At 73.6% G+C, this 57671-nt stretch carries 51 protein-coding genes (1 of these 51 running past the window's edge); 21 read left to right on the plus strand and 30 right to left on the minus strand.

Annotated elements, in window-relative coordinates:
- Positions 1-272 precede the first annotated feature (272 nt).
- Positions 273-674 (plus strand): RDD family protein, encoded by a 402-nt coding sequence (locus tag ACIA6B_RS05365; RefSeq protein ID WP_396771242.1) that lies wholly within the window; start codon positions 273-275, stop codon positions 672-674.
- Positions 675-738: 64 nt separating this feature from the next.
- Here ACIA6B_RS05365 and ACIA6B_RS05370 read toward each other — a convergent pair whose 3' ends face one another.
- From ACIA6B_RS05370 to lipA, 3 genes are all read right to left on the minus strand, one after another.
- Complete coding sequence (locus ACIA6B_RS05370; RefSeq protein ID WP_107161604.1) at positions 739-1428, minus strand: DUF4191 domain-containing protein; 690 nt, start codon at positions 1426-1428, stop codon at positions 739-741.
- Positions 1429-1517: 89 nt separating this feature from the next.
- Positions 1518-3305: a DUF423 domain-containing protein gene (locus ACIA6B_RS05375; protein WP_396771244.1), complete on the minus strand. Its 1788-nt coding sequence runs from the start codon at positions 3303-3305 to the stop codon at positions 1518-1520.
- A gap of 59 nt (positions 3306-3364) precedes the next feature.
- Complete coding sequence (gene lipA / locus ACIA6B_RS05380; protein ID WP_396771246.1) at positions 3365-4354, minus strand: lipoyl synthase; 990 nt, start codon at positions 4352-4354, stop codon at positions 3365-3367.
- Between the two features lie 468 nt (positions 4355-4822).
- Between lipA and aspS the strand changes: the two genes are divergently transcribed.
- Entirely contained in the window at positions 4823-6109 is a 1287-nt protein-coding gene (gene aspS / locus ACIA6B_RS05385; protein WP_396771248.1) for an aspartate--tRNA(Asn) ligase, read from the plus strand.
- A 59-nt stretch (positions 6110-6168) separates the two neighbouring features.
- On the opposite strand, the gene ACIA6B_RS05390 is transcribed toward aspS, so the two are convergent.
- From ACIA6B_RS05390 to ACIA6B_RS05400, 3 genes are all read right to left on the minus strand, one after another.
- Positions 6169-6774 carry a lytic polysaccharide monooxygenase gene (locus ACIA6B_RS05390; RefSeq protein WP_396771250.1) on the minus strand — a complete coding sequence of 202 codons (606 nt, stop codon included), beginning with the start codon at positions 6772-6774 and terminating at the stop codon, positions 6169-6171.
- Between the two features lie 187 nt (positions 6775-6961).
- Complete coding sequence (gene lipB, locus ACIA6B_RS05395; protein WP_396771252.1) at positions 6962-7603, minus strand: lipoyl(octanoyl) transferase LipB; 642 nt, start codon at positions 7601-7603, stop codon at positions 6962-6964.
- Positions 7604-7655: 52 nt separating this feature from the next.
- On the minus strand, positions 7656-9467 hold the full coding sequence (locus ACIA6B_RS05400) for a DUF2079 domain-containing protein (protein WP_396771254.1): 1812 nt from the start codon (positions 9465-9467) through the stop codon (positions 7656-7658).
- A gap of 146 nt (positions 9468-9613) precedes the next feature.
- Between ACIA6B_RS05400 and ACIA6B_RS05405 the strand changes: the two genes are divergently transcribed.
- Entirely contained in the window at positions 9614-10864 is a 1251-nt protein-coding gene (locus ACIA6B_RS05405) for an alpha/beta hydrolase family esterase (RefSeq protein WP_396771256.1), read from the plus strand.
- Between the two features lie 29 nt (positions 10865-10893).
- Here ACIA6B_RS05405 and ACIA6B_RS05410 read toward each other — a convergent pair whose 3' ends face one another.
- From ACIA6B_RS05410 to lpdA, 7 genes are all read right to left on the minus strand, one after another.
- Positions 10894-11793 (minus strand): TIGR01777 family oxidoreductase, encoded by a 900-nt coding sequence (locus tag ACIA6B_RS05410; protein ID WP_396771258.1) that lies wholly within the window; start codon positions 11791-11793, stop codon positions 10894-10896.
- A gap of 140 nt (positions 11794-11933) precedes the next feature.
- Positions 11934-12944: an aldo/keto reductase gene (locus tag ACIA6B_RS05415; RefSeq protein ID WP_396771260.1), complete on the minus strand. Its 1011-nt coding sequence runs from the start codon at positions 12942-12944 to the stop codon at positions 11934-11936.
- A gap of 4 nt (positions 12945-12948) precedes the next feature.
- Positions 12949-13902, minus strand: coding sequence for an LLM class flavin-dependent oxidoreductase (locus tag ACIA6B_RS05420; RefSeq protein WP_396771262.1), 954 nt, complete (start codon positions 13900-13902; stop codon positions 12949-12951).
- Positions 13903-14023: 121 nt separating this feature from the next.
- Positions 14024-14902: an oxidoreductase gene (locus ACIA6B_RS05425; protein WP_396771264.1), complete on the minus strand. Its 879-nt coding sequence runs from the start codon at positions 14900-14902 to the stop codon at positions 14024-14026.
- Between the two features lie 72 nt (positions 14903-14974).
- Complete coding sequence (locus ACIA6B_RS05430) at positions 14975-16312, minus strand: low temperature requirement protein A (protein ID WP_396771266.1); 1338 nt, start codon at positions 16310-16312, stop codon at positions 14975-14977.
- A gap of 92 nt (positions 16313-16404) precedes the next feature.
- A complete protein-coding gene (sucB, locus tag ACIA6B_RS05435) occupies positions 16405-18273 on the minus strand; it encodes a 2-oxoglutarate dehydrogenase, E2 component, dihydrolipoamide succinyltransferase (RefSeq protein WP_396771268.1) in 1869 nt (622 codons plus the stop codon).
- Positions 18274-18339: 66 nt separating this feature from the next.
- Positions 18340-19731, minus strand: coding sequence for a dihydrolipoyl dehydrogenase (gene lpdA, locus ACIA6B_RS05440; RefSeq protein ID WP_396771270.1), 1392 nt, complete (start codon positions 19729-19731; stop codon positions 18340-18342).
- Positions 19732-19908: 177 nt separating this feature from the next.
- On the opposite strand from lpdA, the gene ACIA6B_RS05445 reads away from it, so the two are divergent.
- Positions 19909-20238, plus strand: coding sequence for a hypothetical protein (locus tag ACIA6B_RS05445; protein ID WP_107161658.1), 330 nt, complete (start codon positions 19909-19911; stop codon positions 20236-20238).
- A 74-nt stretch (positions 20239-20312) separates the two neighbouring features.
- On the opposite strand, the gene ACIA6B_RS05450 is transcribed toward ACIA6B_RS05445, so the two are convergent.
- Positions 20313-21881, minus strand: coding sequence for a leucyl aminopeptidase (locus ACIA6B_RS05450; RefSeq protein ID WP_396771272.1), 1569 nt, complete (start codon positions 21879-21881; stop codon positions 20313-20315).
- 164 nt (positions 21882-22045) lie between these two features.
- Between ACIA6B_RS05450 and gcvT the strand changes: the two genes are divergently transcribed.
- On the plus strand, positions 22046-23170 hold the full coding sequence (gene gcvT, locus ACIA6B_RS05455; protein ID WP_396771274.1) for a glycine cleavage system aminomethyltransferase GcvT: 1125 nt from the start codon (positions 22046-22048) through the stop codon (positions 23168-23170).
- Between the two features lie 48 nt (positions 23171-23218).
- Here the strand turns inward: gcvT and ACIA6B_RS05460 are convergent, their stop codons facing one another.
- The 3 genes from ACIA6B_RS05460 to ACIA6B_RS05470 all read right to left on the minus strand — a co-directional run bounded on the left by ACIA6B_RS05460 (position 23219) and on the right by ACIA6B_RS05470 (position 27337).
- On the minus strand, positions 23219-24508 hold the full coding sequence (locus tag ACIA6B_RS05460) for a DUF2314 domain-containing protein (RefSeq protein WP_396771276.1): 1290 nt from the start codon (positions 24506-24508) through the stop codon (positions 23219-23221).
- 62 nt (positions 24509-24570) lie between these two features.
- A complete protein-coding gene (locus tag ACIA6B_RS05465) occupies positions 24571-25344 on the minus strand; it encodes an adenosylcobinamide-GDP ribazoletransferase (protein WP_396771278.1) in 774 nt (257 codons plus the stop codon).
- Positions 25334-27337 (minus strand): bifunctional adenosylcobinamide kinase/adenosylcobinamide-phosphate guanylyltransferase, encoded by a 2004-nt coding sequence (locus ACIA6B_RS05470; protein WP_396771280.1) that lies wholly within the window; start codon positions 27335-27337, stop codon positions 25334-25336. Before ACIA6B_RS05470 ends, ACIA6B_RS05465 begins: the two co-directional genes overlap by 11 nt.
- Before the next feature lie 213 nt (positions 27338-27550).
- Between ACIA6B_RS05470 and ACIA6B_RS05475 the strand changes: the two genes are divergently transcribed.
- Complete coding sequence (locus tag ACIA6B_RS05475) at positions 27551-27751, plus strand: hypothetical protein (protein WP_107159991.1); 201 nt, start codon at positions 27551-27553, stop codon at positions 27749-27751.
- Positions 27748-28545: a site-2 protease family protein gene (locus tag ACIA6B_RS05480; RefSeq protein ID WP_396771283.1), complete on the plus strand. Its 798-nt coding sequence runs from the start codon at positions 27748-27750 to the stop codon at positions 28543-28545. The genes ACIA6B_RS05475 and ACIA6B_RS05480 overlap by 4 nt, the downstream gene beginning before the upstream one ends.
- An 82-nt stretch (positions 28546-28627) precedes the next feature.
- Here the strand turns inward: ACIA6B_RS05480 and ACIA6B_RS05485 are convergent, their stop codons facing one another.
- Both ACIA6B_RS05485 and ACIA6B_RS05490 read right to left on the minus strand, forming a co-directional pair.
- Positions 28628-29626, minus strand: coding sequence for an aldo/keto reductase family protein (locus ACIA6B_RS05485; RefSeq protein WP_281936773.1), 999 nt, complete (start codon positions 29624-29626; stop codon positions 28628-28630).
- 51 nt (positions 29627-29677) lie between these two features.
- On the minus strand, positions 29678-32632 hold the full coding sequence (locus ACIA6B_RS05490) for a WG repeat-containing protein (RefSeq protein ID WP_396771285.1): 2955 nt from the start codon (positions 32630-32632) through the stop codon (positions 29678-29680).
- Between the two features lie 2864 nt (positions 32633-35496).
- Here ACIA6B_RS05490 and ACIA6B_RS05495 point away from each other — a divergent pair.
- From ACIA6B_RS05495 to ACIA6B_RS05505, 3 genes are read left to right on the plus strand one after another with little or no spacing between them, the layout of a single operon-like run.
- Positions 35497-36348 carry an ABC transporter permease gene (locus ACIA6B_RS05495; protein WP_396771287.1) on the plus strand — a complete coding sequence of 284 codons (852 nt, stop codon included), beginning with the start codon at positions 35497-35499 and terminating at the stop codon, positions 36346-36348.
- Between the two features lie 46 nt (positions 36349-36394).
- The gene (locus ACIA6B_RS05500) at positions 36395-37210 is read left to right on the plus strand and encodes an ABC transporter permease (RefSeq protein WP_396771289.1); all 816 of its coding nucleotides are present in this window, start codon (positions 36395-36397) and stop codon (positions 37208-37210) included.
- Positions 37207-38193 (plus strand): ATP-binding cassette domain-containing protein, encoded by a 987-nt coding sequence (locus ACIA6B_RS05505; RefSeq protein ID WP_396771291.1) that lies wholly within the window; start codon positions 37207-37209, stop codon positions 38191-38193. The genes ACIA6B_RS05500 and ACIA6B_RS05505 overlap by 4 nt, the downstream gene beginning before the upstream one ends.
- 24 nt (positions 38194-38217) lie before the next feature.
- Here ACIA6B_RS05505 and ACIA6B_RS05510 read toward each other — a convergent pair whose 3' ends face one another.
- The 3 genes from ACIA6B_RS05510 to nadA all read right to left on the minus strand — a co-directional run bounded on the left by ACIA6B_RS05510 (position 38218) and on the right by nadA (position 41641).
- Positions 38218-38826 carry a DUF3043 domain-containing protein gene (locus ACIA6B_RS05510; protein ID WP_396771292.1) on the minus strand — a complete coding sequence of 203 codons (609 nt, stop codon included), beginning with the start codon at positions 38824-38826 and terminating at the stop codon, positions 38218-38220.
- 69 nt (positions 38827-38895) lie between these two features.
- Entirely contained in the window at positions 38896-40251 is a 1356-nt protein-coding gene (murA, locus tag ACIA6B_RS05515) for a UDP-N-acetylglucosamine 1-carboxyvinyltransferase (protein ID WP_089157291.1), read from the minus strand.
- 214 nt (positions 40252-40465) lie between these two features.
- Positions 40466-41641, minus strand: a complete 1176-nt coding sequence (gene nadA / locus ACIA6B_RS05520) for a quinolinate synthase NadA (RefSeq protein WP_396771295.1) — start codon at positions 41639-41641, stop codon at positions 40466-40468.
- A gap of 43 nt (positions 41642-41684) precedes the next feature.
- On the opposite strand from nadA, the gene ACIA6B_RS05525 reads away from it, so the two are divergent.
- The 4 genes from ACIA6B_RS05525 to ACIA6B_RS05540 all read left to right on the plus strand — a co-directional run bounded on the left by ACIA6B_RS05525 (position 41685) and on the right by ACIA6B_RS05540 (position 45062).
- On the plus strand, positions 41685-42845 hold the full coding sequence (locus ACIA6B_RS05525; protein WP_396771297.1) for a glycerate kinase: 1161 nt from the start codon (positions 41685-41687) through the stop codon (positions 42843-42845).
- A gap of 136 nt (positions 42846-42981) precedes the next feature.
- Positions 42982-43353 (plus strand): iron-sulfur cluster insertion protein ErpA, encoded by a 372-nt coding sequence (gene erpA, locus ACIA6B_RS05530; RefSeq protein ID WP_396771299.1) that lies wholly within the window; start codon positions 42982-42984, stop codon positions 43351-43353.
- A gap of 174 nt (positions 43354-43527) precedes the next feature.
- Positions 43528-44502 carry a carbohydrate kinase family protein gene (locus ACIA6B_RS05535; RefSeq protein WP_396771301.1) on the plus strand — a complete coding sequence of 325 codons (975 nt, stop codon included), beginning with the start codon at positions 43528-43530 and terminating at the stop codon, positions 44500-44502.
- On the plus strand, positions 44499-45062 hold the full coding sequence (locus ACIA6B_RS05540) for an AAA family ATPase (protein WP_396771303.1): 564 nt from the start codon (positions 44499-44501) through the stop codon (positions 45060-45062). Before ACIA6B_RS05535 ends, ACIA6B_RS05540 begins: the two co-directional genes overlap by 4 nt.
- 142 nt (positions 45063-45204) lie before the next feature.
- On the opposite strand, the gene ACIA6B_RS05545 is transcribed toward ACIA6B_RS05540, so the two are convergent.
- Together ACIA6B_RS05545 and ACIA6B_RS05550 are read right to left on the minus strand one after the other, a co-directional pair.
- Complete coding sequence (locus ACIA6B_RS05545; RefSeq protein WP_396772076.1) at positions 45205-45444, minus strand: sulfurtransferase TusA family protein; 240 nt, start codon at positions 45442-45444, stop codon at positions 45205-45207.
- A gap of 56 nt (positions 45445-45500) precedes the next feature.
- Positions 45501-46652, minus strand: a complete 1152-nt coding sequence (locus tag ACIA6B_RS05550) for a cysteine desulfurase family protein (RefSeq protein ID WP_396771305.1) — start codon at positions 46650-46652, stop codon at positions 45501-45503.
- A gap of 169 nt (positions 46653-46821) precedes the next feature.
- Here ACIA6B_RS05550 and coxB point away from each other — a divergent pair, with 169 nt between their 5' ends.
- A complete protein-coding gene (gene coxB / locus ACIA6B_RS05555; protein WP_107159962.1) occupies positions 46822-47793 on the plus strand; it encodes a cytochrome c oxidase subunit II in 972 nt (323 codons plus the stop codon).
- 10 nt (positions 47794-47803) lie between these two features.
- Positions 47804-48232 (plus strand): cytochrome c oxidase subunit 4, encoded by a 429-nt coding sequence (locus ACIA6B_RS05560; protein WP_396771307.1) that lies wholly within the window; start codon positions 47804-47806, stop codon positions 48230-48232.
- Positions 48233-48329: 97 nt separating this feature from the next.
- On the opposite strand, the gene ACIA6B_RS05565 is transcribed toward ACIA6B_RS05560, so the two are convergent.
- From ACIA6B_RS05565 to ACIA6B_RS05580, 4 genes are all read right to left on the minus strand, one after another.
- Entirely contained in the window at positions 48330-48536 is a 207-nt protein-coding gene (locus tag ACIA6B_RS05565) for a hypothetical protein (RefSeq protein ID WP_396771309.1), read from the minus strand.
- A 132-nt stretch (positions 48537-48668) separates the two neighbouring features.
- Positions 48669-49715 (minus strand): anthranilate phosphoribosyltransferase, encoded by a 1047-nt coding sequence (gene trpD / locus ACIA6B_RS05570; protein ID WP_396771311.1) that lies wholly within the window; start codon positions 49713-49715, stop codon positions 48669-48671.
- Between the two features lie 78 nt (positions 49716-49793).
- A complete protein-coding gene (locus tag ACIA6B_RS05575) occupies positions 49794-50192 on the minus strand; it encodes a hypothetical protein (protein ID WP_107159954.1) in 399 nt (132 codons plus the stop codon).
- Positions 50193-50239: 47 nt separating this feature from the next.
- A complete protein-coding gene (locus tag ACIA6B_RS05580; RefSeq protein WP_396771313.1) occupies positions 50240-51226 on the minus strand; it encodes a cytochrome c oxidase assembly protein in 987 nt (328 codons plus the stop codon).
- 108 nt (positions 51227-51334) lie between these two features.
- Here ACIA6B_RS05580 and ACIA6B_RS05585 point away from each other — a divergent pair, with 108 nt between their 5' ends.
- The 5 genes from ACIA6B_RS05585 to ACIA6B_RS05605 all read left to right on the plus strand — a co-directional run bounded on the left by ACIA6B_RS05585 (position 51335) and on the right by ACIA6B_RS05605 (position 56469).
- Entirely contained in the window at positions 51335-51934 is a 600-nt protein-coding gene (locus ACIA6B_RS05585) for a heme-copper oxidase subunit III (RefSeq protein ID WP_091059316.1), read from the plus strand.
- A gap of 72 nt (positions 51935-52006) precedes the next feature.
- On the plus strand, positions 52007-52840 hold the full coding sequence (locus ACIA6B_RS05590; protein ID WP_396771315.1) for a cytochrome c: 834 nt from the start codon (positions 52007-52009) through the stop codon (positions 52838-52840).
- Between the two features lie 67 nt (positions 52841-52907).
- The gene (locus ACIA6B_RS05595) at positions 52908-53996 is read left to right on the plus strand and encodes a ubiquinol-cytochrome c reductase iron-sulfur subunit (protein ID WP_396771317.1); all 1089 of its coding nucleotides are present in this window, start codon (positions 52908-52910) and stop codon (positions 53994-53996) included.
- Positions 53993-55624 (plus strand): cytochrome b N-terminal domain-containing protein, encoded by a 1632-nt coding sequence (locus ACIA6B_RS05600; protein WP_396771319.1) that lies wholly within the window; start codon positions 53993-53995, stop codon positions 55622-55624. Before ACIA6B_RS05595 ends, ACIA6B_RS05600 begins: the two co-directional genes overlap by 4 nt.
- Before the next feature lie 170 nt (positions 55625-55794).
- Entirely contained in the window at positions 55795-56469 is a 675-nt protein-coding gene (locus ACIA6B_RS05605; RefSeq protein ID WP_396771321.1) for a DUF4142 domain-containing protein, read from the plus strand.
- 63 nt (positions 56470-56532) lie between these two features.
- Here the strand turns inward: ACIA6B_RS05605 and ACIA6B_RS05610 are convergent, their stop codons facing one another.
- Entirely contained in the window at positions 56533-56820 is a 288-nt protein-coding gene (locus ACIA6B_RS05610; RefSeq protein WP_107159942.1) for an Lrp/AsnC family transcriptional regulator, read from the minus strand.
- A gap of 52 nt (positions 56821-56872) precedes the next feature.
- A protein-coding gene (locus ACIA6B_RS05615) for an NTP transferase domain-containing protein (protein ID WP_396771323.1) crosses the window boundary here: on the minus strand, positions 56873-57671 show its 3' portion. 65 nt of this gene lie beyond the right edge of the window; 799 of the gene's 864 nt are visible here — the last part of the coding sequence; its start codon lies off the right edge, out of view; the stop codon is at positions 56873-56875.

Genomic DNA, 57671 nt, shown 5'->3' on the forward strand with positions numbered 1-57671 from the left:
AGGTCACAGAAACGTACGTCGACGAACTTCACGTCCTCGTTGCTGAGGTATCGCAGGAGTTCCTCGGAATTGGCGAACACACGTCCTCCTGGCAGGTCCACTCCGGTGGCTGACTGTTGGCGACGCTATGGCCGGGCGGTTGCCCGGCCGTGTCTCCTCTGTTTCCGCCGTGTTACGTCGCTAGCGGAGCGTCATCGCCCGTGCGGTCTGTCCGCCCTTGAGCGCCTTGTCGGATTTTTCGGTGGGCGTCGAGACGGCGCTACCCTGGCCGCGTGACCGATACCGCCGCCGCACCGGTGCCACCCGCCACCGATCCCGCCTTCACGCCCCCGAGCCTCGGCCGCCGGTTCGGCGCGCTGATCATCGACTGGGTGCTCTGTCTGATGGTCGCCCGGTCCTTCGCCGACCCGGTCCGCGACGGGTGGCCGCCGGTCCTGGTGCTGATCCTGGAGTACGGCTTCTTCCTCGGCCTCTTCGCCCAGACCCCCGGCATGTATCTGACCCGGCTGCGCTGCGTCGCCTGGGCCGACGGGGGCCGGATCGGGCTGGTCCGCGCGCTGCTGCGGGGCCTGCTGCTGGCCCTCGTCGTGCCGGCCCTGATCATGGACCAGCACCGTCGTGGCCTGCACGACCGGCTCACCGGCGCGGTCGTCACCGACGCGCCGCGCCGCTGACCCGCAGACGAGAAAGGAGCCGACCCCGCGCGGGGTCGGCTCCTTTCGCCGCGTACGCCGGGAGTCAGCGCCCCCGGGTCTGCCGGAACGCGCCGCGCGCCGGCCGCATGTTCTTCGGGATCGCGCCCTTGGGCATCTGCGGCCGGGCGGTCAGCGCCTTGAGCCGCTTGTCGAGCGCGTTGACGTCCTTCGGCGAGAGGGACCGGGGCAGCCGCATCAGCGTCATCCGGAGCTTGCGGACCGGCAGCTCGCCCTCGCCCTGACCGATCACGTAGTCGTGCAGCGGGGCCGAGCCGATCACCTTGGCCAGCCGGCGCTTCTCCTGCCCGAGCAGGCCCCGGACGCGTTGCGCGTTCCCCTCGGCCAGCAGGATCACGCCGGGGCGGCCCACCACCAGGTGGACCATGTCCATCTGCGTGGTGGAGCTGACCGCCGGGGTGACCCGCCAGTCGCCGCGCATGCTCTCCATGATCTGCGCTGCCGCGCCGGGCTGCCCCTCGGCGGCGTTCATCATCGCCTTGTTGGAGCGCAGGTTCAGCACGATCAGCACGGCGAGCAGGGTGAGCAGGATGCCGATGGGCAGGAAGAGCCAGCCCCAGGCGAGCACCGCGACCACGGTGAGCGCGAGCGGGATCAGCACCGCCGCCGCGGTCAGCGGCGCGAACCACTTGTCCTGCTTGGCGGTGAACTTGAACACCATCCCGATCTGCTTCAGCCGCTGGCCGAACGAGACCTTCTCCTGGGGCTTTGCCATGTCGCAGAGTCTAGTGGTCGGCGCTCGGCCGGTTGATCCGTGGCCACCCGTTCCGTGTGGACCGGTCATCTCGCGACCGTGCGGCCCGGTCAGCGCCGGGGCAGGTAGATCCGCCAGCCGTCGACGGTGACCACGTCGAGCGTGCCCGGTGCGGTGCCGAGCCGCCGGTCGAGCAGCGCGGCAAGCGGCGAGGCGTCCGGGGCCACCCAGCCCGCGTCCGGGTCCGCGGCGACGGCCCGCCGGTACGCCGGCAACCGGTCGAAGCCGGGACGCAGCCGGTCGTCGACCACGGCGCAGACCACGTCCTCGCCGGTGGCGAACGCGATCCGGTTGCAGGTCCAGTAGCCGCCCCACACGTGCCGGACCCCGAGCGCGCCGAGCATGTCGACGAGCGCCCGGTGCCGGTCGGCCTCGGCGTGCACGGCGGGCGCCGCCCGGATCACGTCCACCGTGGCGCTCGCCCCGGTACCGAGCACCCCGGCCAGCACCGCGACCGCCGCGGCCCCGCCGACAGTGGCCGTCGCCGCCGCGGTCTTGATCGACTCCAGGTCGGGGAGGTGGCGGTATCCCGGCCGCCCCGACACCGCCACCTCGCCGGACTGGCGTCGCCTGCCGAGCGGCCCGGCCAGCAGCCCGCCGAGCTGCCGGGCGAGTGGGCGGGCGGTCTGCCACAGCGGCCAGAGTAGGGCGGGAACGGCGACCGCCAGACAGGACAGGTAGCGGCTGCTCTCGATCGGCGTCCGCCCGGCCGCGTTGCTCGCCGTGTACGCCGCCAGCACCGTCGCCGCGCCGGCGAGCAGCGCCAACCGCACGCCAGCCGACACCCGCCGATCCGCCGGTTCGACGGGATCGTTACCGGATCTTGGACAGGTGGCGTTCGCCGTGCACGGAACCTGGCCAAGACCTGTGCGCGCAACCGCGCCGCGCAGGGTGCGCCACGCGGCCAGCGCGGCGAGCGGCAGCAGGAGGAGGAAGACCACCGCCCACCAGAGCTGCCACGGCGCGCAGTGACCGGGGGAGCAGAAGCCCATCGCCAGCGACGGGCCGAGGACCAGCCCGCCGTGCAGTCGCTCGGCCCAGCCCGCCGCCTCGTCCGAGCCGCTGGCCCGCAGCACCGCGCCGAGCGGGTTGCGACCGTGGCGCAGGCTGTCCAGCACCATCGGCGCGGCGCCCAGCAGCAGCGCGCCGACGAGCGCCGCCCCGGCACGGCCGGCCAGTTCCCGCCGTCGCCAGGCCAGCAGCAGCGCGCCGAGCGTCGCCACGTACGGCAGGATCAGCGGGTCGACCCAGAGCAGCACCCCGGCGACCAGCCCCCAGGCCGCCCAGCGGGGCAGTCGCGCGCCCGGCCCGCCGACGCACAGCCCGACCGTGAGCAGCGCCAGCGCCGCCCCGGCCGGATTCAGCTCCGGGTAGCCACCGCCGGCGATGAGCTGGTTCTTCACCACCCGGTCCGCGCCGAGCGCGAGCACGGCGACGACCAGCAGGGCGTACCAGCGGTCGCCGCCGAGCCGGCGGGTCAGCCGCCAGGACAGCAGCAGGAACAGCGCGTACAGCGCCAGCGTGGGCAGCCGCAGCACCAGCACGGACGGCCCGGCGACCGCGACCAGCGGCGCGGCCAGGTACGCCTCCAGCGTGCCCATGTACGCCTGGCCGTAGAACCAGACCGGGAACGCGTCGCCCCGCGCGATGTGCAGGGCGGCCAGCCCCATGGTCGCCTCGTCGCTGTTGGTGGGCGGCGCGTCGGCGAGCAGCAGCGCCAACCGGTAGCCGACGCCGACGCCGCCGACCAGCAGGGCGAGCAGCGTCGGCGGTCGGAGCCGCCGGGGCGTACGCGCCGGGTCGGCCTCGCGTGGCTCCTGGCGTACCCCGGCGGTCATCCTGCGATCATGGCATCCGGCGGGTGGCCGGCGGTGGGTGACGCGGTCGACGGCCGGCCTCAGCCGGCGACGGCGATCCCCTCGCGGGCGGCGAGCGCCTGCTGGTAGAGGCGGCCGGCCCGGTACGACGAGCGGACCAGCGGGCCGCTCATCACGCCGGCGAAGCCGATCTCCTCGGCCTCCTCGCGCAGCTCGACGAACTCCTCCGGCTTGACCCAGCGGGTGACCGGGTGGTGCCGGGGCGTGGGGCGCAGGTACTGCGTGATCGTGATCAGCTCGCAGCCGGCCTCGTGCAGGTCGCGCAGCGCCTGGGACACCTCGGCGCGCTCCTCGCCCATGCCGAGGATCAGGTTGCTCTTGGTGACCAGACCGTCGGCCCGGGCCTGCCGGATCACGTCGAGCGAGCGCTCGTAGCGGAACGCCGGACGGATCCGCTTGAAGATGCGCGGCACGGTCTCCACGTTGTGCGCGAGCACCTCGGGGCGCGCGCCGAAGACCTCGGCGAGCTGCTCGGGCACCGCGTTGAAGTCGGGGATCAGCAGTTCGACGCCGCAGCCGGACCGCAGGGCGTGGATCTGCCGGACCGTCTCGGCGTAGAGCCAGGCGCCGCCGTCGGGCAGGTCGTCGCGGGCCACGCCGGTGATGGTCGCGTAGCGCAGACCCATCGCGGCGACCGACTCGGCGACCCGGCGCGGCTCGTCGGCATCGAACTCGGCCGGCTTGCCGGTGTCGATCTGGCAGAAGTCGCAGCGCCGGGTGCACTGGTCGCCACCGATGAGGAAGGTGGCTTCCCGGTCCTCCCAGCACTCGTAGATGTTGGGGCAGCCGGCCTCCTGGCACACCGTGTGCAGCCCCTCGCGCGAGACGAGCCCGCGCAGCTCGGTGTACTCCGGGCCCATCTTGGCCTTGACCTTGATCCACGGCGGTTTGCGCTCGATCGGCGTCTCGGCGTTGCGCGCCTCGATCCGCAGCATGCGGCGCCCCTCGGGCGCGACCGTCGCGGTGGACGCGGGCTGCCGGGTCGTCGGCGCAGAATGCTCGATCGTCACAAAACCGAGCCTACGCTGGTCGGCGACGGTCGATGAACGTCAGGCGACGGCCGTCACGCCGGAAACATTGTGACGCCGGACACGGCTACCGAAAAAATCCTCGTCACACCGGACGGTCGCGGTGCTAGCGTGCCGGCAGAGCTGCGACGGAGCCGAGTAGCGGGCCGACTCGCCAGCCCAGAGAGCCGCCACCTTGCTGCGAGGCGGTCTGGCGCCGGCCCCGCGAAGACCCTCCCGAGCTGCGGGAAGAACGGCTGGGTAAGGAAGGCCCCCGCTTAACGCCTCCGGTAGAGGCGGGGCCCCTTGTCAACACCCGCGCCCAGTAGACCCCGCCCGGCTGGCCCCGGTGAAAAGGCGACGAACGAGGCTCCCGCTTCGGCGGGGGCGAAGGTGTGGTGGCACCGCGAGGCTCCCGCTCGCCCACACCTCCCGGGGATCGCGTTGCGATTGATCGAGGAGGTAACCGCCGTGCAACGCATCCTGTCCACCGAACTCCCCGCCCAGGTCGGCGCGACCGTCCGGCTCGCCGGCTGGGTCCACCGCCGCCGGCTGCTCAGGTCGGTGGCCTTTCTGATCGTCCGCGACGCGACCGGGCTCGCCCAGGTGGTGGTCGCCGCGCCCGCCGTCCGCGCGCAGGTCGAGGCGCTCGGCGAGGAGACCGTCGTCGAGGTGGTCGGCACGGTGGTCGCGAACCCCGCCGCGCCCGCCGGGGTCGAGGTCGTCGAGCCGACGGTACGTCCGCTCGGCCCGCCCGCCGCGCCGCCCCCGTTCGACCTGTACCGGCCGGTGCTGACCGCGAGCCTGCCCACCCAGCTCGACCACGCGCCGACCGCGTTGCGCCATCCGACCCGGTCCGCCGCGCTGCGGATCTCGGCGGCGGCGGTGGCCGGTTTCCGGGCCACGCTCGACCGGCGGCGTTTCGTCGAGGTGCACACGCCCAAGGTGGTCGGCTCGGCCACCGAGAGCGGCGCGAACGTCTTCACCCTGGACTGGTTCGGCCGGCCCGCCTACCTGGCCCAGTCGCCGCAGTTCTACAAGCAGCTCATGGTGGGCGTCTTCGAGCGGGTGTACGAGGTGGGGCCGGTGTTCCGCGCCGAGCCGCACGACACGGTGCGCCACCTGGCCCAGTACACCTCGCTCGACGTGGAGCTGGGCTTCGTGACCGACCACCGGGACGTGATGGCCGTGCTGCGGGACACCCTCGCCGGGATGCTGGCGCACGTCGCGGACCGGGCCGGCGGCGCGCTCGACACGCTCGGTGTGACGGTGCCGCAGGTGCCCGCCGAGATCCCCGCGGTGCACTTCACCGACGCGCTGACGATCGCCGGGGCGCCGGCCGACGAGCCGGACCTGGCCCCCGCGCACGAGCGGGCGCTGGGGGAGTGGGCCCGGGCCGAGCACGGCAGCGACTTCCTGTTCGTCACCGGCTACCCGATGGCGAAGCGCCCCTTCTACACCCACCCGGCCCCGGCCCGGCCGGCGTACTCGAACGGCTTCGACCTGCTGTTCCGGGGGATCGAGCTGGTCACCGGCGGGCAGCGGCTGCACCGGTACGCCGACTACCGGGCCGCGCTGGCGGCGCGCGGCGAGCCGGTCGAGCCGTACGCCGGTTATCTGGACGCGTTCCGGCACGGCATGCCGCCGCACGGCGGGTTCGCGATCGGCCTGGAGCGGTTCGTCGCCCGGCTCAGCGGTGCGGCGAACGTCCGGGAGGTGACCGCCTTCCCGCGCGACAGGCACCGTCTCACCCCGTGAGGCACGGCTCCGGCCCAGGAACACGGGGTCCTGGGCCGGAGCGACGTGCGGTACGTCGATCAGGTGAAGTTGACGTCACTGCACCACATGTACGCCTGGTCGAGGTGGGATGCCTGCCAGATGACGAACAGGATGTGGTGTCCGGTGTAGCCGGAGGTGGAGACGTTGAAGCTGATGTTCTGCGCCGGCGCGTACCGGCCGGTCTGCGTGATGTAGTCGAGGTTGCCCCAACCGAGCGTCTGGGTGGTCGGGTTGAATCCCTGCTTGCTGACGTAGACCTTGAAGTAGTCGGCGCCGTGGCTGGCCTGGTCGTAGAGCTGCACGGTGAAGTTGCGGCCGATGTTCGTGGTCTTCCACGCCCCGGGCCGGTTCAGGCTGTCGTTGCGGGACAGTGCGTTGCTGCACAGCTGCCCGTCGGGCGTGCGGGCCTGGAACTGCCCGCCGAGGCCGTCGCGCAGCGCGCTCATCCAGTTCCACATGGTGTCGGCGTTGGCCTGGAACGCCTGCCAGCACATGGGATCCTGCTGCTGCATGGCCGGGTTGGTGTGCTGGCTGCCCCAGGTCTGCCAGCACTTGTAGGCGCGGGTGGCCGGGCTGACGATCGTGCCGTGGGCCTGGGCGGCCCCGGGCACGGCCAGGACGCCGGCGATCAGGGCGAGCGCCATGACGAGCGCGCGGACGGTTGATCGCGGTCGTCCGGATTGGTGGTGGGAACGCACGGTTACGTCCTCCTTCGGCGCATAGGATGGGAGTGGGAGCGCTTCCATGCCCAGCGTCGCATTTATGACTCTAGATATCAATGGTCATCTATATCTTTGTCCACATTGACGGAGTCTGCGCAGGTGACAGCGGTCAGACCCGGGTCAGCGTGGGGAGGTGCCGCTCCACCACCGGCAGCACGTCGGCGACCGTGACCGGTCGGCCCAGCTCGGCGGTGAGCGAGGTGACCCCGGCGTCGCGGATGCCGCAGGGCACGATCCGGTCGAAGAAGCCCAGATCGCAGTCGCAGTTGATGGAGAAGCCGTGCAGCGTCACGCCCCGGGCCACCCGGATGCCGATGGCGGCCACCTTGCGGGCCGGGCCCCGGTCGTCAGCCGGCACCCACACGCCGCTGCGCCCCTCGACCCGGCCGGCGGTCAGCCCGACCTCGGCGCAGACGTCGATCAGGAGCTGCTCGGTGCGCCGGACGTACGCCACCACGTCGACCGGGTCGGGCAGACGGACGATCGGATAGCCGACGAGCTGCCCCGGACCGTGCCAGGTGATCTTGCCGCCGCGGTCCACGTCCACCACCGGGGTGCCGTCCATCGGGCGGTCCCACGGCTCGGTGCGCTTGCCGGCGGTGTAGACGCTCGGGTGCTCCAGCAGCAGCACCGTGTCGCCCCGCTCACCGGCCACCACGGCCTCGTGCAGCCGGCGCTGCTCGTCCCAGGCGGCCTGGTAGTCGAGCCGGCCGGCGAGGATGGCGGTCAGTCCGGAAGTCGTCACGCTCACCCGTCCAGCCTAGTCCCGTCGGCCGGGCCGCCCACCCGTGACGCTCGTCGCGTCACGCGCCGGTCACCCGCCACAGCCAGACGTCCTCGACCCGTTCCGGCGGGCCGAGCAGCGCGGTGGCGGTGCGCCGCAGCGCCTCCTCGTCGACGTCGTACTTGGCGCCGTGCACCCGGTCGGCCAGCACCACCACCCGCACCCCCCAGTACCGCAGGTCGGCCCGGGACTCCTCGATGCTGCCCTCGGTGATGATCGGCACCAGCCCGGTCCGCCCGGCCTGGTCCATCAGCGTGTCGAAGGTGCGCGGCACCGGGCCGATCCGGCCCCGGCCGTCCGGGCCGCCCGGGCCGAGGAAGAAGCCGGCCGGGATGCGGAACTCGCCCTGCCGGTGGGCCAGCGCGTACGCCTGCCAGCGCTGCCCGTCCGGATAGACGTCGACGGTCAGCGGCAGCGGCGTGAGCACCCCGTCGGGCGGGACGTAGCGCTGCCAGGCCCCGGTGGTGACGAACGCCGGGACCGGCTCGCGGACGCTTGTCAGCAGCGGGGTGGGCAGCAGCGGCAGCAGCGCGGCGACGAACCCGACGACCCAGGCCGCGCCGGTCACCCGCCGCCGGGGCGGCCGAGCCCGCAGCGTGTCGATCGCGTACGCCAGCAGCAGCCCGATCACCGGCGCGACGACGAGCGCCAGCCGCGACGGCAGCGCCGCGTTGACCACCGGCAGGTTGTCCAGCACGCCGAACGGCAGCAGTTGGTCGGTGCGCCGGCCGTTCCACTTCGCCGTCGGCCCCCAGGAGAGCACCGCGAAGACCACCGCGGTCACGCCGAGCGCGAGCAGCGTGGCCCGGAACGCCCGGTCGGCGCGCCGCCAGAGCAGGGCGAAGCAGGCGACCGCGAGCAGCAGCAGCGGTACGCCGAAGAACGAGTTCTCCTCGGTCGGGTTGGGCGCCAGCGACGTGCCGAACCCGGCCCAGCCGGCGAGCGACCGGCGCGGGTACGACAGGTACGCGGCGATGTCCTCGGAGTGGATCAGCGGGTCGAAGCCGGTGCCGTGGAAGCGCTGTGGCCCGGCGAAGTGCAGCCAGAGCGGGTACGCCAGCAGCACGCCGGCCACCAGCGCGGTCACCCCCAGCCCGGCCGCCATCCGGGGCAGCGCGGCCCGGGCCTCCGCGCGCCGGGCCGGGTGCAGCGCCCAGACCAGCAGGAACACGGCGAGCGCGAGCGCGGTGAAGAACAGCCCCTCGGCGGCGATCGAGAACGCGACGGCCACCAGCAGGCCGAGCACGATCCCGCCGGTGACCGCGCGGCCGGGCCGGCGCAGCCGGAACACGCCCCAGATCAGCAACGGCACCAGCCAGCCGGCGGTCCAGTTCAGGTGCGCGTTGGCGTGCGACACCATCGCCGGGCAGTAGGCGATGAACAACGCCCCCGCCCCGGCGGCCGTCCGGCTGCCGACCAGGTGCCGGCTGAGCAGCCAGTACCAGGCCACCGCCGTGGCGGCCAGGTTGAGCGTGAGGATCACCAGGAACGTCGCGGGCGGCCCGATGAGGTACGTCAGCGGAGCGAAGACCGCCGCGTACACGGTGATCGAGGTGTTGACCGCGAGGTTCACCCCGTCCGGGACGTTGATCAGGTGGGTGAAGAGCGGATTCTGGCCGTGGGTCAGCGCGTGCCCGCCGAACGCCAGCAGCCACTCGAACAGCGCCTGGTCGCTGGAGTTGACGGTGATCGTGCGGGTGTTCGGGTCCCGCCACATGCCGCTCGTCACCCAGAGCGCCAGCGCGACGGCGGCGAGTGTCACCAGCAGGTCGGCGCGCCGGTCGCGGGCGGCGGTGGCGGGTGGCGGGTCGGCGACCGGGGAGGACGGCACGCAGCGGACGTTACCAACCGGACCCGGGCACACCGCCCGGACGGTGAATGTGTGACCCACAGCCATTCCCGTCGATGAAACACGGACGTAACGTTCCGGCAACTCGGAGAGTGACCCAGTTCACATTCCATGATCGGGAGGTCCCCGTGTCCCGCTCCTCATCCCTCATCACCCGTCTCGCCGGGGCGGCGGCCGGGATCGTGCTGGCCGCGGCCGGCGTCCTGACCGCCGCGCTGCCCGCGCAGGCCGCCTCGCTGACCCAGGTCACCGGCTTCGGCTCCAACCCCGGCAACCTGGCCATGTACGCCTACCGGCCGGACGGCCTGCCCGGCAACGCGCCGGCCGTGGTGCTGCTGCACGGCTGCACCCAGAACGCCTCGACCTACTTCACCAACTCCGGCTGGCAGAAGTACGCCGACCAGTGGAAGTTCGCGCTGATCGTGCCGCAGCAGCCGGCCGGCAACAACGCCAACTCCTGCTTCAACTGGTTCGAGACCGGCGACACCGCCCGCGGCCAGGGCGAGGCGCTGTCGGTCAAGCAGATGGTCGACTACGCGAGGACCACCTACGGCACCGACGCCGGCCGCGTCTACGTCAGCGGGCTCTCCGCCGGCGCCGCGATGAGCGCCGTCATGCTCGCCACCTACCCGGACGTGTTCGCCGCCGGCTCGATCATCGCCGGCCTTCCGTACCGCTGCGCCACCAGCACCACGAGCGCGTACAGCTGCATGAACCCGGGCGTGGACAAGACCCCGGCGCAGTGGGGCGACCTGGTCCGCAACGCGTACCCGGGCTACGCCGGCAAGCGGCCCCGGGTGGCCGTCTGGCACGGCACCAGCGACTACACGGTCAACGTGGCCAACGCGACCGAGTCGCGGGACCAGTGGACCAACGTGCTCGGCGTGTCGGCGACCCCGACCAGCACCTCGTCCCTGCCGGGCGGCACCAGCCTGGAGGTCTACGGCAGCGACCAGGTCCGCGTCTACCGGGTCTCCGGCATGGGCCACGGCACCCCGGTCGACCCGGGCTCGGCGGCGGACCAGTGCGGGACCGCCGGGGCGTACTTCCTGGACACCATCTGCTCGACGTACCGTGACGCGCTCTTCTTCGGCCTGGGCGGCGGCGGCACGCCGAGCCCGACCCCGACGGCGACCGCGACCGCCTCGCCCACCCCGACCGCGTCGCCCACCCCGACCGCTTCGCCCTCGCCGACGCCGACCACCGCGCCGGTCTGCGTCACCGCCAGCAACTACGCGCACGTCACCGCCGGCCGGGCCTACCAGTCAGGCGGGTACGCCTACGCGCTCGGCAGCGGCCAGCGGATGGGCCTCTACAACACGTTCTACACCACCGCGCTGAAGCAGACCGGGCCCGGCTACTGGGTCATCGGCTGCTGACCCGCCCGCGCCGCGCCGTCCCCGCCGGCTCACCCGGCGAGGGCGGCGCGCAGCGCGCCCGGCAGGTCCGGGTGGGTCCAGGTGAAGCCCGCCTTGCCGAGCACGCCCGGCAGCACCCGGGTGCTGGTGAGCGCCTCGTGCGCGAACCCGCCGAGCACCACCTGCAACGCCAGCGCCGGGATCGGCATGATCGCCGGCCGGTGCAACTGACGGGCCAGTTCCCGGGTGAACTCGGCGTTGGTGACCGGCGCCGGACCGACCACGTTCACCGGGCCGGCCACGTCGTCGCGGGCCAGCAGGAACGCGGTCGCGTCCAGCCAGTCCGGCATCGAGATCCACGGCACCCACTGCCGGCCGTTGCCCAGCTTGCCGCCGAGACCCAGCCGGAACGGCAGGAGCTGCGGCTTGAGCAGGCCGCCGTCACGGTGCAGCGGCAGCCCGGTCCGCAACCGCACCACGCGTACGCCGGCGTCCTCGGCCGGCCGGGTCGCCGCCTCCCAGACGCGGCAGACGTCGGCGAGGAACCCCTCGCCGGCCGGCGCGTCCTCCTCCACCGTGCGGTCCCCGGTGTTGCCGTACCAGCCGACCGCGGAGGAGTTCAGCAGCGCCGCCGGCCGGTCCGCGGCGGGCAGGCCGGCGATCGTGATGGCGAGCGTGGAGGTGCTGTCCACCCGGCTGGTCCGGATCAGCTTCTTGTAGTCGTCGTTCCAGCGCTTGTCACCCACCCCCGCGCCGGCCAGGTTCACCACCGCGTCGGCGTCCGCGACCAGTTGCGGGTCGAGCTGCGCGGCGGACGGATTCCACTGCCGCTCCTCAGCGGCCCGCGGCGGGCGGCGGACCAGGCGGGTGACCTGGTGCCCGTCGGCGGTGAGCCGGTCGACCAGTCGGGTGCCGAGGAAGCCGGACACGCCGGCCATGAGGATCCGCATACTCACATCTTCGGGTACGCGACGCGATCCGGATGCGTGGAGCGAAATCACTCACGCGTCACGCCTGCCGCGCTGGCGGTAGATGGCGCGGCGCGACACGCCCGGCACGGGTGCCGGGCGCACCCGTCACCCGGCCGCGCTCACGCGGTCGCCGGGGTGCTGCGCAGGTCGGCGAGGAGGCGCTCCACCTCGGCGAACGCGGCCTCCGGCAGCGGCCCGTGCGCCAGCGCGCCGAGGTTCTCCCCGGCCTGGCCGACGGTCCGGCAGCCGGGGATCGGCAGCGTTCGCGGGCTGCGGGCGAGCAGCCAGCCCAGCGCGCCCTGGGCGAGGGTACGACCGTCGGCGGTGAGCGCCTCCCGGACCCGGGCCACCCGGTCGGCCCACTCGGCACGCGGGACGCCGTCGCTGAACCAGTCCAGCCACTCGGGCGCCACCCCGCGCACGTCGTCCCCGCCACGGGCGGTCGGCGCGTCCTGGTACTTGGCGGTGAGCAGTCCCATCGCCAGCGGGCCACGGTTCAGGCTGGCCAGGTCGAACTCCGCGCAGACCGCGAGCATCTCGGCGTTGTCCCGCAGCACCGACTGGTCGTGCTGGATCGCCGCGCAGTGCGGGCCGGCCTCGGCGAACGCCCGCGCCGAGGCGGGGTCGTCGGTGCTCCAGCCGTACGCCCGGATCTTCCCCTCGCCGACCAGGTCCTCCAGCGTCTCGACCAGATCCAGCGCCTGCGGCACCGGCAGGCCGCCCAGGTGCAGCTGGTAGAGGTCGACGTGGTCGGTGCCGAGCCGGCGCAGCGAGCCCTCCAGGCTGCGCTGCGCGTACCCCGGGCTGCCGTCCTCGCCGGTGGCCTGTCGGGTCGCCTCGTCCGTGGGATAACCGAACTTGGTGGCGATCACCGCACGGTCCCGGCGGCCGGCGAGCGCCCGGCCGAGCACCCGCTCGCTGTGCCCGGCCCCGTAGTTGCTGGAGGTGTCGAAGAGGGTCGCGCCCAGCTCCAGCGCCCGGTGGATCGTGCGGATCGACTCGTCGTCGTCCACCTCGCCCCAGCCCAGGGGCTGGCTGCCCGCCCAGAACGGGCCGCCGATCGCCCAGCAGCCCATGCCGATCGCGCTGACCTCGATGCCGCTGCGGCCCAATCGTCGTGTCGTCGTCATGAAATCAGTGTCCTGTCTCGAGTGCGCTCGAAGTCGACCCGTTTTCGGCCAGCCGGGGCAGGAGCGGCGCGAGCGCGTCGACGGCGCCGGCGCGTACCACGAAGCGGGTGACGCCCCAGCGGCGCCGGTGCCCGGCCACCGCCGCCACGATCTCGTCGGCGGTCCCGATCAGCACGAACGGGGTGGCCAGCACCTCCGCCGGGGTGAGGCCGGTCTCGGCGGCCGTCTCGGCGGCGACCGCCTCGGCGTCGTCGGTGATCGCGACGTGCTGGACCAGCGCCTCCAGGACCGGCGGTGTGTCCCGCCCGGCGGTGCCGGCCGCCACGTGGGCGAGCTGCGCGTCGAGCTGGTCGGCCCGCCACCGCACCTCGTGCGCGTGCCCGTCCGCCAGCGTGCGTCCGAAGCCGGTCAGGCCGACCACGTCGGCGTGCGCGCCGGCCCACCGCAGCAGCGTGGAGTTGGCCGTGCCGAGGGTGAGCGGGATCCGGTCCTGGACCGGCCGTGGATCGTCGAGGCGGGCGGCGTATGCGGCCAGCTCCGGCGTGTCGACGGTGACCTCCTCGCCGGCCAGCAGCCCCCGGACCGCCCCGGCGACCGCCAGGCAGCGGCGGACCCGCCCGGCGACGTCGGGGCGCTCGCGCCCGACCGCCCGCCACTCACCCGGCGTGTGCCCGGCGCCCAGGCCGAGCCGCGCCCGACCGCCGGACACCACGTCCAGGGTGGCCACATCGGCCGCGAGCAGCAGCGGCTCCCGGACCCCGGCGTTCGACACGTACGAGCCGAGGCCCAGCGTGCCGGTCACCGCCGCGGCGGCGGCCAGCGCCACGAACGGGGCCGGGCCGAAACCCGGATGGTCGGCGGCCAGCAGCGCGTCGAAGCCGGCGGCCTCGACGGTGCGGGCCAGCTCGACCCAGCTCGCCCCGTCCGTGGGCCGGGCCTGTACGGAGAAGATCGCCATCGCCCCAGTCTCCGGACCCGCTCCGCTTTTCGCCGCACCCTTCTGCCAACGGCCGAACGGTGTTGCAAGGAGGGGCCCCTGCTTGACGCATCCGGTGGAGAAGGGGCCCTTCTTACACACGTCAGACCGCGTCGAGCCGCGCCAGGTCGGCGGCGGAGAGGCGGAGCGCGCCGGCCGCGACGTTCTGCGTCAGGTGCGTCGGGTCGCCGGTGCCCGGGATGGCGAGCACGTTCGGGCCCCGGGCCAGCGTCCAGGCCACCCGGACCTGGGCGGCGGTGACGCCGTGCTCGCGGGCCACCGCGAGCACCTCCGGGTGCTCCTCGCCGGTGGCCCCGGCCTCCCGCCCGCTGGTGGCGAGCGAGAAGAACGGCACGAACGCGGTGCCGTGCGCGGCACAGTCCCGGATCAGCTCGTCGTGGACCCGGCGGTAGCCGAGGCCGTACGAGTTCTGCACGCAGACCACCGGGGCGATGGTGCGCGCCTCGGCGACCTGGTGCCGGCGTACCGCCGAGACGCCGAGGTGCCGGATCAGCCCGGCGTCGACCAGCTCGGTGAGCGCGCCGAAGTGCTCGGCCAGCGGCTCCGGCCCGTGCACCCGCAGGTTCACCACGTCCAGGTGGTCCCGGCCGAGTTGGCGCAGGTTCTCCTCGACCTGCCCGCGCAGTTGCTCCGGCCGGGCCGCCGGCAGCCACTCGCCGGACGGCTCCCTGCCCGGCCCGACCTTGGTCACGATGACCAGATCCTCCGGGTACGGCGACAGCGCCCGGTTGATCAGCTCGTTGGCCGAGCGCAACGGCGAGAAGTAGAACGCGGCCGTGTCGATGTGGTTGACGCCCAGCTCGACCGCGCGGCGCAGCACGGCGACGGCCCGGTCCCGGTCGCTCGGGCTGCCGTCGGCGTTCGCGGTCAGCCGCATCGCGCCGAGACCGATCCGGTTGACGGTCAGGTCGCCGAGCCGCCAGGTGCCGGTGGCGTCGGCGTGGACGGTGTCGATGGTCATGCGGGTCCCCGTTCCTCGTGTCGTGGCCCATGGTGGGGCCGAGCGGTGACACGCAGGCCGTCCGGAGACGGTTCAACCGCCGGGCGGCTCACCCTCGTCCGGCTGCTCGTGCCAGCGGGCCCGCCAGGCCGCCTCGTGCGCCTCGTGGCTGGTCCGCTCCTCGAAGACGAGCTTCCGCAGCGCCCGCCGGCCCTCGTCGAAGACGATCACCTCGGTCGCCACCATGCCCACCGTGATGACGGTCAGCAGCGCCATCGCGACCAGGCCCGGCGTCCGCTGCGCGACCGGGACCGTCGCGCCGAGCAGCAGCACCGCCGCGACCCGGGTCCAGCTCAGCGTGCGCAGCGTCCGCGCCTGGAACAGCATGTTGCCGCAGAGGTAGCAGGCCACGCCGCCGAAGAGCAGCGGTACGGCCGGAAAGTGCGCGGACCGGGCCAGCGGCACCTGCGGGTCGGCGATGTCGTGCACGATCATCTCGGCGCCGAGCGCGAACAGGATGATGCCGGCGATCATCGGCAGGAACAGGTACGCGTACGCGTCCCGGGCCATCGCCACCCGGGGCCCGTCCCGGGCGGCGTGCAGGGCGATCCGGGCGGCCGGCCCGACCATGTCGTAGTGCGCCCACCAGAGCGCCGCGGTGAAGAAGATGCCGAGCACCGCCGCCGCCACGGCCGGCCAGGTGGGTGGCTGCCCGAGCAGGTTGCTGCCCACGCCGACCGAGATGACCGACTCGCCCAGCGCGATGATCAGGATGAGGTCGTACCGCTCGGCCCAGTGCTCGGCCGAGACGACGCCCCAGCCCCAGGTGCCGGCCAGCATGCCGCTGCCGTACTGGAGCAGCACCACCGTGGCCCACACCCCGTCCCGGACCACCGACGCGGTGAACAGGCCGTCGATCTTCGGCGGCACCAGCGCGGCGACCAGCAGCAACAGCGTGCTGCCCACCACCTCCGGGGCGAACCGGATCAACTGCCGGCGCTCGGCCGGGCTGTCCCGCACCACGTGCAGGTAGAGCAGGAGGTGCACCAGGCGCAGCACGGTGTAGCTGACCGCCGCGGCGATCGGACCGGCCGCGTTGCCGCGCGGGTCGCGGAACGCGTTCGGCAGCGACAACGCGAACGTGAACAGCGCCGCCATGCCGACCGTCATGAGCACCGGGACGAAGCCCTCGCCGAGCCGGACCCGGGTGGCGACCACGCTGTGCACCACCCACGACCACCACAGCACGGCGAGCACCAGCAGCGCGTGCAGCAGCGCGCCGCCGGTCACCTGGAGCGCGGTGGCCCGGGTGATGATGAAGAACGAGAAGACGAAGACCAGGTCGAAGAAGATCTCGAACCGGTCCACCCGGGCGCCCGGGGCCACCGGCACCGCCGGCCCGAGGCGCCCCCGCCACCCGTACCCGCCCACCGGCCGAGTCTGTCAGCGTGCGATCCGCGCCGGGGCGGAAACAACGAAGGGGGTACGCGGCCGGTGCCGCGTACCCCCTGTCGCCTCGGGCGTCAGAGACCCAGTTCGGCCTCGAAGTTGCCGGCCTCCAGCCGCTCCTTGACCGCGGTCAGGAAGCGGGCGGCGTCCGCGCCGTCGATCAGCCGGTGGTCGTACGACATGGCCAGGTAGACCATCGACCGGACCGCGATGACCTCGCCCAGCTCCGGGTCGTTGACCACGACCGGGCGCTTCACCACGGCACCCGTGCCGAGCATCGCCGACTGCGGCGACGGCACGATCGGGGTGTCGAAGAGCGCGCCCCGGCTGCCGGTGTTGGTCAACGTGAAGGTCGCCCCGGCCATCTCGTCCGGAGTGATCTTGTTGGACCGGGTGCGCTCGGCCAGGTCGGCGATCCGCTTGGCGATGCCGCCCATGTTGAGGTCACCGGCGTTGTGGATGACCGGCACGAGCAGCCCGCGCTCGGTGTCCACGGCGATGCCGAGGTGCTCGGCGGCCGGGTAGGTGATGGTGCCGCCGTCCAGGTCCATGCTGGCCTGGATGATCGGGTAGGTCTGGAGCGCCTCGATGGCGGCGAGCGCGAAGAACGGCAGGAAGGACAGCTTCACGCCGTGCCGGGCCTGGAACGACTCCTTGGCCCGGGCCCGCAGCTTGGCGACCTTGGTGACGTCGACCTCGACGACCGTGGTCAGCTGCGCCGTCTCGTGCAGCGACTGCTGCATCCGCTTGGCGATGGTCGCCCGGATCCGCGGCAGCTTCTCCGTGGTGCCCCGCTTGGCGCTCGGCTGCGGCTTGGCGGCCGGCTGGGCCGGTGCCTTCGCGGCCGGCTGCTGCTCGGTGGCGGCCGGCTCAGCCGGCTGAGCCTTGGCGGCCTTCGCCTTCTCGGCCGCCTCCAGCACGTCCTGCTTGCGGATCCGGCCACCCACGCCGGTGCCGTTGACCGAGCCCAGGTCGACGCCGTGCTCGGCGGCGAGCTTGCGGACCAGCGGCGTCACGTAGCCGGCGGCCTCCTCGCCGCCGCCCTGGGCCGGGGCGGTCGGGCGCTGCGGCGTGGCGGTCGGCGCGGCCGGCTGGGCGGCCTGCTCCGCCTTGGCCGGCTCGGCGGCCTGCTCCGCCTCGGCGGACGGCTCGTTGTAGGACATGCCCGGGGTGGGCTCCTCGACCTTCGGCTCGGGCTTCGGCTCGGCCTTGGGCTCCGGCTTCGGCTCGGGCTTCGCCTCCGCCTTGGGCTCGGGCTTGGGCTCGGGCTTCGCCTCGGCCGGTGCGGCGCCGGCCGCCCCGACGATCGCGAGCACGCCGCCGACCTCGGCGGTCTCGTCCTCGGCGACCTTGATCTCCAGCACGGTGCCGGCGACCGGCGACGGGATCTCGGTGTCCACCTTGTCGGTGGAGACCTCCAGCAACGGCTCGTCCACCTCGACGGTCTCGCCGACCTGCTTGAGCCAGCGCGTCACCGTACCCTCGGTGACGCTCTCGCCCAGGGCCGGCATGGTCACCGGGGTGCCCTCGCCGGACGACGCGGCGGGCTGGGCCGGCTCCTCGACGGCCGGCTGCTCGGCCTCGGCCCCGGGCTCCGCGGCGGCCTGCGCGGCCTGCTCCGGCTCCGGCTCGGTGCCCTCGGCGGCGGCGGTCGGCTCGGTGGCCGGCTCGACCTCCTCCGTCGAGGCGCTGCCCGCGTCCTCGCCCTCGCCGGCGATGACCGCCAGCTCGCTGCCGACCTCGGCGGTCTCGTCCTCGCCGACGACGATCCGGCTCAGCACGCCCGCCGCGGGGGACGGGATCTCGGTGTCGACCTTGTCGGTCGACACCTCGAGCAGGGGCTCGTCGACCTCGACGGTGTCACCCTCCTGCTTGAGCCAGCGCGTGACGGTGCCCTCGGTGACGCTCTCGCCGAGCCGGGGCATGGTGACCGATACCGGCATGTTCTCCAGACTCCTTCATTCCCCTGGTGGGATCATCGCCCGTCGCCGGACGCCGCGGTTGTCGTGTCAGGCGTGCGCGTGCAGCGGCTTGCCGGCCAGGGCCAGGTGCGCCTCGCCCAGGGCCTCGTTCTGGGTCGGGTGGGCGTGCACCAGCTGCGCCACCTCGGCCGGGTAGGCCTCCCAGTTGTAGATGAGCTGCGCCTCGCCGATCAGCTCGCCGACCCGGGCGCCGACCATGTGCACGCCGACCACCGGGCCGTCGTCCACCCGGACCAGCTTCACGTGGCCGGCGGTCTTGAGGATCTGGCTCTTGCCGTTGCCGCCCAGGTTGTAGTTGTAGGTCTTGACCTTGTCGGCGCCGTACTGCTCCTTGGCCTTCGCCTCGGTCAGGCCGACCGACGCCAGTTCCGGGTCGCAGTAGGTGACGCGCGGGATGCCGGCCTCGTCGATCACGGCGGGGGTCTTCCCGGCGATCTCCTCGGCGACGAAGATGCCCTGCTGGAAACCGCGGTGCGCGAGCTGGAGGCCGGGCACGATGTCGCCGACCGCGTAGACGTTCGGCACGCTGGTGCGCAGCCGCTCGTCGGTCAGCACGTAGCCGCGGTCCATCTTGACGCCCTGCTCCTCGTAGCCGAGGTTGGCGGTGGTCGGGCCGCGGCCGACGGCGACCAGCAGCAGCTCGGCCTCGACCGTGTCGCCGCCCTGAATGGTCAGCTTGACGCCGTTGTCGGTCTTCTCGACCTTTTCGAACGGCTTGCCGACCTTGAAGTTGATCTTCCGCTTGCGGAACGCGCGCTCCAGCGCCTTCGACGACTCCTCGTCCTCGGCGGCGACCAGCCGGGGCAGCGCCTCGACGATTGTCACGTCCACGCCGAAGGACTTCCAGACGCTGGCGAACTCGACGCCGATCACGCCGCCGCCGAGCACGATCGCCGACGACGGGACGCGGTCCAGGGTGAGCGCGTGGTCGCTGGTGATGATCCGCTCGCCGTCGACCTCCAGGCCGGGCAGGCTCTTCGCGTACGAGCCGGAGGCCAGGATCACGTTGCGGCCGGTGTAGCGCTTGCCGTCCACCTCGACCACGTTCTTGCCGACCAGCTTGCCGGCGCCGGCCACGAAGGTGATCTTCTTGGCGCTGCCCACCAGGCCCTGGAGGCCCTTGTAGAGGCGGGAGATCACGCCGTCCTTGTACGAGTTGACCGCCGCCATGTCGATGCCGACCAGCTCGGCCTTCACGCCGAACTGCTCGGACTCGCGGGTCTGGTCGGCGATCTCGGCGGCGTGCAGCAGCGCCTTGGTGGGGATGCAGCCGTTGTGCAGGCAGGTGCCGCCGAGCTTGCCCTTCTCGATGAGCGCGACGGAGAGATCCAGCTGGGCGGCACGCAGCGCCGCCGCGTAGCCGCCGCTACCACCTCCGAGGATGACGATGTCGAAGGTCGTGTCGTTCGGCTCGCTCACATCCAACTCCCAGGTCGCGTCGCTGCATCGGGGGTTACGGCGGAGTAACAGGTACACCCCACCTCGGTCATCTTGTCACCACCCCGGCCCGAGCGCGTACCGAGGTGCCCAACGACACGTCGGCGGCACGTACCCTTGGCATCGTCTTCGATGACGTCCGGGGGAGGAGTGGGTCCGGTGGCGCTGTTCCGACGACGCAAGCGGGTGGCCGCGGTGAGCCGTGACCGTGCCGCCGAGCGCGCCGATCTGGACCATCTCGAGAACTTCGTCCGCACCCGACGGGGCGTCGAGGCGTTCCTGGAGCCACGCACGACTGTCACCGAGACCACCGTCATGCTGATCGCCGACGACGGCGAGTGGACCCGGCGGCGGGTCGGCAGCCCGGAGGACGCCCGGCGTTGGGCGCACCGGACCGCCATCCCGATCTACGACGTGCGACTGATGGGCTACCCCCAGCGCATGCGTGACTACAACGAGCGCCGCAAGCGCCGTCCCGAGCTGTTCTGAGCGCCCCGGGCCGCAGGTGTCAAAAGGGGCCCCCGGTTAGCGGAATGCGTCAACCGGGGGCCCCTCCTTACACCTCAGCCGTTGGCGGCCACGTCGTCGACCAGGTGGAGCAGGGTGCGGACCGGCACGCCGGTGCCGCCCTTGGCCCAGTAGCCGGTGGCCTCGCCCGAGTGGTAGCTGGGACCGGCGATGTCGATGTGCGCCCAGGCCACGTCGTCGGTGACGAACTCCCGCAGGAACACCCCGCCCTGGAGCATGTGACCGGCGCGGTCCATCCCGGCGTTGACCTGGGAGATGTCCGCGACGTCGGACTCCATGCCCTTGCGCACGTCGTCCGGCAGCGGCATCGGCCAGGCCGGCTCGCCGGTCGCGTCACCGGCCACCCGGACCCGCTCGCACAGCTCCGGGCTGCCCATCACACCGGCGATCCGCTTGCCCAGCGCGATCACCTGGCCACCGGTCAGCGTCGAGGTCTCGAACAGGTAGTCGGCGCCGTCGGAGCAGGCCCGGGCCATCGCGTCGGCCAGGACCATCCGGCCCTCGGCGTCGGTGTTGAGCACCTCCACCTTCTTGCCGTTGAACATGCTGATCACGTCGCCCGGCCGGTAGCTGGCGCCCGACGGCATGTTCTCCGCCATCGGCAGGTACCCGGTGACCGTCACGTTCGGCTTGAGCGCCGCCACCGCCAGCATGGCCGCGCCGACCGCCGCCGCGCCGGCCATGTCCGACTTCATCTCCCACATGCCCTGCGCCGGCTTGATCGAGATGCCGCCGGTGTCGAACGTGATGCCCTTGCCGACCAGCGCGACCCGCTTGCCGTTGCCGCCGCCGGGCGGCGTCCAGGTGAGCTTCACCAGCCGCGGCGGCGCCTCGGAGCCCTGGCCGACGGCGAGGATGCCGCCGTACCCGCCGGCCGCCAGCGCCGCCTCGTCGAGCACCTCGACCTCCAGCCCGGCCTCCCGGGCGGCGGTCGCCACGGCGTCGGCGAACGCCGGCGGGCGCAGCTCGTTCGGGGCGGTGTTGACCCAGTCCCGGCTGGTCCGCACCGCGCCGGCCACCGTCTGCGCGCGCTCGACCTCGGCCTGGGCGGTCGCGTCGGACGCGTCCGGCACCGCGACCAGCAACTCGGACACCGGCTCGCGCCGGGCCGGCTGCGGCTTCGTCTTGTAGCCGGCGAACCGGTAGCCGCCGAGCAGCGCGCCCTCGGCGACCGCGCGCAGCGCGGCCGGCGCGTCGGCGTCGTCCGGCAGCGGCAGGGCGAGGGCGACGCGGGCCGCGCCGGCCAGCGCCCGGACCGCCGCGCCGGCGGCCCGGCGCAGGGACTCGGGGGCGGGCGCGGCGCCGGCGGGCTCCGGGCCCAGCCCGACGGCGGCGACCACCGGGGCGGTCACCGTGCCGAGCGTGGCCAGCTTGATCACCTCGCCGGGGCCACCGGTGGCGCCGAGCAGGGCCAGCGTCTCGGTCAGCTTTCCGTCGAACGCGGCGGCGATGCTCTCCGCGCCGCTGGCCAGCAACAGGGCGCCGGCGGGTGCGCCGTCGCCCGGTCCGTTCGGCTGGCTGTGCACGCCGATCACGATCGCGTCGACGGGAAGTTCGGCGGGGTCGGTGTCGACCAGGCTGAGGGTGGTGCGGGGCGATGTCACGAAAGCTACTCCGGGCGGGCCGGGCCGGCCGCGTCGTCGCGTACCGGCGATGAAGGTCTCTCCGGCGGCAACCTACCCGCCGGAGGCGTGGCTGTCCCGCCGATGCGTGTCGACGGGATCCCGCCGATGCTAACCACAGGGGGCCCGGCCGGTAAGTTGCCACCATGACCGAGGTGACCTCCGACGCTGCCGAGACCCGGCTGCGCCGTTCCCCGCTGCACGAGCGACACACCGCGCTCGGCGCGAAGTTCGCCCCCTTCGGCGGCTGGCAGATGCCGCTCGAGTACGCCGGCGGCGGCGTGCTCCGGGAACACACCGCCGTACGGACCGCTGTGGGCGTCTTCGACGTCTCGCACCTGGGCAAGGCCCGGGTCACCGGGCCCGGCGCGGCCGACTTCGTCAACGCCTGCCTCAGCAACGACCTCGGCCGGATCGCGCCCGGCCAGGCGCAGTACACGCTCTGCTGCGACGACGCCACCGGCGGCGTGGTGGACGACATCATCGCCTACCTGCACGCCGACGACCACGTCTTCCTGGTGCCCAACGCGGCGAACACCGCCGAGGTGGCCCGCCGGCTGAGCGCCGCCGCGCCGGCCGACGTGAGCGTCACCGACGAGCACGAGGCGTACGCGGTGCTCGCGGTCCAGGGACCGGGCTCGGCGGCGCTGCTCGACGCGCTCGGGCTGCCCACCGCCCACGACTACATGAGCTTCTCCACCGCCACGTCGGCCGGCGTCGAGCTGACCGTCTGCCGTACCGGCTACACCGGTGAACTGGGCTACGAGCTGGTCGTGCCCGCCGAGCACGCGGTCGCCGTCTGGGACGCGCTGTTCGCCGCGGGCGAGGACGTGCGGGCGTGCGGGCTGGCCGCCCGGGACACGCTGCGCACCGAGATGGGGTACCCGCTGCACGGGCAGGACCTGTCCCTGGAGATCACTCCGGTGCAGGGCCGCTCCGGCTGGGCGGTGGGCTGGGACAAGCCGGCCTTCTGGGGCCGGGACGTGCTGCGCGCCGAGAAGGCCGCCGGGCCGGCCCGTACGCTGCGCGGACTCGCCGCGGTCGACCGGGCCATCCCGCGCCCCGGCATGGCCGTCTACGCCGGGGACCGCCGGGTCGGCACCGTCACCAGCGGCACGTTCAGTCCGACGCTCAAGCACGGCATCGCGCTCGCGCTCGTCGACACCGACCCGAAGCTGCCCGACGGCGAGGAGCTGACGGTGGACATCCGTGGCCGGCGGGCCCGGATGCGCCTGACCAGGCCGCCCTTCGTCCAACCATCGGTGCGCTGACCGGGCCGCGCCGGGCGGACCAACCCTCGGTGCGCTGACCGGCCCGGGTCAGCCCTCGCCGCGCTCGCCGGCGTCGAGGACGGCCTGGGTCCAGCCGCCCTCCAGCACACCGGTGCCGTCCAGCACGGCCCAGTCGACCACGTCGGACGCCTCGACCACGACCGGCGAGCCGATCCGCACGCTCGGGTCGGTGGTGGCGTCGGTGGCGCTCGCGCCGACGATCCGTTCCGGGGCGTCCCACGAGGTCACCCCGGCCCAGACGTACTCCGGGCCGTCGTCGCCGGGCAGGCCGTACTTGACCACGAGCTGGCTCTCCGCCGGCAGCCCGCCGGCCAGGAACCGGGCCCGGATGTCGCCGAGCGCGGCCCGGGCGGTCGCCACCGCCCGGCTCATCGCGTCGTCCGTGCGCGTGTAGCGGATGTCGGGCTGAATGCCGTTGAACAGCGTCGCGCAGGCGGCGGCGAAGTAGCGGCCCGGCGGCCCGGGATGCCCCGGCGGCGGGTTCAGGCTGAGGAACGAGTCGGCGTCCGGGTCGGTGGCCGGGTCCAGTTCCAGCCGCAGCAGCACCGGCGCGGTCGCGCCGTGCTGCTCCGGATTGCCGTACGCGACCGCGATGTCGTGCCCGGTCACCGTGGCCAGCACCGGGAGCTGCACGAACGCCGGCACCTCCTCGCCGGCCAGCCCGTCGGTCCAGTCCCGCAGCAGCCGTCGGGCCGCGCCGGTCATCACCGCGCCCCAGGCCCGGGTGAGGTGGTCCGGCACGCCCTGGGCCTGCAACTCCAGCAGCCCGAACCGGCGCAACCCCTTGGTGGTGAACCAGAGCCCGTCGGCGTCGGAGGAGTAGGGCACCAGCACCCAGTCGACCAGCCGGATCCGGCCCTGCTCGTCCGGCAGCGAGCGCAGCGCCGCCGCCGGGTCGAGGAACTGGAGACCGAACACGTCGACCACGTCCCCGCCGACCGTCTCGGCGATGGCCGCGGCCACCGCCCGGGCCGCCCACTCGTGCGCCGGCGGCCAGCCGGGCCGGTACTCCGCCTGCACCACCACCAGGTGGGTGGCGGCGGCCAGCCGGGCGAGCTGCTCGTCGGTGGCGCCGAACGCGGCCAGCAGGTCCGGCGGAAGCTCCGGGAACTCGCTTATCGAACGCGTGTCCACGCTCATCAGCGGGCTGTCCAGCATCTGCTTGGCCAGCCCGTGCACCGGCCCGGCCAGCCGGCCGGTCAGCCCCTCCACCGCGGTCTTCGGGCTCACCCGGGGCAGCCCGTCGATCGGCACCAGGTAGGTCGCGTCGAGCGACTCCGGCACCGGTACGGGCAGGAAGTCGTCCGTGATGAGCATGCCGTCTCCCTCGACCACGCCGGTGCACTCACCCGAACGCTACCCGGCCGACCGGGCGACGATCAGCCGGTCAGCACCAGTCCCAGGTAGGACAGCGTGGTGACGACCTCCACCAGGGCCCCGAGGACGTCGCCGGTGATGCCGCCGAAACGGCGTACCAGGTGCCGGAGCAGCCCGGCCGCGACGGCGAGCGCGCCGAGCACGGCGAGCGGCCCCTGCCACGGGCGGCCCGGCGCCGCCGGCACGGCCAGCAGCGCCACGGCGATCGCGCCGAGCGCCACGACGCCCCACCCCACCGTGCCGGCGACCAGCGAGCCCAGCCCGTCCGGCCGGGCCGCCGGCACGCCACGGCGGCAGGCCAGGGCGACGGCCAGCCGGCCGGCCGCGGTGGCCGCGACCACCGAGGCGAGCGCCGCGACCGCGTCCCGCCCGACCAGTTCGGCCAGCACCGCGGTCTGGAGCAGGAGGACGACCACCAACGCGACCACTCCGAACGGGCCGACGTCCGGCTGCTTCATGATCGCCAGCGCGGCCGGCCCGCGCCGGTACGACCCGAGCGCGTCCACGGTGTCGGCCAGCCCGTCCAGGTGCAGGCCCCGGGTGAGCAGCGCGCCCAGCCCGACCGTCACCCCGGCGGCGACCAGCGGCGGGGCGAGCGCCCCGGCCAGCAGCAGCGCTCCGCCGAGCACCGCGCCGAGCAGCGCGCCGACCGCCGGGGCCAGCGCCATCGCGGCGCCGGCGGTGGCCCGGTCGACCCGGCCGGCGCGTACCGGCGCGGTGGTGAACGTGGTCAGCGCCAACCGGACGCCGTCGGCGAGCCGGCGCTCAGTCGGCACGTCGGCCGGGCGAGACCGGCTGGTCGTACCCGACCGTGGTCGGACCCGGTCCGGCCGGCTCCGGCTCGGCGAAGTCCGGCTCGTCCGCCGGACCGGCCGGCGCCTCGGAGTCGGCGTCGCCCAGCGACGGGTGCACCGGCAGCGAGGCGGCGAGCGTCAGCGCCGAGCGCAGCAGCGGCAGCGCGGCCAGCGCGGTCGCCCCCTCGCCCAGGTCGAGCCGCAGATCCAGCAGCGGAGTCAGGCCGAGCACGTCGGCGGCGAGCCGCACCCCGGGCCGGCCGCCGTGGTCGGGCAGCAGGCACCAGTGCCGGGCCTGCCCGGCCAGGTCGCGGCTGACCATGCCGGCGGCGGTGCCGACCGGCCCGTCGAGCAGCACCGGGACGCGCCGGGCGGTGGCCCCGAGCAGCACGCCGGTGGCCGTCGCGATGTCGCCGCCGCCCAGTTCCGCCAGGATGTCCTTGGCCTCCCGGGGGGAGCGTCGGGTGCGGTGCAGCGCGTCCCGGACCGCCGCGCAGCGGACCATCCAGGCGTTGTCGTCGATCTCGCCCTGGTCGTTCACCACCCGACCGAGCACCGCCGGTGGTTCCGCGCCGGCGGTGGCCGCCAGCACCGCCGCGGCGGCTGCCTCGGCGCCGGCCCCGCACGCCGCCAGCACCAGCAGTTGTACGCCCGCGTCGGCGGCCTGCTCGGCCAACCGCCACCCGTAGCGCAGCGCGGCCTCGACCTGCTCGCCGGTGAGCGCCGGGCCGTCCTCGAACGGCGCCGAGGCGGGCGCCTCGACGACCTGGAGGCTGGCGCCGTTCTCGGCGGCCAGCCGGGCCAGCGCGCCCCGTCCGGCGCGCGCCTGGCGGGCACGCCGCGCCGACTCGCCGGCCACCGCGCCGGCCGACGCGCCGCCTTCGTGGTCGCCGTGCAGCAGCAGCACCCGGACGGCGGCCCAGGGACGCGGGTTCGCGCTGCCCTGGGTGGCGGCGGCGAAGCCGACCACCTGTTCCAGCACGCCCAGACCGGCGCCGGGAACGTCGAGCGTGGCGAGCCGGTCGACCGCCTGCGGGCCGGTGTAGTCGTCCGGCATCGGCAGTTCCATGCCCGGCTGGATGACCAGGCCGGTGGCGATCATCGGCAGCGCCATGGTGGGGGCGGCCCAGTCGCCGCCGGCGGTCGTGCCGCCCGGCGTGGCGGCCGGTGGCGGCGTCGCGGCCGGGGTGAGCACCTCGGGCAGCGCCACGTCGTCGACGCCCCGACCGCCGGCCGCGTGCCGTGGCTCGGGCGACGCGCCGACCGTGCCGGCCGGGTGGATTCCGTCCGTGGCGGCGGTGACGGCTCCGGCTCCGCCGGTGGCGGCGTCGGTCGCGCCCCCGGCCGGGTAGGCCCCGGCGGGGGCGAAGGCGTCGGCCGGGGCGTGGGCCGCCGGCGGGTGCGCCGGCACGGTCGGGAGTGACGCGGCGGGCGGCTTGAGCCAGGCGGTCTGCCCGGCCACCACGAGCGCGACCGCGTCGCAGGCGTCGGCCACCGCCCGGTTGGTGGCGCCCAGCGCGTCGGTGAACGCCCGGCCCAACGGCGTGGTGGGCACCAGGGACAGACCCACCTCCGGGCTGACCAGCACCAGCCGGGCCTCGCTGGCCCGCACCGCGGCGGCCAGTTCGGCGACGGTGGCGGTGTCGTCGGCCGGCTGGTGGGCCGGATCGAGCAGCACGGTGACCCAGCCGCCCAGATCGTCCACGAGCAGCGTGTCGTTCGGGCCGGCGGCGGTGATCACCTCGGCCAGCCGACCCGGATCCGTCGCGGTCTCCTCGGTGGTCCAGCTTCCCGGCCGCCGGGCGCGGTGCGCCGCGAGGCGGGTCGCCCACTCGGTGTCCTCCGGATCCCCGGCGGGGGCGGTGGCCACGTAGCGGACCATGGGCGCGTCGGCGACCAGGGACTCGGCGAACTCGGACTTGCCGGAGCGGATACCGCCGAGCACCAGGAGGGTGTGCCACCCGTCAACGGACATGCCCGTACCTTAGTTCTCCCGCCCCCGTCCCGCCCCACCCCCTCCCAGCGCCGATCTTGCGGTTGCTGCCCGCGGGGCGCGGCAAATGCCCCGTTCTGTCGGGGCAGCAACCGCAAGATCGCGGGAGCGGCGCGGGCTGTGGCGCGACGGGCCGACTAGGCTTGCGGGGGTTTCCGGTCCTGCGGGGCGACGGGCGGCGAGGGGAGACGCGGCATGGCGTGGAGCTGGCGGTACGAGGGCGCGAACGGCGACCCGGTCGACGGGCCGGGCGAGTCGTTCCCGAGCCAGGCGGACGCCGAGTCCTGGATCGGCCAGACCTGGCGGGAGCTCGCGACATCCGGCGTCACCTCCGTCGTGCTGGTCGAGGACGACCGGGTGGACTACCGGATGAGCCTGCAACCCCCGGCCGAATGACGGGCTACGACCGCCCGGGCGACCCGCTGATCCTCGGCGTGCCCCGGGCGGCGTTCCGGCCCAGCCCCATCTTCCTGGCCCTGGTCGCGCTCTTCGCGGCCGGCGGGGTGATGACCTGGAACCGGTACGGCAACGTCCGGTTCGACGTGTTCCTCTTCGTGGTCGCCGGCTGGCTGGTCTCGCTCTGCCTGCACGAGTACGCGCACGCCGTGGTCGCGTACCGGGCCGGCGACCGGGACATCGCCCACCGGGGCTACCTGACGCTCAACCCGCTGAAGTACACCAGCCCGCTGCTGTCGATCGTGTTGCCGGTGGTCGTGGTGCTGCTCGGCGGCATCGGCCTGCCCGGCGGCGCGGTCTGGGTGGACCGGCACGCCATTCCCGGGCGGCTGCGGCACACCCTGGTCAGCCTCGCCGGGCCGGCCACCAACGTGGTGTTCACGCTGGTGCTGGTGGCGGCCGTGACGTGGGGGCCGGCGCTGGGCGGGCCGCTGGAGTTCTGGGCCGGCGTCGCGCTGCTCGCGTTCCTCCAGCTCATGGCCAGCGTGCTCAATCTGCTGCCGGTGCCGGGCCTGGACGGCGGCAACATGATCCAGCCCTGGCTCAGTCCCGCCTACCGGCGGATGTACGACCTGTTCGCCCCGTACGGATTCATTCTGCTCTTCGCGTTGCTGTGGAGCCCGCAGATCGGCGGCGCGTTCTTCGGCGGGGTCTTCGCGGTCGGCGACGCGCTCGGCCTCCCACCGGACCTCTACCGGCTGGGCCTCTACCTGATCCGGTTCTGGCAGGGCTGACGGAGCTGCTCCGGTCGGGCCGGCGGGGTGTGCGCCGGTCGTCCCCGGGCCGACGGCGACGCCGGCCCGGGGACGACTGACGTCACGGACGCCGCGCCGGGCTGTCCGTCTTCGCCGGGTCCCGCTCGACGACCGGCTCGACGATGTCGTCGATCGCCTTGAGCAGGCCGGCGTCGAGCTTCACGCCCGCCGCCTTCACGTTGTCGTGCACCTGCTCGGGCCGGGACGCGCCGATGATGGCCGAGGACACGTTCGGGTTCTGCAGCACCCAGGCGACCGCGAGCTGCGCCATGGTCAGCCCGGCCTGCTCGGCGAGCGGCTTGAGCTGCTGCACCCGGGTGAGCACCTCGTCGGACATCCACCGGGCGATGAAGTTCGCGCCGGACTTCTCGTCGGTGGCGCGGGAGCCGGCCGGCGGCGGCTGGCCGGGCAGGTACTTGCCGGAGAGCACGCCCTGCGCCATCGGCGACCAGACGATCTGGCCGATGCCCAGCTCCTCGCTGGCCGGAATCACCTCGGCCTCGATGACCCGCCACAGCATCGAATACTGCGGTTGGCTGGAGACCAGCGGGATGCGCAGCTCACGGGCGAGCGCGTGCGCCTCGCGCAGCTGCGCCGCCGTCCACTCCGAGACGCCGATGTAGTGCGCCTTGCCGGCGTGCACGACGTCGGCGAACGCCTCCATCGTCTCTTCCAGCGGGGTGCTGACGTCGAAGCGGTGGGCCTGGTAGAGGTCGACGTGGTCGGTCTGCAGGCGGCGCAGCGAGCCGTCGATCGACTCCATGATGTGCTTGCGGGACAGGCCACGGTCGTTGCGGCCCGGCCCGGTCGGCCAGTACACCTTGGTGAAGATCTCCAGCCCTTCGCGGCGCTCGCCGGCCAGCGCGCGGCCGAGCACCGACTCGGCGCGGGTGCCGGCGTAGACGTCGGCGGTGTCGAACGTGGTGATGCCGTTGTCGAGGGCGGCCCGCACGCAGGCGACCGCCGCGTCCTCCTCGACCTGCGAGCCGTGGGTGATCCAGTTGCCGTACGAGATCTCGCTGACCATCAGGCCGGAGCGGCCCAGGTGTCGGAATTCCATGCTCCGACCCTAACTCCGTCCGGCGGCCGGCACCCGTCGTGGCTCCCCGGGTCAGAGCACCGGGTTCGCGTCGGCGAGCAGTCGGTCGATCTCGTCGGCCACCGCGGCCCGCCCCGGGTGCACCGGGTCGATCAGCGGCTCGCCGTGCCGGTCCAGCGCGCCCCAGCGCCCCGCCTCGGTGGCCACCAGGAACGCCACCGGGTGGATCACCAGCGTCGGGTACGCGGGCGCCACCCGGACCCGGCCGTTGCGGTCCACCACGCCCCGCCGGCCGGCCAACTCGACCACCGCCAGCCCTTCCTCGGTGAAGCCGTCCAGGTGCCGGCCGTCGGCCAGCGGCGTGCCGAGACCGTGGTAGCGGGTCGGCACCACCACCTCGCCGGCGTGGTCCACCGCCCCCCAGCCGCCGTTCTGCCGCACCGCGGCCAGACCGTTGCGGAACGGCCGGACCTCCTCGTAACCGGGCGGAATCTTCACGATGTTCGTCCGGTCGACGGCCATCCACCGGCCCTTGCCGTCCATGCTCACCCACGACAGGCCCTCGGCGAACGCGCCCACCGAGCGGTAGCCGTTGTTCGCCTCGATCAGCGCCGCCCCCGACGTGTCGATCAACGCCCAGCGGGACGCCTCCGGCCGCCGGACCCAGGCCAGTCCCTCGTGGAACGGCTGCACCTCGGCGTACCGGTGCCGGATCACCATCTCACCGTCGGCGTCCGCGTACCCCCAGAGCTCCTGCTCCTCGTCGAACGTCGCCACCGGGTACCGCGGCGTGCCGAGCACCTCCGCCCGTCCGCGCGGCGCCGGCCCGAACCCGTCGCGCGCCGCCCGCGCCGCGACCGCGTCCAGCGCGACCAGGGTCCGCGCGTTCAGCGCCGCGTCCTCGCCCCGGCGCAGGTCCAGCGCCCGCTCGAAGTGCAGACACGCCTCGGTCAGCCGGCCCTGGTCGTAACAGCAGCGACCGGCGTGCTCGTGCAGCAGCGCACGCAACCGGTCCGGCAGTTCCGCCGAGTTGGCCTCGGCGAACAGCCGGTCGGCCTCCGCGTACTCGCCGCGCCACCGCAGCACCTCGGCCAGCCGGGCGCGGGCCAGCGCGGTCCGCCGCAACTCACCGGTGGCCTCCGCGTACGTGAGGGCCAGCCGCGCGTCGGCGACCGCGTCGTCGGCGTCACCGAGGACCCGGGACGCCACCGCCCGCAGGCTGAGCAGCCGGGCCCGGCTGCGGTTGTCCAGCGCGGTGTCGAGCTTGCCGGTGAGCCCGTCCCGGATCCGCCGCAGCTCCGCCGGATCGGGTGCCTCCTCGCGCAGCGTCTCCGGGTGCAGCCGCCAGCCGACCGCGGCCAGGGCCCGCTCCGGGCCCACCGGACGGGCCGGTGCCGGTTCGTCGCCCGCCGGCCCCGATTCCGGGGTACGCGTGTCAGCCGGCCCGTCGGCCTCGTCCCCACGTACCGGTTCGGTGTCGGCACCTGTCGACGCCGAACCGGTCGGCTCGGATGCGCCCCGCCCTCCGCCGGCCGTGTCGGTGCTGCTGGTCGTGTCGGTGGTGCTGGTCGTGTCGGCGGCTCGGGTCGTGTCGGCGGTGCTGGTCGTGTCGGCGGCGCGGGTCGTGCGGGGGAGAGGGAAGCCGGCGGGCGTGGCGTGAACCTCGGCCGTGCCCGAGACTTCGGTGCCGGTGCCGGTGCCGGTGCCGGTGCCGGTGCCGGTGCCGGTGCCGGTGCCGGTGTCGTCGGTCCGGGGCGGGCCGGTGGGGCGCGTGGCGGTCGGGGTCGGGCTGCCGGCCAGGGTCGTGCCGGGGGCACGCGAGCCGGTGGTAGCGCCGTCCACCCCGGCCGGGCCGGCGGACTCCGGGTCGGTCGCGGCGACGCTCGGGGCGGCGTCGGGCGAACTCGTGGACGGCCCAACCGTATTTTCTCCGGCCGGAGTGGCAGCGGTGGAATCCGCGGCGGTCGACGGCAGAAGGACCGAATCTTCTTCGGCGGCGGCTGGACGACGCGGCTCTTCCTCAGTGCGGGTGACCCCGACAGGTCGCTCCTCGCCGGCTGTCGTGACTCCTCGGTCCGATACCGGTCGGAAGACATCTCCCGGCCCACTGCCGTGTGTGCCGTCCTCGACCGCCGTGTCGTCGCGGCTCGGGGTGTCGCCGATCAGGTTGTCGACGCTCGGGGCGTCGCCGGTCAAGCTGTCGTCGGTCGGGACGTCATCGGTCAAGTTGTCGTCGGTCGCGTTGCCGGCGGCCCGTTCGTCGCGGATCCGGCCGTCGCCGGCCCGCTCGTCACCGGTCGGGGCACCCATGATCGGCGCGGGGCCGGGTGCGGCGGCGTCAGCGGGCAGGTCGCCCGGCACCACCTGCCCGCGCCCGTCGCCGTCCGCACCGGTGCTCCCGGGCCCCGACGACGGCGCGGTCGGGTTCGCTGTCGCTTCCGAGGGGACGGTCATCCCCGCGACCGCCGAGACCTGCGACAGGGCATCCGGGTACGCCACGGCGTCGGTCCCGGTACCCGGCTGGACGTGGGCGACCGCGTATGCCGTGGCGTCTGTCTCGGCGCGTGGTTCGTCGGCGACGATCGCGTGTGACGGGCCGCCAGCGTCGGTGTGCGGGGGGTCGTCGGTCACCGCGTCTGACCCGAGGTCGGTGCCCGGGCTCGCGTGCGGCGCGTCGTCAACCACCCGGACCAGCGCGCCGTCGGCGAGCCTGACCAGCGCGTCGTCGGCCACCGTGATCGGCGCGTCGTCGGTGCCCGTGTGCGGCGTGTCACCGACCAGCGCGACCGGCTCATCGCCAACCACTGCGTTCGGCGTGTCATCGGTGCCCGTGCCCGTGAGCGGCCCATCGTCGGCCACCGCGACCGGCGCGTCGTCGGCCCCGGTGCGGGTCGCCGCGGCATGGCTGGTCGTGCGGGCGTCACGATCGTCGGTGAACGCGTCGCTGCGGGTGGTCGTGCGGGCATCGCCGTGGTCGGTGAACGCGTCGCTGCGGGTGGTCGTGCCGGCGTCCCCGTCGTCGGTCAACGTGCCGACCTGGCCGGGCCTGACGGTGTGGTCCGCGGTCGGCTCTTCGGCCGGTGCCGGCCGGTCGTGACCGGCGGGTGGTACGGAGCCGGTGGCCGGGACAGCCGGCGTGGGGGTTCTAGGGTCGGCAGACGGAGTGGACGATGTCGGCGTCGGGGATTCGGCAGGCGTCGACGCCGGGGACGCCGACGGACGCGCATCGGGAAGCGGCACCTCGGTTGCCGCGGCGGCGACCGGTTCGGCCGGCGGGTCGACATCGTCGACGGAGGTGGAGGTGGAGGTGGGCCCGGTGCCCTCGGCTCGTTCGGTGGCCCGGGACGCGGGGCCGATCCCGGACACGACCGCCGAGTCGTTCACGCTCTCAGGTCGATAGCGGTCGTCGGTCACACCCGTCGGTTCGGCGGGCGCGATCGAAGCGACGCGCCGCTCCGGTCCGGCCTGCGCGGCAGCCGGGTTCTCGTCCGCAGGCACGACACCCGGATCCTGATCCGCAGGTGCGGCAGTCCGGGCCCGGTCGGTCGGTACGGCGGTCTGAAGCTGGTCCGTCGGCGCGTGGCCGGTCGGGGAAACGGCGGGGGCAGGCTCTGCCGGCAGGGTCGCCCCGGCGGAAACGGACGGCGCAGCCTGCGCCTCGGCACGGTCCGTGTCGCCGGGTTGGCCGTCCCGCCCGCCGGTCGTCGCCGGCTTGCTCGGCCGGAACCATGCCTCCGCGCCGGAGTCCCTCGGCTGCGGTGCCGGACCCGCCTCGGGTGCCGGCGGGCGGTACCGGGCGGGCTCCCGCCGGTCCTGAGTCGGGTCAGCAGCCGTGCCACCGGCTGTCGCGCCGGCTGTCGGGCGTTCATTCCCGACCGAAGCGGCCGGCCCGGCATGTGGCGTTCGAACCTCGGCCGGACCGGAGGGGCCGGATCTGGCCGGGCCACTTCCGGATGTCGGCCCGGATGCGGGGCCGGGATAGGCAGGCGGAGCCGGGCGAGCGGGAGCGGTCGGGGCCGGGCGAGCGGGAGTGGTCGGGGCCGGTGCGTCGGCCGCCACCCCGGGCGCGGACGCTCGGGCCGCGGGTGCCGCCGGCCGGCTCGCTCCGGGCACTGCGGTTCCGGGCACTGCGGTTCCGGGCCCGGTGGTTCCGGGCACTGTGGTCCCGGGCACTGTGGTCCCGGGCGCGGCGGTTCCGGGCACTGTGGTTCCGGGCGCGGCGCTTCCGGGCACGGCGCTTCCGGGCACGCCGGAAACCGGAGCATTGGCGGCCGGTCCGGGTGCGGCCGGTCCGGTGGGGACCCGGCGATCCTGTTCGGCAGCCGGCCGACGGATCTCGTCGTAGCGACCGGGGGCCGGGGGAGCGGACCGCCGTGGCTCGTCGGGTCGGCTCGGCGGTACCGGCCGCGTCGGGGCGTCGCCGGCACGGACCGGTGGGTGCTCGTCGGGGCGTACCGGCCACTGGGCCGGAGGAGGCCGGTGGTCGGGGCGCGCGGCGGGCGGTCGGGCATCCCGGGACTCGGGGCGCAGGCGGGCCGGGCCGTCCTGCTCCGGACGGTGGCCGTCGCGGCGTCGGTCGTCGGTCGGACCGCCCGGGTACCCGTCCCGCGTCGGCCGCTCCGCGTGCGGGCGGGACCGCTCGTCGGGCTGGTACGCGGCCGGCTCGGTACGCGGTCGCCGCTCGATCACCGGCCACTCGCCCTGCGGCGCGTGGGTCCGGTCGAGCGGCGGGCGCTGACCGTTCCACCGCTGGTCGACCGCGGGGCGCGGGGCGCCGTACCGGTCGGTCCCGGTGGGGCCGGCGGCGTCCCGGCGGGGCGTGCCGTCGGCCCACCGTCCACCTGTCGGCTCGCGTCGCTCCGCCGGAGGCGGTCCCGGTTCGCGCCAACCGTCACGACCCGGCTCGCCGCGTGCCGCGGCGTCACGCTCGCGCGCGGGGCCGGCCTGGCCGTGGCGTTCCGTGGGTCGGCCCGGTACGACATTCCGCCCCGCGTCGGCCGCCGGAGCCCAGCGGCCGTCGGGTCCGGCCTCGCGACGGTGGGGTCCGGCCTCGCGACCGTCCACCGGGGCGCGGCGGTCGTCCGTCGGCCGGCGGCGTTCGGACCAGCTCGCGGCGGGTTGCGGGGCCTCGCTCGGCTCCGGCATCCAGCCCGGTGCCGGCGGGGTCGACCGGTGCGACGGTGCCCCGGGGTGGGTCCAACGCTGATCGAAGCGTTCGGGTGTCGGGGGCGGGCCGGGTGGGGTCCGGTCCGCCGGCCGAGGCGGTCGACCGTCCGCGCCGGGGCGGTCCGGACGGTCGCGCCACTCGCCCGTCGCACCGACCGGCCGCTGCCCGCGTCGCTCGTCCGGCCCGGCCGGGCTGACCGGGTACGTCCCGCGCGGCCCGGCCGGGCTGACCGGGTACGTCCCGCGCGGCCCGGCCGGGCTCACCGGGTACGTCTCACGCCGGCCAGCGGGGCTGACCGGGTACGTCCCGCGCGGGTCGGCCGGGCCGGCCGGGTATGCGTCGGTCGGCGCCGGGCTGATCGGATACGCGTCCTCGGGCGCGGGGCTGACCGGGCGTACCTCGGCGCGTCCGACCACGGCCCGGCGACGCGGCGGGGGCGTCAGGTGTTCGAGGCCGATGTCACCCGGGTAGCGCTGGCCGGGGAACTGCGGCTGCCACTCGTGGGTGGGCTCCAGCGCCCAGGCCGGTTCGGCCGGCTCACGCCAGCTGCCCCAGCCACTCATCGGCAGCCTCTTCCGTGGCTCGCGCGGCGCGGCCCCGGAACCGGCTCGCGTCGCTCGCTCACGGCGGTGTCACCTCGTTGGAAATTGTCGCGCTGGGGCGGCGGACGTGCCGGTAGAGTCGCCCGGCCAGCACGTCTTGGCTGCGGAAGGAGGGTAACGGCGTGGGCTCGGTCACCGCCACTGTGGCGTCACCCACCGACGGACACGTTACCCCATGGTTTCGGACATTCGGCGCGATAGTGGCGGCCGGGTTCCGGCGGCATGCCACCTACCGCCAGGCGGCTGTGGCCGGCGTGGTGACCAACACCGTTTTCGGCTTCCTGCGCTGCTACATCTTCCTCGCCGCCACCGACGCGGCCGGCACCGTCGCCGGCTACGACCGGGCGCAGCTCGCCACGTTCGTCTGGGCCGGGCAGGGGCTGCTGGCGGTCATCGCGATCTGGGGCTGGACCGATCTGGCCGACCGGATCCGCTCCGGCGAGGTGGCCGCCGACCTGCTGCGACCGGTGCACCCGGTGACCAACTATCTCGCCGTCGACGTGGGTCGGGCCGGGTTCGCCGCGCTCGCGCGGCTGGTGCCCCCGCTGGTGGTCGGCCCGCTCTTCTTCGCGGTGTACCTGCCCCGGGACTGGGCCACCGTGCCGCTGTTCCTCCTCTCCGCGCTGCTCGCGGTCGTGGTCTGTTTCGGCTGCCGCTACCTGGTCAACGCCACCGCCTACTGGTTGCAGGACGTCCGGGGCCCGATGATCCTCTGGACGCTGGGCTCGGGCGTGCTGGCCGGGCTCTACTTCCCACTCGGCTTCCTGCCCGGCTGGCTGGAGGCGACCCTGCGCTACGCCACCCCGTTCCCGAGCCTCCTCCAGGTGCCGCTGGACGTGCTTGTCGAGCGGGAGCCGATGTCGACGGGGCTCGGCCTGGTCGGGCTCCAACTCGGCTGGGCGGTGCTGCTGCTGGCGCTCTGCCGGCTGGTACAGCGCCGGGCCGAGCGCCGCCTGGTGGTGCAGGGTGGCTGAGCACGGCAGTGCGCCCAGGGTGGCTGAGCACGGCAGTGCGGACGGGGTGGCTGAGGTCGGCGGCGGGGCGCTGCGGGCGTACCGGGCGCTGCTCGGGGCGCAGGCGCGTTCGCAGGCGGCCTACCGCACGTCGTTCGTGGTCGACCTGGTCGGCAACCTGGGTGCGACCGTGTTCGACGTGGTCACCGTCCTGGTGATCTTCGGGGTGACGCGTGAGCTGGGCGGCTTCACGCTGCGCGAGACACTTGTCGTGGTCGGGCTGTCGTCGTGCGGGTTCGCCACCGCCGACCTGCTGGTCGGCAACGTCGAACGGCTGCCCCGGTACGTGCGCACCGGCCTCTTCGACGCGGTGCTGGTCCGCCCGCTCGCCGCGCTGCCCCAACTGCTGCTGATGGACCTGCCGCTGCGCAAGGTGTCCCGCGCGGTGTTCGGCCTGGCGGTGCTCGGGTTCGCGCTCGCGTCGGCCGGGATCGACTGGACCCCGGGCCGGGTCGCGTTGGCCGTGGTCGCCCCGCCGGCCGCGGTGGTCTTCTTCGCCTCGGTCTTCGTCACCACCGCCACGGTGTCGTTCTACTGGGTCGACTCCGGCGAGCTGGCCAACTCGGTCACCTACGGCGGGCGCGACTTCACCTCGTACCCCGTCACCGTCTACGGCGGGTGGTTCCGCGCGCTGTTCGCGTACGGGATGGGTTTCGCGTTCGTCAGTTACCACCCGGCGCTGGCGCTGCTCGGCCGCGCCGACCCGCTGGGCCTGCCGGCCTGGGTGGGCTGGGCGTCGCCGGGCGTCGCGCTGGTCGCGGCGGCGGTCGCGGTCGTGGCCTGGCGCGTCGGGGTCCGTCACTACCGGAGTACGGGGTCATGAACGTCATCGAGATGGACGGGCTGCGCAAGGAGTTCACGGTGCGGGTCAGGACCGGGACGCTGCGCCGCGAGAAACGGACGGTGACCGCGGTCGACGGCGTGGACCTGCGGGTGGAGCGCGGCGAGATGCTCGGCTACATCGGCCCGAACGGCGCCGGGAAGTCGACCACGCTGAAGATGCTCACCGGTGTGCTCATGCCGTCGGCGGGCCGGGCCCGGGTCTGCGGGCTGCGGCCGGTGGCCGACCGGACCCGGCTGGCGCTGCGCATCGGGGTGGTGTTCGGGCAGCGGTCGCAGCTCTGGTGGGACCTGCCGCTGCGGGACTCGTTCGACCTGCTGCGGCACGTCTACCGGGTGCCGGCCGGCGCGCACGCGGCGCGGCTGACCCGCTGCCGGGACCTGCTCGACCTGGACGCGTTCCTGGACACCCCGGTCCGGCAGCTCTCCCTGGGACAGCGGATGCGCGGCGAGTTGACCGCGGCGCTGCTGCACGGCCCGGAGGTGCTCTTCCTGGACGAGCCGACCATCGGGCTGGACGTGGTCAGCAAGCAGGCGGTCCGCGGCTTCCTGGCCGAGCTGGGCCGGGCCGGCGACACCACGCTGGTGCTCACCACGCACGACCTGGCCGACATCGAACGGCTCTGCCGGCGGCTCGTGGTGATCGACCACGGCCGGGTGGTGCACGACGGGTCGATCGCGGAGCTGCACCGCCGGTACGGCTCACGCCGGATGGTGGTCGCCGAGCTGGACGCCGCGCTGCCCGAGCCGCCGGTGCTGCCGGGCGCGCCGGTGCAGCGGGTGGAGGCGGACGGGCGGCGGCTGGTGTTCGCGCTGGATCGGGCGAGCGTCGCCGAGGTGGTGGCCGGGCTGGCCGGCCTGGCCACGCTGCGCGACATCTCGATCGTGGAGCCGGACATCGAGGAGGTCGTCGCCCGCCTCTACCAGAGCGAAAGGAAGGGCCCTCTGTTGACGCCTGGCGGATAGCAGGGGGCCCCTCTTACGCGTTGCTCAGACCTTGTCGCCGATGTTGACCCGGGGGGCCGGGGCGCGCATCTTGCGGAACGTGATCGACCGCATGATCGCGTAGAAGTAGAGCGAGCCGAGCTTCTCGGTGCTCTTCGGGAAGCGCTGGCGGACCAGCTTCTTGATCTTCCGGGAGATGAGCACCGAGTCGATCAGCACGCCCAGCGCCAGCGCGCCCCAGAGCAGGTTGGACGCCAGCCGCACGATCGGCGGCATGGCCTGGTTGGAACCGACCAGCACGATCAGCGCGCCGCCGAAGAACCAGGTGCCGACCGTACGCCGGGCGTCGACCACGTTGCGGGCCAGCAGGCGCTCCGGCCCCCGGTCCCGCGGGCCGCCCTCGCGGCGGAACTCGGCGCTGGCCTCGGCGCGCGCCGCGCGGCGCTGCTCCCGGGCCTCCTCCTTGGTCAGCGGGCGGACCGGCGCGGCGGCCCGGCGACCGGCGGCCGGACGCTTCGGGGTGGTCCGCCCCAACTCCTTCTTGCTGGGCGTGTAGCCCCGGGGGCGGGCGGCGGCGGACTCCTCGTCGGTCGTCACCGTGGTGACGGACTCCTCGACGGGGTCGGCGGACTTGCGGCGAAACAGCGACGGCACGCCGGCAAGGGTAGCCAACCGGTGCGGCCCGGCGCACATCGCGGTGCGCCGGGCCGGTGACCGGGTGGATCAGGGACGCTCGACGTGGGCGCCCAGGTCAGCCAGCTTGGCCTCGAAGTCCTCGTAGCCCCGGTTGATCAGGTCGACGCCGTACACCCGGGAGGTGCCCTCGGCGGCGAGCGCCGCGATGAGGTGGCTGAACCCGGCCCGCAGGTCCGGAATGACCAGGTCGGCCGCGTGCAGCTTGCTCGGGCCGGCGATCACCGCCGAGTGCTTGAAGTTGCGCCGGCCGAAACGGCACGGGGTGCCGCCGAGGCAGTCCCGGTAGACCTGGATGTTGGCGCCCATCGTGTTCAGCGCCTCGGTGTAGCCGAGCCGCTGCTCGTAGACCGTCTCGTGGACGATCGACAGGCCCCGGGCCTGGGTGAGCGCGACCACCAGCGGCTGCTGCCAGTCGGTCATGAAGCCGGGGTGCACGTCGGTCTCCAGGGCCACCGCGTTCAGCTCGCCACCCGGGTGCCAGAACCGGATGCCGCCCTCCTGGCCCGGGTCGCCGAGCTTCGGCGGCCGGGCGTCGGTGACCTCGTACTCGCCGCCGACGGAGCGGAAGATGTTCAGGAACGTCATCATGTCGGCCTGCTGCGCGCCGAGCACCTCGACGTGGCCGCGGGTGGCCAGCGCCGCCGCCGCCCAGCTCGCGGCCTCGATGCGGTCGGGGATCGGCCGGTGGGTGTAGCCATGCAGCTTCTTGACGCCCTGGATCTCGATCACCCGGTCGGTGTGGACCTTGATGATCGCGCCCATCTTCTGCAGGATGCAGATCAGGTCGATGATCTCCGGCTCGACGGCGGCGTTGCGCAGCTCGGTGACGCCCTCGGCCATCACGGCGGTCAGCAGCACCTGCTCGGTGGCGCCGACGCTCGGGTACGGCAGCGCGAACTTGGTGCCGTGCAGCCCGTTCGGCGCCGACAGGTGCAGACCCTCGGGGGTCTTGTCGACGGTCGCGCCGAACTCGCGCAGCGCCTGCAGGTGGAAGTCGATCGGGCGCGGGCCGATGTGGCAGCCGCCCAGGTCGGGGATGAACGCGTGGCCGAGCCGGTGCAGCAGCGGGCCGCAGAACAGGATCGGGATCCGACTGGACCCGGCGTGCACGTTGATCTGGTCGGTGCTGGCGCTCTCGACGTTGGACGGGTCGAAGACCAGCTCGCCGTCCTCGGTGCCGTCGGTCACCTTCACCCCGTGCAGGCCGAGCAGCCCGCGGACCACCTCGACGTCCCGGATCCGCGGCACGTCGAACAGCCGGCTGGGTGTGTCGCCGAGCAGGGCGGCCACCATCGCCTTGGACACGAGGTTCTTCGCGCCGCGCACGCGGATCCGCCCTTCGAGCGGAGTGCCTCCGTGTACGACCAGGACGTCGTCGGTCAACGCAACCTCCAGCGCGTTGGGTGTTGCCGTGTAGGTGAGGGCTCGCGATTTTTCATCGCTACCCGGATCGCGGCCATGGGAAAACCGGCACGCGTATGTCGTCGCCCCGGCAGCATAGCCCTCCGTGACGAGAATGGAATCGGTCACATCGCCAGCGGGGGCACGAACCGGGGTGTCCGGTACGTTTCCGTGCCAGCGATCTCACCGAGGGTGATCAGGCGCCGGGCAGCGCCAGCATCTGGTCAAGCGCCGCGCGGGCATGCCCGGCCGTCTCCGGGTCCACCGTGATCTGGTTGACCACGCGGCCGGCGACCAGCTCCTCCAACGCCCACACCAGGTGCGGCAGGTCGATCCGGTTCATCGTCGAGCAGTAGCAGACCGCCCGGTCGAGGAACATGATCTGCTTGTCCGGGTGGGCCAGCGCGAGCCGGCGGACCAGGTTCAGCTCGGTGCCCACCGCCCACGCCGAGCCGGCCGGGGCCGCCTCGATGGCCTTGATGATGAACTCGGTGGAGCCCACCAGGTCGGCGGCGGTGACCACCTCGTGGCGGCACTCCGGGTGCACCAGCACGTTCACGCCGGGCACCCGCGCCCGCACGTCGTGGACGCTGTCGAGGGTGAACCGGCCGTGCACCGAGCAGTGCCCGCGCCACAGGATCATCTTCGCGTCGCGGACCTGCTCCGCGGTGAGCCCGCCGCCCGGCTTGTGCGGGTCGTAGAGCACGCAGTCGTCGAGCGAGAAGCCCATCTCCAGGACCGCCGTGTTGCGGCCCAGGTGCTGGTCGGGCAGGAACAGCACCTTGCGGCCCTGCTCGAACGCCCAGTCCAGCGCCCGCTTGGCGTTCGACGAGGTGCAGACCACGCCGCCGTGCCGGCCGACGAAACCCTTGATGTCGGCCGAGGAGTTCATGTACGTCACCGGGACGGTGTCCGCCGCCACACCCAGGTCGGTGAGCGTGTCCCAGGCGGTCTCGACCTGGGACAACACGGCCATGTCGGCCATCGAGCAACCGGCGGCGAGGTCGGGCAGGATCACCTTCTGCGCGTCCGAGGTCAGGATGTCCGCGCTCTCGGCCATGAAGTGCACGCCGCAGAAGACGATGTACTCCGCGTCCGGGCGGGCCGCCGCCTCCCGGGCCAGCTTGAACGAGTCGCCGGTCACGTCGGCGAACTGGATCACCTCGTCGCGCTGGTAGTGGTGGCCCAGCACGAAGACCCTGGTGCCGAGCGCGGCCTTCGCGGCGGTCGCGCGGGCCACCAGGTCGGGATCGCTCGGCGCGGGGAGGTCACCCGGACACTCCACGCCACGCTCGGTGGCGGGATCGCTGCCGCGGCCGAGGAGCAGCAGCGCAGTGGCCGTGTTGGAGGGCTCAACCCAGGTCGAAGTCACGTCCCCATGGTCCCACAGCCCGGCCGCCGCGCAGCCGCCACGGATGTGGCCTGCCACACTGCTCGGCATGCGCGTGCTGCTCTGCCCGGACAAGTTCGCCGGCACCCTGTCGGCCCCGGAGGTGGCCGCCGCGGTGGCCGCGGGCTGGCGGACCGTCGCCGGAGACGACGACCTGCTGCTCCGACCGCTCGCCGACGGTGGGCCCGGGTTCGTCGAGGTGCTCGCCGGGGCGCTGCCCGGGCGGCGGTTGGCGGTGCCCGCGGTCGACCCGCTCGGCCGTCCCGCCGCCGGTGAGATCCTGCTCACCGACGACGGCGTGGCGTACCTGGAGAGCGCGCAGGCGTGCGGCCTGCACCTGCTGTCCGCCGCCGAACGGGACCCGAAGGCCACCACGTCGTACGGGCTGGGACTGCTGGTCGCCGCCGCGGTCGAGGCGGGCGCGCGGACCGTGGTGCTCGGGCTGGGTGGCTCGGCCACCAACGACGGCGGCGCCGGGATGCTCGTCCCGCTCGGCGTCACAGCGCTCGACGCGGGCGGCCGGGCGCTGCCGTACGGCGGGGCGGCGCTGGCCGGGGTCGCCGCGCTCGACGGCGTACCCCGGTTGCGGGGCGCGACGCTCGTCGCCGCCACCGACGTGGACAACCCGCTGCTCGGGCTGCACGGCGCGAGCAGCGTCTTCGGGCCGCAGAAGGGCGCCGACCGGGCGGACGTGCTGCTGCTGGACGCCGCGCTGGAGCGCTGGGCCGCCGTGCTGGTCGAGGCGCTGCCCGGGTGCCCGCCCGACCTCGGCGCGCTGCCCGGCGGCGGCGCGGCCGGTGGCCTCGGCGCGGCGGTGCTGGCCCTCGGCGGCCGGCGCGAGTCGGGCATCGGCCTGGTCACCCGCGCGGTCGGCCTGGACGCCGCGCTGGACGCCGCCGACCTGGTGGTCACCGGCGAGGGTTCCTTCGACCACCAGTCGCTGCGCGGCAAGGTGGTCGCCGGCGTGGCCGGGGCGGCCCGCGACCGCGGGGTGCCGTGTGTGGTGCTGGCGGGACGGGTGAGCACCGGGCGGCGGGAGGCCGCCGCGGCCGGCGTGACCGAGGCGCACAGCCTGGTCGAGCACTTCGGCGGCGAGGAGCGTGGGGGAGTGGCGGCGGCGATGGAGCGGCCGGCCGAGGGGCTGCGTGCGCTCGGCGCCCGGCTGGCCGGCCAGTGGAGCCGCTGAGGCGTTCCGCTGGTCACGCCGCCGGGTGATCACGCCGACAGCGGCGTACGATCGGAGGCGGACCACCGGGAATACTGGCGGACGTGCGGCGTTGGCCAGTACGTCCGGACCTCATACCGCGCAGGGAGACTTCCACGTGACCACGCCAGCGCAGACCGAGTCGACCGAGGCCAAGGAGGCCCCCAGCACCGTCGTCCTCACCGACGTCGCGGCGCAGAAGGTCAAGGCCCTGATCGAGCAGGAGGGCCGCGACGACCTGCGGCTCCGCGTCGCCGTGCAGCCGGGTGGCTGCTCCGGCCTGCGGTACCAGCTCTTCTTCGACGAGCGGTCGCTCGACGGTGACGTCGTCACCGACTTCGGTGGTGTCGAGGTCGTCGTCGACCGGATGAGCGCCCCCTACCTGACCGGCGCCACGATCGACTTCGCCGACCGGATCGACGCCCAGGGCTTCACCATCGACAACCCGAACGCCGGCAACTCCTGCGCCTGCGGCGACTCGTTCAGCTGAGTCGACGGGGCCGAAACGCCTGCCGAACGGCGGAACCATCCCTTCCGGGGTGGTTCCGCCGTTTTCGTTGCTACGCGAACGTGCGGTGAACGCCCGGTTCACGACCGACATCGACCGGAGCGCCGGAACGCCCGGTAGTCTGACCGCGCCGTGCTCCCGACCACGAGGGTTGACATGAAGATCGCCGTGACCGGCTCGATCGCGACCGACCACCTGATGAGCTTTCCCGGCCGCTTCGCCGACCAGCTCATCGCGGACCAGCTCGACAAGGTCTCGCTCTCCTTCCTCGTCGACGAGCTGGTGCTCCGGCGCGGCGGCACCGCGGCCAACATCGCGTTCGGCATGGCCCAGCTCGGGCTGCGGCCGGTGCTGCTCGGCGCCGTCGGGGCGGACTTCGCCGACTACCGGTCCTGGCTGGAGCGGCACGGCGTCGACTGCGACTCGGTGCACGTCAGCGACGTGGCGCACACCGCCCGCTTCGTCTGCACCACCGACACCGACATGTGCCAGATCGCGTCCTTCTACGCCGGCGCGATGAGCGAGGCCCGCAACATCGAGCTGGCCCCGGTGGCGCAGCGCCTCGGCGGCCTCGACCTGGTGCTGGTCAGCGCCAACGACCCGGCCGCGATGATCCGGCACTCCGCCGAGTGCCGGGACCGCGGCTACGCCTTCGTCGCCGACCCGTCCCAGCAGCTCGCCCGCATGGACGGCGCGGACGTGCTCGGCCTGGTCGAGGGCGCCGAGTACCTGATGACCAACGAGTACGAGAAGTCGCTGCTCCAGAGCAAGGCCGGCCTGACCGACGAGCAACTGCTGGACCGGGTCAAGGTGCGGGTCACCACGCTGGGCAAGCACGGGGTGGAGATCGCCGGCCGGGAGATCGGCGCCATCCGGGTGCCGATCGCGCGGGAGATCCAGGCGGTCGACCCGACCGGCGTCGGCGACGGCTTCCGGGCCGGCTTCTTCGCCGCGCTCGACTGGGGCGTCGGGCTGGAGCGCGCCGCCCAGGTCGGCTGCCTGCTGGCCACCCTGGTGCTGGAGAACTTCGGCGGCCAGGAGTACGAGGTCCGGCGGGACCTGTTCGTGAAGCGGCTCGCCGAGTCGTACGGGGACGCGGCCGCCGAGGACGTCCGGCCGCACCTGCTGTGAGCGGGCCGGCCGACCTGGCCGGCGGGGTGGGCCCGGCGGCCGTCCGCCCCGGCTCGGGCGGGGGGCCGGTGCTTGTCGCCTTCGCCGGGCTGCCCGGCGTGGGAAAGAGCACGCTCGCCGTCCGGGTCGGCGCCGCGCTGCGCGCCCCGGTCCTGCCGGTCGACCCGGTCGAGCGGGCCCTGGGCCACTACGGACTGGTCGGCGACGTGCCCGGGATGGCCGCGTACGGCGCGGTCGCCGGGCTCGCCGAGGTGCAGCTCGGCCTCGGGCTGAGCGTGGTGATCGACGCGGTGAACCCGGTCGCGTCCGCCCGCGGCCTCTGGCACGACCTGGCCGAACGGTCCGGCGTCCCGCTGCGGGTGATCGAGGTGCACTGCGGTGACGAGGCGGAGCACCGGCGTCGGGTCGAGGCCCGGCCGGCCGGCGGGCAGGCGCCCGCGACCTGGGAGCAGACGCTGGTGCGCCGCGCCGAGTACGAGCCGCTGATCGGCCCCCGCCTGGTGGTCGACACCGCCGTCGCGGGCGACCCTCTCCCCGGCATCCTCGCCTACCTCACCTGACCCCTCGTCGTCCCCACCCATCACCCTCACCCCATCCGTGCGCGCAGATTCACGGAAAGCGTGGCCTCCGGGCCGGAATTAGCCACGCTTTCCGTGAATCTGCGCGCCGGGGGTGGGGTGTGGGGGTGGGGGGCGGGGTGGGTCAGGGGGTGCGGCGGATGTCGTAGGCGGGGCCGGCGTCGGGGTGGGCGGCGAGGAACTCGTGGCCGCGCATCCGGCAGAAGGCCGGGATGTCCACGGCCGCCGCCGGGTCGTCGGCCAGCACCCGGACCACCGCCCCGGCCGGCAGGTCGGGCAGCCGACGGGCCAGGTTGATCACCGGCAGGGGGCAGCGCTGGCCCCGACAGTCGAGCACCTCGTCCGGCTCGCTCCCCGCGCCCACCGGCGCGCGGCCGTCCGCGGCTGCGGGGCCCGTCGGACCGGGCTCGTTCGCGGAGTTCACAGGCCGGTCACCCCCGCCTCGGCGCGCAGGTCGGCGACGATGCCGGGCAGTTCGGCCAGGAACCGCTCCACGTCCGCCTCGGTGCTCTCCCGGTGCAGCGACACCCGCACGTTGCCGTGCGACAGCACCCCCATCGCCTCCAGCACGTGCGACGGGCGCAGCGTCGACGCGGTGCAGGAGGAGCCGGAGGAGACCGCGAAGCCGCGCCGGTCCAGCGCGTGCAGCAGCGCTTCGCCGTCCACGTACAGACAGGAGAACGTCACCAGGTGGGGGAGCCGGTCCACCGGGTCGCCGACCACCTCCACGTCCGGCACCTCCGCCGCCACCCGGGCCCGGATCCGGTCCACCAACGGCGCCAGCCGGGCCGCCTCGGCCGCCGCGTCGGCCGCCGCCGCGCGCAGGCTCGCCGCTGCGGCCACCACCGCCGGCAGGTTCACCACCCCCGGGGTACGCCCCGACTCCCGCTCGTCGGCCGGGTACGGCGACTCCCACCGGGTGCCCTTGCGCACCACCAGCAGACCGACGCCGGGTGGCCCGCCCCACTTGTGCGCGCTGGCGGTCAGCACCGACCAGCCGGCCGGCAGCGGCGCCCGGCCGACCAGTTGGGCCGCGTCCACGTACAGCGGGACGCCCGCCTCGGCGCACACCTCGGCCGCGGCCGGCACCGGCTGCACGGTGCCGACCTCGTGACTGGCCCCGATCAGCGCGGCCAGCGCCACACCGGGGGCGGTCACCGCCGTCGCCCAGGCGTCCAGGTCCAGCCGCCCGAGCCGGTCCACGGGTACGGAGACCGCGTCGCCCCCGCCGGCGGTGTGCCGTCGGGCCGCGTGCAGCACCGCCGAGTGTTCGATCGCCGAGTGCGCCAGCGTCGTACCGGCCCGGCGTCGCCCGGCCAGTCCGCCCAGCACGGCGGCGTGCGCGGCGGCCGTACCGCTGGGGGTGAAGGAAAGTTCGTCGGCGCGGACGCCGAGCGTCTGCGCGGCGGCCTCCCGGGCGGCGTCGAGGAGTTGGCGGGCCCGGCGGGCCGGCGCGTAGAGCCGGGCCGGGTCGGCCCAGCCGTCGTCCAGGGCGGCCAGCAGCGCCTGCCGCGCGACCGGATGGAGCGGGACGGCGGAGGCGGCGTCCAGGTAGACGGGGGAGGCGCTCATGGTCGTTCACGCTATCGCCGGGTCCGCCCACGATCTCCCCGAAGGGGGCGGACAGTGACCCCAAGACCGCCTGGCCCGCCATGGTCGAGTAATCTGCGACCGTCGGTGACGCCTTTGCCGTCGGTGTCAGGAAAACAACCGCCGCGGCGCGCTAGGGAGGCAGGACCAGGTGGTCGCAAGGAGTTCGGAGGTACGGCCGTCGGCCGTACGGCACAGCGCCTCCCCGGGGGCCGGTGGGCGCCGGCGGCGTGGTGCTGGTCGACTCGCCGGGCTCGGTCTCGGCGGAGCGGCGCTGCTGGTCGCGCTCACCGGCTGTGACGTCGGCAAGACCTTCGCCGGCTTCGGCTGGCCGCAGGGCGGCATCACGCCCGAGTCGCACCGGATGTACGATCTGTGGATCGCGTCCTGCATCGCGGCGCTGGCGGTCGGCGTGTTCGTCTGGGGCCTGATCTTCTGGTGTGTGGTCCGCTACCGCAAGCGCGGCAACGAGCTGCCGGTGCAGACCCGCTACAACCTGCCGATGGAGTTCCTCTACACCATCGCGCCGATCCTCGTGGTCTCCGTGCTCTTCTACTACACCGCGGTCGTGCAGACCGACGTGAACAAGGAGACGAAGAACCCCGACGTCACCGTCGAGGTCGTCGCGTTCAAGTGGAACTGGCAGTTCAACTACCGCGACGGCCAGGGCCGGGAGGCGAACACGGTCGCCTCGACGCTGGGCACCAGCGAGGTCATTCCGGTGCTGGTGCTGCCGAGCGGCCGGTCCATCCGGTTCGAGGAGCAGAGCCGCGACGTCATCCACTCGTTCTGGGTGCCGGAGCTGCTGTTCAAGCGCGACGTCATGCCCGGCAACGTCCGCAACACCTTCGAGGTCTCCAGCATCGACCAGGAGGGCGCGTTCGTCGGCCGCTGCGCCGAGCTGTGCGGCAGCTACCACGCGTTCATGAACTTCGAGCTGCGGGTCGTCTCGCCGGAGAAGTTCGACCAGTTCCTGGCCGCCAAGAAGGCCGGCAACTCGACCCAGGACGCGCTCAAGGCGATCGGTGAGCCCGAGTACGCCACCGAGACCAAGCCGTTCGACACGCGGCGCAACACCGCGAACTTCAACCCGTCCGACGCGTCGGCCGGCGCGGGAAGCTGAGGGGTTCGGCATGAAGACCGAGTGGAAGATCTTCCTCACCATCGCCACGTTCCTTCTCGGCGCGACGGTGCTCTACGCCGCCTGGACGTACGGCGACAGCGGCGGTCACGTCGAGTGGGTCGGCACCGTGGCGCTGCTGCTCTCCTTCCTGCTCTGCGCGATGTGCGGTGGCTTCTTCTGGTTCGTCTCCCGGCGGATCGACCTGCGCCCGGAGGACCGGGCGGACGGCGAGATCGCCGACGGCGCCGGTGAGATCGGCTTCTTCAGCCCGGGCAGCTACTGGCCGTTCGGCCTGGCGCTGGCCGCCGCGATCGCCGGCCTGGGGCTCGTGTTCTGGCAGTTCTGGCTGCTGGGCCTGGGCCTGGTGGCGGTGGTCTTCGCCGCCTGCGGGCTGCTCTTCGAGTACTACTCGGGCACCCGCCGCACCGCCGAGCACTGACCCGCACCAGCTCCGCGGCAGGCCCGCGCCCCCTCCGGGGCCGCGGGCCTGCCGCTTTGCCGGCTCCAGAGGGGCGCGGGGCGGCGGGTGGGTGAGGTCAGGCGGCGTGGCGGTGGGCGGGGCGCGACACGCGCCGGCGGGACCACGTCGCGGAACGGAGCGTGCCGGCGGCGATCAGCACCGCCGCGCCGCAGCCGGTGCACGCCAGCTCCGGGCAGTCGGCGCCGTGCCCGTCGCCGCAGTGCGGCGTCTCGAACAGCACGACGCCCTCACAGATGTCGCAGTAGAGCTCGCGGTCCGACACGGGCGTCTCCTCTCGCTCCGGTGCCGGCCGGGGCGGGACGCCACCGACCGACCGAGCGACCGACAGGGTCATCGGTCGAAAACGGAAAATTACTCCCCTGTAGTTTGGCACGGGGGTCCGACACTCCCCGGCTCAGGCGGAGCGCGCGACCTCCAGCCAGCGGTCCAGCACCGCTGCGGCGGCGCCCGAGTCGACCGCCTCGGCCGCCCGGCCCAGGTTGACCCGCAGCGCCTCGTGCAGGTCCCCGTCGAGCGGGCCCTGGGTGGCCAGGGCGACGGCGGCGTTCACCAGCACGCTGTCGCGCACCGGGCCGGTCTCGCCGGCCAGCAGCCGCCGAACCACGTCGGCGTTGTGGACAGCGTCTCCGCCCCGCAGGTCGGCGAGGGTGGCCCGGGGCACCCCGAGCTCCGTCGCGTCCAGCACCGACTCCCTGACGGCGCCCTGCTGCGCCACCCAGACCCGGGTCGGCGCGGCGGTGCTGAACTCGTCCAGCCCGTCCTCGCCGCGCAGCACGATCGCCGAGTCGCCGCGGGCCGCGAAGACGGCGGCCATCACCGGCGCCATCCGCCGGTCGAAGCAGCCCACCGCGCCCGCGCGGGGCCGGGCCGGGTTGGTCAGCGGCCCGAGGAAGTTGAACGCCGTGGGCACGCCGATCTCGCGCCGGACCGGGCCGGTGTGCCGCATGCCGGGGTGGAAGCGGGCGGCGAAGCAGAAGCCGATGCCCGCCTCGGTGACGCAGCGGGCCACCTGCTCCGGAGCCAGGTCGAGCGGCACACCGAGCTGCTCCAGCACGTCCGCGGTGCCGCAGGAGGAGGAGGCGGCCCGGTTGCCGTGCTTGACCACCCGGACACCCGCGCCGGCGACCACCAGCGCCGCCATGGTGGAGATGTTGACGGTGTGCGCGAGGTCACCGCCGGTGCCCACCACGTCGAGCGCGGTGGCGCGGACCTCCTCGGGCAGCTCGACCGGCACGGCGCGGGTCAGCATCGTCTCGACCAGGCCGCCCAGCTCGGCGGGGGTCTCACCCTTGGTGCGCAGCGCGACGGCGAAGCCGGCGATCTGTGCCGGTGTGGCCGAGCCGGCCATGATCTCGCCCATCGCCCAGGCGGTGTCGGCGGCGGAGAGCTCCTCGCCGCGCAGCAGCGCGTTGAGCAGAAGCGGCCAGGTCCGTTCGCCCATGGCGGGCCTCCCGAGCGGCGTGAAGTGAAGCGGTTGGGGGCGCGCCACGGCCGCGTCGCCGTGGCGCCGCAGGGTGGATCAGGCCGCGGCGTGGGTGCGGCGCAGCAGCTCCGCCACGGTGCTGCCGGCGATCACCGGGTCCAGCGGGTGGGTCAGCGTGGCGTCGACCTCGGCGTACGCGGCGAGCCAGCGGTCCGCGGCGCGGGCCAGCACCACGCAGGTCGGCGGCGCGTCGTCCCGGTCGTCCTTGATCTGCCGGGCGATGCCGATGCCGCCGCCCGGGCTCGCCTCGCCGTCGAGGAGGAGCAGGTCGATCTCGTAGTCGTCGACCAGCCGGACGCAGCCGGCGTAGTCGGACGCCTCGACGAACTCGATCTCGATGCCGGGCGCCGGCCGGGTGCCGACGGCGAGCCGCATCCGGTCCCGGACCTTCGGGTCGTCGCTGTAGAGCAGGACGGTGCAAAGACGATCGCTCATCGTGACGTGGCTCCCACCTCGTAGCTGCCCGCTGATCGTAGCGGTCGTCACATTCCGCCGGTGGGCCCGGTCCCGGCCCCGGCGTTCGCCTCGGCCGCGCGCTGGCGGGCCTCCTGGCGGTCCAGCTCGCGGTCCAGCCGGCGGGCCTCGCGCTCCGACTGTTTGATCCACTGCACGACCAGCACGGCCAGCATGGTGACGCTGACGAACTCGCCGCCGGCCCAGAGGACGCCGCCGGCGACCACCTGGTCGTTGCGCGGGTCGGACCAGGCCAGGTTCAGCGACGGGTACCAGTCGCCGCCGAGCAGCGTGGTGCTCTGCATGATGGTGAGCCCGAGCACGGTGTGGAACGGCACCGAGAGCAGCATGAGCAGCGCGCGGGCCGGGTAGGGCCAGCGCCCGGGCAGCGGGTCCAGGCCGAGCAGCGGCCAGAAGAAGACGCAGCCGGTCATGATGAAGTGCGCGTGCACCAGCTCGTGCGCCCACTCGTGGCGCAGCGTGAACTCGTAGAGGTTGGTGAAGTAGAGCACGAACGGGTTCGCCACGAAGATGGCGAACGCCACCAGCGGGAAGGTGTAGATCCGGGCCAGCCGGCTGTGCACGACCGCGAGCAGCCGCTTGCGGGGCCGTACCGGCAGCGTGCGCAGCGCCAGCGTCACCGGGGCGCCCAGCGCCAGGAAGATCGGCGCGATCATCGACAGCACCATGTGCTGCACCATGTGCACCGAGAGCAGCGCGGTGTCGTACGCGCCGAGCCCGCTGACCGTGACCACGGCGATGCCGCCGAGCCCGGGGCCGAGGAACGCGACGGTACGCAGCACCGGCCACCGGTCGCCGCGCAGCCGCAACCGGTGCACCCCGTACAGGTAGAGCCCGGCGGCGAGCACCAGGCCCAGCGTGAGCCAGCTCTCCAGCCGGGTCTCGGTGAGCACCCGGGCCACGGTGAACGGCGGTGGGGCGGCCTCGCCTCCCGCCGCCAGGGTCGCCGGGGCGGCGGCCGAGGTGACGGCGAGGATCTGATCGACGTGCAGCACGCTTTTCAGGGTAGGTCAGGCGAAGCGGACGACCACGATCGGGCCACTGCGGGCACCGGTTTGCCACCCCGCTGATCGTCGGTCCCGGTCAAGGGCAATAATGACCGCGTGACTGCGGCCCCAGCCATTGACAAGAGCCGGATCCACTCCCTGACGCGGCCGAACATGGTCAGCGTCGGGACGATCGTGTGGCTCTCCAGCGAACTCATGTTCTTCGCGGCGCTGTTCGCGATGTACTTCTCGATCCGCGCGGCGGCGCCGGAGCAGTGGGAGAAGCACACCGAGGTCCTCAACATCCCGTACGCGACCACCTTCACGGTGATCCTCGTGCTCTCCTCGGTGACCTGCCAGCTCGGTGTCTTCGCGGCCGAGAAGGGTGACGTCCACGCCCTGCGTCGGTGGTTCACGATCACCTTCGTGATGGGTCTGATCTTCGTGCTCGGCCAGGCGAACGAGTACCGGACCCTGGTGCACGAGGGCGTCAAGATCAACGAGGACGGTTACGGGTCGATGTTCTACCTGACCACCGGCTTCCACGGTCTGCACGTGACCGGCGGGCTGATCGCCTTCATCATCTTCATGGTCCGCACCACCATGGGTCGGTTCACGCCGGCCCAGGCGACCTCGGCGATCGTGGTGTCCTACTACTGGCACTTCGTCGACGTCGTGTGGATCGGGCTGTACGCCATGATCTACTGGCTTCAGTGATCTTGGCGCGTTCCGAACCGCGCCGCTGCTCCGTCCCCTGAGACAAGGTCCAACCGGTTAAGGACACAGGTCATGACTTCTGACAACGACCGCCGACGCGGTCTGCTCGCGCGGCTGCGCGGGCGGCCCGTGGCGCGCAGCAGGGGCCGCCGCCGGCTGGGTGCCGCGGTCCGGCTGGCCGCCGCGCTGATGCTGGCCGGCGGCGCCTACACCGTCTTCGCCCCGGGCGTGCAGGCGCAGGACAACCCGCCGCTGACCGCCGCCGGTAACGAGGGCAAGGCGCTGTTCGATGTGAGCTGCGTGACCTGTCACGGTCGCAACGCCCAGGGCGTAGAGGGCCGGGGCCCGAGCCTGATCGGCGTCGGGTCGGCCTCGGTCGAGTTCCAGGTCGGCAGCGGCCGCATGCCGATGGCCCGGCAGGAGGCGCAGGCCATGCGCAAGCCTCCGCAGTTCACCGACGAGCAGGTGCGCCAGCTCGGGCAGTACATCCAGGAGCTCGGTGGCGGCCCGCAGGTGCCGTCGGGCAACCTGCGCGAGGGCGCCAACATGTCCACCGGTGGCGAGCTGTTCCGGATCAACTGCTCGCAGTGCCACGCGTTCGGCGGCGGCGGCGGGGCGCTCTCCTCCGGCAAGTACGCCCCGAGCCTCAAGCCGGCCAGCGACCGGCAGATCTACGCCGCCATGCTGAGCGGCCCGCAGAACATGCCGGTGTTCGGCGACAACCAGATCACTCCGCAGGAGAAGGCGGACATCATCGCCTACATCCAGGAGACGCTGAAGAGCGACCAGGACCAGGGCGGTTTCAACCTGGGCCGGTACGGCCCGTCGACCGAGGGTCTGGCGATCTTCCTGGTCGGCATCGTCGCGCTGGTCTTCGCGAGCCTGTGGATCGCGGGCAAGTCGTGACCCAGGCGAACATCTGTATCATTGCCCTGGTGCCGGCCACCGGCGCCACGCGTAGCGAGGTGACGGCATGAGCACCCACACCGAGCACCAGGCCCAGCAGGGTCCGGAGCCGGTCGACGTGTACGACCCCCGGCTCTCCCGGTTCGAGATCGTCCAGGAGGGCGCCCGGCGGGACGACATCGAGATCGTCCACTACGAGGAGCAGGTCGTCCCGGGCAGCAAGGCGGAGCGCCGGCTGACCCGTACGGTCGCGCTGATGTTCCTGCTGACCGGCGTCGCCGCCACCGCCTTCCTGGTGATCTACATCTGGTGGCCGTGGCAGTGGGAGGCCGGTCGTGGCGGCGACAAGCTCTACACGCCGCTGCTCGGCCTGACCCTGGGCCTGGCCCTGCTCGGCATCGGCTTCGGCATCCTGACCTGGGGCAAGAAGCTGCTGCCCAAGGAGGTCTCGATCCAGGACCGGCACGACCAGGGCGGCAACCCGGAGGATCGCAAGATCACCGGCGAGACCATGCTCTACCTGGCCGACGAGCTGGGCGTGAAGCGGCGTCCGCTGCTCGGCATCTCGCTGCTGGCCGGCCTGGCGCCGGTCGGCGCGGTCGCCGCGGCGCCGCTGATCGGTGGCCTGATCGAGCAGCCGCACAAGAACAACCAGATGTTCACCACCGGCTTCGCGCCGGCCGAGGGCGGTGAGAAGATCCGGCTGATCCGCGAGGACGGCCGGCCGATCCGCCCGGCGGACGTCAGCGTCGGCGGCCAGCTCACCGTGTTCCCGGGCATCGAGGGCGGCGTCAGCAACCGGCACGCCGACTCCCCGACCCTGCTGATCCACCTGCGCGAGGACGACGCGCAGAAGTCGCGTGCGGCCAACGAGCGCAAGGGCCGCGGCGACTTCATGTGGGGCAACTACGTCGCGTTCTCCAAGATCTGCACGCACGCCGGTTGCCCGGCCAGCCTCTACGAGCAGCAGACCAACCGGCTGCTCTGCCCCTGCCACCAGTCCCAGTTCCTCATCACCGACAACGCCAAGCCGATCTTCGGCCCGGCGAACCGGCCGCTGCCGCAGCTGCCGATCGAGGTGGACGAGGAAGGCTTCTTCGTGGCGAGGTCCGACTACACCGAGACCATCGGTCCCGACTTCTGGGAGCGGCCATGAAGCGCCGAAAGTTCGATGCGGCCGCGCTGCCGGCCAAGACCGCCGGGGCGGTGGACGATCGTTTCCAGGTCGCCACGCCGCTGCGCAAGCTGCTGAACAAGGTCTTCCCCGATCACTGGTCCTTCCTGCTCGGCGAGATCGCGCTGTTCTCGTTCGTGGTGCTGTTGCTGACCGGTGTGTTCCTGACCTTCTTCTACGAGCCGGCGATGACCGAGGTGACCTACGACGGCAGCTACGCGCCGCTGCGGGGCACCCCGATGTCGGCCGCGTACGCCTCCAGCCTGGACATCTCGTTCGACGTCCGGGGCGGTCTGATCATGCGGCAGATGCACCACTGGGCGGCCCTGCTGTTCATGGCCGCGATCGTGGTGCACATGCTCCGGGTCTTCTTCACCGGCGCGTTCCGCAAGCCGCGTGAGACCAACTGGATCATCGGCTCGCTGCTGTTCTGGGTCGGCTTCCTGGCCGGCTTCACCGGCTACTCGCTGCCCGACGACGGCCTCTCCGGCACCGGCCTGCGGATCGCCTCCGGCATCATCCTGTCGATCCCGGTGGTCGGTTCCTGGGTCAGCTCGTCGATCTTCGGCGGCGAGTTCCCCGGCATGATCATCATCAGCCGCTTCTTCATCGCCCACGTGCTGCTCATCCCGGGCCTGCTGGTGGCGCTGATCAGCGTGCACCTGGGCCTGGTGTTCAAGCAGAAGCACACCCAGTGGCCCGGCCCCGGCCGGACCAACGAGAACGTGGTCGGCGAGCGGATGTTCCCGCGCTACGCGCTCAAGCAGGGCGGCTTCTTCATGGTCGTCTTCGGCGTGATCGCGCTGATGGGTGGCCTCTTCCAGATCAACCCGATCTGGTACTTCGGCCCGTACGAGGCGTGGGTGGTCTCGGCGGCCAGCCAGCCCGACTGGTACGTCATGTTCCTCGACGGCTCGACCCGACTCATGCCGGGCTGGGAGATCAGCATCCCGATCGGCGACGGGTACGTCATCCCGCCGCTGTTCTGGCCGACGGTCGTGCTCCCCGGCATCCTGGTGGGCCTGTCGACGATGTACCCGTTCCTGGAGGCCCGCCGCCTCAAGGACTACAAGCACCACAACCTGCTCCAGCGGCCCCGGGACGTGCCGGCCCGGACCGCGGTGGGCGCGATGGCGGTCGCCTTCTACGTCGTGCTGACGCTCTCCGGCGGCAACGACGTGATCGCCGACAAGTTCCACATCAGTTTGAACGCGATGACGTGGGCCGGCCGGATCGGTCTGCTGGTCATCCCGCCGCTTGCCTACTACGTCACCTACCGGATCTGCCTGGGTCTCCAGCAGCACGACCGGGAGGTGCTGGCCCACGGCGTGGAGACCGGCATCATCAAGCGGCTGCCCGACGGCCGGTTCGTCGAGGTCCACCAGCCGCTCACGTCGGCGGACGGGCACGACGGCCACGCGCCGGCGCTCGACTACGTCGGCTGGGTGGTGCCCAAGAAGATGAACCGGCTCGGTGCCCTCGGGCCCGCCATCCGGGGCTTCTTCTACCCGATCGAGAAGCCGGCCGAGGCGCCGGTCTCGCCGGGCCACCCGCCGGTCGAGCCCCGAGGAGAGCGGGAGGAGATCGGCAGCGGCGAGAGCCGACGCTGACCCTTCCGGGTACGACCGACCGTGGCGCCCGCCGGATTCCTCCGGCGGGCGCCACGTCCGTTTCGTCGCCCCGATCGGCGGATCGCTGCGCCCCGGACGGGTGGAATCGCAGGAATAACCCCGGTCAGCCGGGTATCCGTGCGGTCCGACGTCTCATGGGGGAGGAACGCATGTGGGGAATCAAACGCCTGGGTCTGCTGGCCGCGCTGGTGGTCGTGGGGCTGGCGCCCGCCGCCGCGGCTCAGGCCGCGGCGCAGCCGTCGACGCAGGACACCCAGTATCTGCAGGCGGTGCACCAGGTCAACCTGTTCGAGATCACCGCCGGTAACCTGGCCCAGCAGAAGGGCCAGAACCAGCAGGTCAAGGACCTGGGCAAGATGTTCGTCACGGACCACACCCAACTGGACCAGACGGTCAAGTCGACCGCGCAGCAGCTCAACGTACAGCTTCCGGCCGACCCGACCGCCGACCAGCAGAAGGTCCTCGACAAGCTGAACGGGCTCAACGGAGCCCAGTTCGACAAGGCGTGGGTGACCGCCCAGCTCGCCGGCCACGTCCAGGCCATCCAGGCCACCCAGACGGAGATCTCGCAGGGCTCCGAACAGTCGGTGGTGCAGCTCGCCCAGGACGCGCTGCCGGTCCTCCAGGCGCACTACGACGCGCTTGTGGCGCTGGCCCAGACGCTGGGCGTCCCGGTGCCGCAGACCAGCGCCAGCGGCACGCCCAGCCCGGGCGGCACCACGTCGCCGGCACCGGGCGGCACCGAGTCGTCCGCGCCGGGCGGCACCGGGACCGAGGAGCCCGCTCCGGGCACCACGGAGACCCCGGCGCCCGCGCAGAGCTGACCCGACCGCACGACCGACGGTGGCCGGTCCGCCCCTCGCCGGGGTGGGCCGGCCACCGGCGTCTCAGTCGGCGCTGGCCAGCCCGATCGCGAACGCCTCCTCCAGGTCGTGCTGCGAGTAGGCCCGGAACGCGATGTGCGACTCGGTGTTGAGCACACCGGGCACCTTGGAGATGCTCCCGGCGATGACCTGGGCGATCTGCTCGAACTCGCGGACCCGGACCATGGCGATCAGGTCGACGTGCCCGGCCACCGAGTAGACCTCGCTGACGCCGGGCAGGGCGGCCAGGTTCTCGGCCACCTCGGGGATGGAGTCGGTGGCGCAGTCGATCAGCACGATCGCGGTGATCACGGGACGGTTCTCCGTTCGTCGGCGACGAGCCCCATGCTAGAGCCCACGCCGGTCACCGCGCGGCCGGGACGGTCAGGTCGGCGCCGGCCCGGATCACGCCGTCGAGGCGTTCCCCGGCGGCGACCGTCGCGCCCGGCCAGATCACCGACCGGTCGACCGCGCCGTGGACCCGCGCGCCGGCGCCGACCACCGAGCGGGTGACCGGCCCGTCCACCGTCGCGGACGGGTCGACCAGCCCGGCCGGACCGGCGGCGTGCAGGTTGGCGGCCAGGTAGTCGGCCGGCGTGCCGGTGTCGTAGAACGTTCCCCGGTAGCGGACCACGGTCAGCGCCCCGGCCGCCTCGGCCGGCCGCCACACCGCCCGGACCAGCTCGTCGAACGTGGCCGGCAGGTCCCGGACCAGCCGCCAGGGCAGCAGCGACAGACCGGCGAAGCGGTGGCCGGCGAAGGTGCCGTGGGCGGCCGGATCGTCCGCCGGCCGGCCGAGCAGGCGTACGCTCCGCCCGTCCCAGCCGTCGCAGAGCGCGGCCACGTCGGGGCCGGGCGGCGCCGCCGGGTCGGCCAGGTACGCGTCGGCGTTGGCGACCAGCACGCCCCGCCCGGCGATCCAGTCGCGCAGCCGGCCGACACCGCCGGCGGTGCCCAGCGGTTCGCCCGGTTCGACGGAGAGGTGGGCCCGGTCGCCGACCCACGCGGTCACCTGGTCGCCCAGGTAGCAGGCGTTCACCGCGACCCGGTCCGGACCGGTCAGGCCGAGACCGGCGAGCCGGGCCAGGGCGCGGTCGAGCAGCGGCACGTTGCCGACCGGGCAGAGCGCCTTGGGCACCCGCTCGGTGAGCGGGCGCAACCGG

Source organism: Micromonospora sp. NPDC051141 (genome assembly GCF_044455765.1).
Classification (GTDB): domain Bacteria; phylum Actinomycetota; class Actinomycetes; order Mycobacteriales; family Micromonosporaceae; genus Micromonospora.

Bases quoted from the DNA above. Each gene is read 5' to 3' on its own strand.
- ACIA6B_RS05600 (WP_396771319.1), top strand. From the start codon at position 53,993: ATGAAGCGCCGAAAGTTCGATGCGGCCGCGCTGCCGGCCAAGACCGCC.
- ACIA6B_RS05460 (WP_396771276.1), bottom strand. From the start codon at position 24,508: ATGCTCATCACGGACGACTTCCTGCCCGTACCGGTGCCGGAGTCGCTC.
- ACIA6B_RS05415 (WP_396771260.1), bottom strand. From the start codon at position 12,944: ATGACGACGACACGACGATTGGGCCGCAGCGGCATCGAGGTCAGCGCG.
- ACIA6B_RS05480 (WP_396771283.1), top strand. From the start codon at position 27,748: ATGACGGGCTACGACCGCCCGGGCGACCCGCTGATCCTCGGCGTGCCC.
- ACIA6B_RS05560 (WP_396771307.1), top strand. From the start codon at position 47,804: ATGAAGACCGAGTGGAAGATCTTCCTCACCATCGCCACGTTCCTTCTC.
- trpD (WP_396771311.1), bottom strand. From the start codon at position 49,715: ATGGGCGAACGGACCTGGCCGCTTCTGCTCAACGCGCTGCTGCGCGGC.
- ACIA6B_RS05410 (WP_396771258.1), bottom strand. From the start codon at position 11,793: ATGCGGATCCTCATGGCCGGCGTGTCCGGCTTCCTCGGCACCCGACTG.
- sucB (WP_396771268.1), bottom strand. From the start codon at position 18,273: ATGCCGGTATCGGTCACCATGCCCCGGCTCGGCGAGAGCGTCACCGAG.
- ACIA6B_RS05535 (WP_396771301.1), top strand. From the start codon at position 43,528: ATGAAGATCGCCGTGACCGGCTCGATCGCGACCGACCACCTGATGAGC.
- ACIA6B_RS05420 (WP_396771262.1), bottom strand. From the start codon at position 13,902: ATGGCGATCTTCTCCGTACAGGCCCGGCCCACGGACGGGGCGAGCTGG.
- ACIA6B_RS05390 (WP_396771250.1), bottom strand. From the start codon at position 6,774: ATGGCGCTCGCCCTGATCGCCGGCGTCCTGGCCGTGCCCGGGGCCGCC.
- ACIA6B_RS05470 (WP_396771280.1), bottom strand. From the start codon at position 27,337: ATGTCCGTTGACGGGTGGCACACCCTCCTGGTGCTCGGCGGTATCCGC.
- ACIA6B_RS05550 (WP_396771305.1), bottom strand. From the start codon at position 46,652: ATGAGCGCCTCCCCCGTCTACCTGGACGCCGCCTCCGCCGTCCCGCTC.
- ACIA6B_RS05370 (WP_107161604.1), bottom strand. From the start codon at position 1,428: ATGGCAAAGCCCCAGGAGAAGGTCTCGTTCGGCCAGCGGCTGAAGCAG.
- gcvT (WP_396771274.1), top strand. From the start codon at position 22,046: ATGACCGAGGTGACCTCCGACGCTGCCGAGACCCGGCTGCGCCGTTCC.
- ACIA6B_RS05525 (WP_396771297.1), top strand. From the start codon at position 41,685: ATGTGGCCTGCCACACTGCTCGGCATGCGCGTGCTGCTCTGCCCGGAC.
- ACIA6B_RS05590 (WP_396771315.1), top strand. From the start codon at position 52,007: ATGACTTCTGACAACGACCGCCGACGCGGTCTGCTCGCGCGGCTGCGC.
- ACIA6B_RS05595 (WP_396771317.1), top strand. From the start codon at position 52,908: ATGAGCACCCACACCGAGCACCAGGCCCAGCAGGGTCCGGAGCCGGTC.
- ACIA6B_RS05425 (WP_396771264.1), bottom strand. From the start codon at position 14,902: ATGACCATCGACACCGTCCACGCCGACGCCACCGGCACCTGGCGGCTC.
- ACIA6B_RS05475 (WP_107159991.1), top strand. From the start codon at position 27,551: ATGGCGTGGAGCTGGCGGTACGAGGGCGCGAACGGCGACCCGGTCGAC.
- ACIA6B_RS05575 (WP_107159954.1), bottom strand. From the start codon at position 50,192: ATGAGCGATCGTCTTTGCACCGTCCTGCTCTACAGCGACGACCCGAAG.
- ACIA6B_RS05485 (WP_281936773.1), bottom strand. From the start codon at position 29,626: ATGGAATTCCGACACCTGGGCCGCTCCGGCCTGATGGTCAGCGAGATC.
- ACIA6B_RS05605 (WP_396771321.1), top strand. From the start codon at position 55,795: ATGTGGGGAATCAAACGCCTGGGTCTGCTGGCCGCGCTGGTGGTCGTG.
- ACIA6B_RS05505 (WP_396771291.1), top strand. From the start codon at position 37,207: ATGAACGTCATCGAGATGGACGGGCTGCGCAAGGAGTTCACGGTGCGG.
- ACIA6B_RS05375 (WP_396771244.1), bottom strand. From the start codon at position 3,305: ATGACCGCCGGGGTACGCCAGGAGCCACGCGAGGCCGACCCGGCGCGT.